General features: G+C 60.2%; 51 protein-coding genes (1 of these 51 running past the window's edge). 32 read left to right on the top strand and 19 right to left on the bottom strand.

Annotated features, from left to right (window positions below; all coding sequences use genetic code 11):
• From FMN63_RS00550 to FMN63_RS00540, 3 genes are all read right to left on the bottom strand, one after another.
• On the bottom strand, positions 1-2,593 hold the 5' portion of the coding sequence (locus tag FMN63_RS00550; RefSeq protein ID WP_209000868.1) for a putative bifunctional diguanylate cyclase/phosphodiesterase. Its footprint begins 299 nt before the window's first position; 2,593 of the gene's 2,892 nt are visible here — the first part of the coding sequence; its start codon is at positions 2,591-2,593; its stop codon lies beyond the left edge, outside the window.
• A 14-nt stretch (positions 2,594-2,607) separates the two neighbouring features.
• Positions 2,608-3,411 carry a PstS family phosphate ABC transporter substrate-binding protein gene (locus tag FMN63_RS00545; protein ID WP_148582001.1) on the bottom strand — a complete coding sequence of 268 codons (804 nt, stop codon included), beginning with the start codon at positions 3,409-3,411 and terminating at the stop codon, positions 2,608-2,610.
• Between the two features lie 442 nt (positions 3,412-3,853).
• Entirely contained in the window at positions 3,854-4,888 is a 1,035-nt protein-coding gene (locus FMN63_RS00540; RefSeq protein ID WP_148582000.1) for a LacI family DNA-binding transcriptional regulator, read from the bottom strand.
• A 230-nt stretch (positions 4,889-5,118) separates the two neighbouring features.
• Between FMN63_RS00540 and FMN63_RS00535 the strand changes: the two genes are divergently transcribed.
• The 9 genes from FMN63_RS00535 to FMN63_RS00495 all read left to right on the top strand — a co-directional run bounded on the left by FMN63_RS00535 (position 5,119) and on the right by FMN63_RS00495 (position 15,163).
• Entirely contained in the window at positions 5,119-6,354 is a 1,236-nt protein-coding gene (locus FMN63_RS00535; protein ID WP_148581999.1) for an ABC transporter substrate-binding protein, read from the top strand.
• Between the two features lie 147 nt (positions 6,355-6,501).
• The gene (locus tag FMN63_RS00530) at positions 6,502-7,392 is read left to right on the top strand and encodes a carbohydrate ABC transporter permease (protein WP_148581998.1); all 891 of its coding nucleotides are present in this window, start codon (positions 6,502-6,504) and stop codon (positions 7,390-7,392) included.
• 107 nt (positions 7,393-7,499) lie between these two features.
• Complete coding sequence (locus tag FMN63_RS00525) at positions 7,500-8,384, top strand: carbohydrate ABC transporter permease (RefSeq protein ID WP_148582375.1); 885 nt, start codon at positions 7,500-7,502, stop codon at positions 8,382-8,384.
• Between the two features lie 11 nt (positions 8,385-8,395).
• Positions 8,396-9,487, top strand: a complete 1,092-nt coding sequence (locus FMN63_RS00520; RefSeq protein WP_148581997.1) for an ABC transporter ATP-binding protein — start codon at positions 8,396-8,398, stop codon at positions 9,485-9,487.
• Positions 9,488-9,530: 43 nt separating this feature from the next.
• Positions 9,531-10,277 (top strand): sugar phosphate isomerase/epimerase family protein, encoded by a 747-nt coding sequence (locus FMN63_RS00515; RefSeq protein WP_148581996.1) that lies wholly within the window; start codon positions 9,531-9,533, stop codon positions 10,275-10,277.
• A 9-nt stretch (positions 10,278-10,286) separates the two neighbouring features.
• Positions 10,287-11,408: a Gfo/Idh/MocA family protein gene (locus tag FMN63_RS00510; protein WP_148581995.1), complete on the top strand. Its 1,122-nt coding sequence runs from the start codon at positions 10,287-10,289 to the stop codon at positions 11,406-11,408.
• A gap of 11 nt (positions 11,409-11,419) precedes the next feature.
• Positions 11,420-12,466 (top strand): L-glyceraldehyde 3-phosphate reductase, encoded by a 1,047-nt coding sequence (mgrA, locus tag FMN63_RS00505; RefSeq protein ID WP_148581994.1) that lies wholly within the window; start codon positions 11,420-11,422, stop codon positions 12,464-12,466.
• A complete protein-coding gene (locus FMN63_RS00500; RefSeq protein ID WP_148581993.1) occupies positions 12,463-14,061 on the top strand; it encodes a glycoside hydrolase family 43 protein in 1,599 nt (532 codons plus the stop codon). Before mgrA ends, FMN63_RS00500 begins: the two co-directional genes overlap by 4 nt.
• Before the next feature lie 43 nt (positions 14,062-14,104).
• On the top strand, positions 14,105-15,163 hold the full coding sequence (locus FMN63_RS00495) for a sugar phosphate isomerase/epimerase family protein (RefSeq protein ID WP_148581992.1): 1,059 nt from the start codon (positions 14,105-14,107) through the stop codon (positions 15,161-15,163).
• 168 nt (positions 15,164-15,331) lie between these two features.
• Here the strand turns inward: FMN63_RS00495 and FMN63_RS00490 are convergent, their stop codons facing one another.
• Complete coding sequence (locus FMN63_RS00490) at positions 15,332-16,546, bottom strand: ROK family transcriptional regulator (RefSeq protein WP_148581991.1); 1,215 nt, start codon at positions 16,544-16,546, stop codon at positions 15,332-15,334.
• Between the two features lie 96 nt (positions 16,547-16,642).
• Here FMN63_RS00490 and FMN63_RS00485 point away from each other — a divergent pair, with 96 nt between their 5' ends.
• The 6 genes from FMN63_RS00485 to FMN63_RS00460 all read left to right on the top strand — a co-directional run bounded on the left by FMN63_RS00485 (position 16,643) and on the right by FMN63_RS00460 (position 23,683).
• Positions 16,643-17,887, top strand: coding sequence for an extracellular solute-binding protein (locus tag FMN63_RS00485; RefSeq protein ID WP_148581990.1), 1,245 nt, complete (start codon positions 16,643-16,645; stop codon positions 17,885-17,887).
• 25 nt (positions 17,888-17,912) lie between these two features.
• On the top strand, positions 17,913-18,806 hold the full coding sequence (locus FMN63_RS00480; RefSeq protein ID WP_148581989.1) for a carbohydrate ABC transporter permease: 894 nt from the start codon (positions 17,913-17,915) through the stop codon (positions 18,804-18,806).
• Positions 18,803-19,642, top strand: coding sequence for a carbohydrate ABC transporter permease (locus FMN63_RS00475; protein ID WP_148581988.1), 840 nt, complete (start codon positions 18,803-18,805; stop codon positions 19,640-19,642). The genes FMN63_RS00480 and FMN63_RS00475 overlap by 4 nt, the downstream gene beginning before the upstream one ends.
• Before the next feature lie 23 nt (positions 19,643-19,665).
• Positions 19,666-20,808 (top strand): ABC transporter ATP-binding protein, encoded by a 1,143-nt coding sequence (locus tag FMN63_RS00470; RefSeq protein ID WP_148581987.1) that lies wholly within the window; start codon positions 19,666-19,668, stop codon positions 20,806-20,808.
• Positions 20,805-21,758, top strand: coding sequence for a glucokinase (locus FMN63_RS00465; RefSeq protein WP_148581986.1), 954 nt, complete (start codon positions 20,805-20,807; stop codon positions 21,756-21,758). Before FMN63_RS00470 ends, FMN63_RS00465 begins: the two co-directional genes overlap by 4 nt.
• A gap of 545 nt (positions 21,759-22,303) precedes the next feature.
• A complete protein-coding gene (locus FMN63_RS00460; RefSeq protein ID WP_148581985.1) occupies positions 22,304-23,683 on the top strand; it encodes an IS1380 family transposase in 1,380 nt (459 codons plus the stop codon).
• 211 nt (positions 23,684-23,894) lie between these two features.
• On the opposite strand, the gene FMN63_RS00455 is transcribed toward FMN63_RS00460, so the two are convergent.
• Together FMN63_RS00455 and pcaQ are read right to left on the bottom strand one after the other, a co-directional pair.
• Entirely contained in the window at positions 23,895-24,188 is a 294-nt protein-coding gene (locus FMN63_RS00455) for a hypothetical protein (RefSeq protein WP_148581984.1), read from the bottom strand.
• 200 nt (positions 24,189-24,388) lie between these two features.
• The gene (gene pcaQ, locus FMN63_RS00450) at positions 24,389-25,309 is read right to left on the bottom strand and encodes a pca operon transcription factor PcaQ (protein ID WP_148581983.1); all 921 of its coding nucleotides are present in this window, start codon (positions 25,307-25,309) and stop codon (positions 24,389-24,391) included.
• 92 nt (positions 25,310-25,401) lie between these two features.
• Between pcaQ and pobA the strand changes: the two genes are divergently transcribed.
• The 8 genes from pobA (at position 25,402) to maiA (ending at position 32,381) form a co-directional block, all read left to right on the top strand.
• A complete protein-coding gene (gene pobA, locus FMN63_RS00445) occupies positions 25,402-26,571 on the top strand; it encodes a 4-hydroxybenzoate 3-monooxygenase (RefSeq protein ID WP_148581982.1) in 1,170 nt (389 codons plus the stop codon).
• Positions 26,571-27,362, top strand: coding sequence for a 3-oxoadipate enol-lactonase (gene pcaD / locus FMN63_RS00440; RefSeq protein ID WP_148581981.1), 792 nt, complete (start codon positions 26,571-26,573; stop codon positions 27,360-27,362). The genes pobA and pcaD overlap by 1 nt, the downstream gene beginning before the upstream one ends.
• Positions 27,355-27,759, top strand: a complete 405-nt coding sequence (gene pcaC / locus FMN63_RS00435) for a 4-carboxymuconolactone decarboxylase (RefSeq protein WP_148581980.1) — start codon at positions 27,355-27,357, stop codon at positions 27,757-27,759. The genes pcaD and pcaC overlap by 8 nt, the downstream gene beginning before the upstream one ends.
• A 13-nt stretch (positions 27,760-27,772) precedes the next feature.
• On the top strand, positions 27,773-28,501 hold the full coding sequence (pcaH, locus tag FMN63_RS00430) for a protocatechuate 3,4-dioxygenase subunit beta (protein ID WP_148581979.1): 729 nt from the start codon (positions 27,773-27,775) through the stop codon (positions 28,499-28,501).
• A 2-nt stretch (positions 28,502-28,503) separates the two neighbouring features.
• Entirely contained in the window at positions 28,504-29,124 is a 621-nt protein-coding gene (gene pcaG / locus FMN63_RS00425; RefSeq protein WP_148581978.1) for a protocatechuate 3,4-dioxygenase subunit alpha, read from the top strand.
• A 198-nt stretch (positions 29,125-29,322) separates the two neighbouring features.
• Positions 29,323-30,159 carry a 3-oxoadipate:acetyl-CoA acetyltransferase gene (locus tag FMN63_RS00420; protein ID WP_148581977.1) on the top strand — a complete coding sequence of 279 codons (837 nt, stop codon included), beginning with the start codon at positions 29,323-29,325 and terminating at the stop codon, positions 30,157-30,159.
• A 54-nt stretch (positions 30,160-30,213) separates the two neighbouring features.
• Positions 30,214-31,527: a lyase family protein gene (locus tag FMN63_RS00415; protein ID WP_148581976.1), complete on the top strand. Its 1,314-nt coding sequence runs from the start codon at positions 30,214-30,216 to the stop codon at positions 31,525-31,527.
• 209 nt (positions 31,528-31,736) lie between these two features.
• Positions 31,737-32,381, top strand: a complete 645-nt coding sequence (maiA, locus tag FMN63_RS00410; protein WP_148581975.1) for a maleylacetoacetate isomerase — start codon at positions 31,737-31,739, stop codon at positions 32,379-32,381.
• Between the two features lie 36 nt (positions 32,382-32,417).
• Here the strand turns inward: maiA and FMN63_RS00405 are convergent, their stop codons facing one another.
• The 7 genes from FMN63_RS00405 to FMN63_RS00375 form a co-directional block, all read right to left on the bottom strand.
• Complete coding sequence (locus FMN63_RS00405; protein WP_148581974.1) at positions 32,418-34,199, bottom strand: ABC transporter ATP-binding protein; 1,782 nt, start codon at positions 34,197-34,199, stop codon at positions 32,418-32,420.
• A gap of 66 nt (positions 34,200-34,265) precedes the next feature.
• Complete coding sequence (locus FMN63_RS00400; protein WP_148581973.1) at positions 34,266-35,216, bottom strand: acetamidase/formamidase family protein; 951 nt, start codon at positions 35,214-35,216, stop codon at positions 34,266-34,268.
• The gene (locus FMN63_RS00395) at positions 35,206-36,834 is read right to left on the bottom strand and encodes an ABC transporter substrate-binding protein (RefSeq protein WP_148581972.1); all 1,629 of its coding nucleotides are present in this window, start codon (positions 36,832-36,834) and stop codon (positions 35,206-35,208) included. The genes FMN63_RS00400 and FMN63_RS00395 overlap by 11 nt, the downstream gene beginning before the upstream one ends.
• Positions 36,835-36,904: 70 nt before the next feature.
• A complete protein-coding gene (locus FMN63_RS00390) occupies positions 36,905-37,825 on the bottom strand; it encodes an ABC transporter permease (protein ID WP_148581971.1) in 921 nt (306 codons plus the stop codon).
• A 2-nt stretch (positions 37,826-37,827) separates the two neighbouring features.
• The gene (locus FMN63_RS00385; RefSeq protein ID WP_148582374.1) at positions 37,828-38,715 is read right to left on the bottom strand and encodes an ABC transporter permease; all 888 of its coding nucleotides are present in this window, start codon (positions 38,713-38,715) and stop codon (positions 37,828-37,830) included.
• A gap of 4 nt (positions 38,716-38,719) precedes the next feature.
• Entirely contained in the window at positions 38,720-39,322 is a 603-nt protein-coding gene (locus FMN63_RS00380) for an ANTAR domain-containing response regulator (protein ID WP_148581970.1), read from the bottom strand.
• Positions 39,319-40,533: a transporter substrate-binding domain-containing protein gene (locus tag FMN63_RS00375; protein WP_148581969.1), complete on the bottom strand. Its 1,215-nt coding sequence runs from the start codon at positions 40,531-40,533 to the stop codon at positions 39,319-39,321. Before FMN63_RS00375 ends, FMN63_RS00380 begins: the two co-directional genes overlap by 4 nt.
• 682 nt (positions 40,534-41,215) lie before the next feature.
• Between FMN63_RS00375 and FMN63_RS00370 the strand changes: the two genes are divergently transcribed.
• The 7 genes from FMN63_RS00370 to FMN63_RS00340 are packed head-to-tail and all read left to right on the top strand — an operon-like array spanning position 41,216 to position 49,259.
• Complete coding sequence (locus tag FMN63_RS00370; RefSeq protein WP_148581968.1) at positions 41,216-41,932, top strand: FadR/GntR family transcriptional regulator; 717 nt, start codon at positions 41,216-41,218, stop codon at positions 41,930-41,932.
• On the top strand, positions 41,922-42,929 hold the full coding sequence (locus FMN63_RS00365) for an ABC transporter ATP-binding protein (protein WP_148581967.1): 1,008 nt from the start codon (positions 41,922-41,924) through the stop codon (positions 42,927-42,929). The genes FMN63_RS00370 and FMN63_RS00365 overlap by 11 nt, the downstream gene beginning before the upstream one ends.
• The gene (locus FMN63_RS00360; protein ID WP_148581966.1) at positions 42,926-44,026 is read left to right on the top strand and encodes an ABC transporter ATP-binding protein; all 1,101 of its coding nucleotides are present in this window, start codon (positions 42,926-42,928) and stop codon (positions 44,024-44,026) included. The genes FMN63_RS00365 and FMN63_RS00360 overlap by 4 nt, the downstream gene beginning before the upstream one ends.
• A gap of 28 nt (positions 44,027-44,054) precedes the next feature.
• Positions 44,055-45,560, top strand: coding sequence for an ABC transporter substrate-binding protein (locus tag FMN63_RS00355; protein WP_148581965.1), 1,506 nt, complete (start codon positions 44,055-44,057; stop codon positions 45,558-45,560).
• Between the two features lie 59 nt (positions 45,561-45,619).
• On the top strand, positions 45,620-46,567 hold the full coding sequence (locus FMN63_RS00350; RefSeq protein ID WP_148581964.1) for an ABC transporter permease: 948 nt from the start codon (positions 45,620-45,622) through the stop codon (positions 46,565-46,567).
• Between the two features lie 5 nt (positions 46,568-46,572).
• Complete coding sequence (locus tag FMN63_RS00345; protein ID WP_148582373.1) at positions 46,573-47,442, top strand: ABC transporter permease; 870 nt, start codon at positions 46,573-46,575, stop codon at positions 47,440-47,442.
• A 29-nt stretch (positions 47,443-47,471) separates the two neighbouring features.
• Positions 47,472-49,259, top strand: a complete 1,788-nt coding sequence (locus FMN63_RS00340) for a gamma-glutamyltransferase family protein (RefSeq protein ID WP_148581963.1) — start codon at positions 47,472-47,474, stop codon at positions 49,257-49,259.
• Positions 49,260-49,319: 60 nt separating this feature from the next.
• On the opposite strand, the gene FMN63_RS00335 is transcribed toward FMN63_RS00340, so the two are convergent.
• From FMN63_RS00335 to FMN63_RS00315, 5 genes are all read right to left on the bottom strand, one after another.
• Positions 49,320-50,426, bottom strand: coding sequence for a DmpA family aminopeptidase (locus tag FMN63_RS00335; protein WP_148581962.1), 1,107 nt, complete (start codon positions 50,424-50,426; stop codon positions 49,320-49,322).
• A complete protein-coding gene (locus tag FMN63_RS00330) occupies positions 50,423-51,253 on the bottom strand; it encodes an ABC transporter permease (RefSeq protein WP_148581961.1) in 831 nt (276 codons plus the stop codon). The genes FMN63_RS00335 and FMN63_RS00330 overlap by 4 nt, the downstream gene beginning before the upstream one ends.
• Positions 51,250-52,185, bottom strand: a complete 936-nt coding sequence (locus tag FMN63_RS00325; protein ID WP_148581960.1) for an ABC transporter permease — start codon at positions 52,183-52,185, stop codon at positions 51,250-51,252. The genes FMN63_RS00330 and FMN63_RS00325 overlap by 4 nt, the downstream gene beginning before the upstream one ends.
• Positions 52,182-53,300 (bottom strand): ABC transporter ATP-binding protein, encoded by a 1,119-nt coding sequence (locus FMN63_RS00320; RefSeq protein WP_148581959.1) that lies wholly within the window; start codon positions 53,298-53,300, stop codon positions 52,182-52,184. The genes FMN63_RS00325 and FMN63_RS00320 overlap by 4 nt, the downstream gene beginning before the upstream one ends.
• 79 nt (positions 53,301-53,379) lie before the next feature.
• Positions 53,380-54,426, bottom strand: coding sequence for an ABC transporter substrate-binding protein (locus FMN63_RS00315; protein ID WP_148581958.1), 1,047 nt, complete (start codon positions 54,424-54,426; stop codon positions 53,380-53,382).
• Between the two features lie 115 nt (positions 54,427-54,541).
• Here FMN63_RS00315 and FMN63_RS00310 point away from each other — a divergent pair, with 115 nt between their 5' ends.
• Entirely contained in the window at positions 54,542-55,411 is an 870-nt protein-coding gene (locus tag FMN63_RS00310) for a MurR/RpiR family transcriptional regulator (protein WP_148581957.1), read from the top strand.
• 8 nt (positions 55,412-55,419) lie between these two features.
• Here FMN63_RS00310 and FMN63_RS00305 read toward each other — a convergent pair whose 3' ends face one another.
• Positions 55,420-55,995 (bottom strand): cupin domain-containing protein, encoded by a 576-nt coding sequence (locus FMN63_RS00305; RefSeq protein WP_148581956.1) that lies wholly within the window; start codon positions 55,993-55,995, stop codon positions 55,420-55,422.
• A 116-nt stretch (positions 55,996-56,111) separates the two neighbouring features.
• Between FMN63_RS00305 and aptA the strand changes: the two genes are divergently transcribed.
• Complete coding sequence (aptA, locus tag FMN63_RS00300) at positions 56,112-57,452, top strand: omega-aminotransferase AptA (protein WP_148581955.1); 1,341 nt, start codon at positions 56,112-56,114, stop codon at positions 57,450-57,452.
• Positions 57,453-57,671: the final 219 nt, after the last annotated feature.

Here is a 57,671-nt window from a genome sequence, read left to right as displayed (position 1 = left end):
AAGAATAGCCGGTGCCGAAATCGTCCATGGACACTTTCACACCCAGCGATTTGGCCTGGTGCAGCGAGTCCAGAACGTCTTCGGAATCTGTCAGAAGTACGCTTTCGGTCACTTCCAGCTCCAGCCGCTCGGCCTTGAGGCCCGTTTGCGTCAGGGCATCGATCAACACCGGGCCGAAGGCATGGCCGCGTAGTTGCCGGGGAGACAGATTGACCGCGATCCTCAGATGATCGGGCCATTTGGCCGCGATCCGGCAAGCTTCCATCAGAACCCATTCGCCCAGTTGGGTGATCAGGCCCGTATCCTCGGCAAGCGGAATGAAATCCGCAGGGGAGACCATGCCCCGCGTCGGATGGTTCCAACGCACCAGCGCCTCGAAGCCCGAAATCAGGTCATCTGCGAGCGTATATTGCGGCTGGAAATAAAGCTCCAGCTCACCGTCGGCGACCGCGGTTCTGAGATCGGTGATGAGCTCGCGCCTATCGTTGACGGCCGTGCCCATGTCCATCTCGAAGAAGCGGTAGGTGTTACGGCCATCTTCCTTGGCCCGGTAAAGCGCAAGATCCGCCTGCTTGAACAGCTCGTCACCCGCGGTGCCGTCGGCCCTGGCAATGGTAATGCCGATGCTGACGCCGATGACGATTTCATGGTCCGCGATCTGGAACGGCTGGGAAAGCTCCCAGATGACGGACTGCGCCAGTTCCTCGACTTCCTGCAACCTGGACGGCAGGCCGGTGAGGATCGCGAATTCGTCGCCCCCCAGCCGGACCACAACGTCCTTTCGGCCGATCAGCCTGCGCAATCGTTCCGCCACCTGGCGCAACAATTCGTCGCCAATGGGGTGGCCCAGGCTGTCGTTGACGGTCTTGAACTCGTCCAGGTCGAGGCAAAGAATGGCGAATTCGCCGCCTTTGACCAGCTGCTGGTTCAACAGCATGTCCAACTGGTCTCGAAACTCGATGCGGTTCGGCAGTTGCGTCAGAAGATCGTGACGTGCCAGGAACGCCAGCCGGTCACGCGCTTCCTGCCGCTCGGTGACGTCCTCTGAAATCGCGACCCAGCCGCCTTCGGCCAAGGGCTGGCGGGTGGTCAGAACGATCCGGCCAGAGCGGATCTTCACCATTTCCGTGCTTTGGGAGCCGCTTGCATACCTGTGATCCGGCAGGCGAGACTCGTAAAGCCCATTATCTTCGGTTTCGACGGCCTCCACCTTTTGCAGTGTGGCGAGCTGGGCGGCTGTCATGCCTGGTACGACCTTGCCCGCCTCAAGTTGGAACAATTCGGCGTAACGCTGGTTCGAGACGATCAACCGGCCATTTGCATCGAACATGCACAGGCCATGGGACATGTTGTTGAGCGCTGCGTCAAACAGGACGTTCTGCTCCCGCAACTGGGCCTCCTGGGACCGCAGGATCGAGTTTTTCTCGTGTACGCGCTCGCGAAGCGCATCGCGTTCTTTCACCGATCGCTGCAGGGAAACAACAGAGCGGGCAATGTCGCCGACTTCATCCATGCGCTCCGTGCCAACGACCTCGCTTTCGAAATCGCCTGTGGCGATGCCGGTGAGAACCCGGGTAATCTTGGTCAGCGGCCTGGTAATCTGCCGGGACATCAAAAAGGCGACTGCGGCGAAGGCCACCAGCGCAATCAGCCCGAACAAAAACAGCCGCCTGAGCAGCTTGGCTTCTTCTTCCGTACCGATGCGCGTCAGTTTGTGCTGAATTTCGGTCAGCGCCTCAATTGGCGTCAGCGCGCAGACGGTCAGCGGCACGACGGGCACGCCGCATTCGATGACATGGGCACCATTTTCGGTGATGTTCGGCGTTTCCGACGACCTGGCCAGATCGGGCATCTTGCCGGAGAAATTCGCGGTGGAAATGATCTGGCTATCGTAAAGAATTGCCATCTCGAAAGAATTGATCTTGGCCAGATCAACCAGAAGCGGCTCTTCCGGCCGCAGCCAGCGCTGTCCGACGAGACCACCGATCACATAACCGAAGTCATCGAAAACGGGGACGAACAAGATCTGCGATACTTCATTGACCTTGTCACCAGGCACAAAGACACCCGTTTCGGACCGTGGTAAAACGCCGGAGTAGGTCAGTTTCTGTCCTGGAAAACTGTCTTTCAGCGATCTGGCAACCTCGTCGAAGAAGCTCAGGTTCTGCATCGTCGAGCCCAGCTCGACAAGGTCCGCTGAATAGGAGGACGCCCCGATCACGTGGCCCTCTTCATCCAGAACGACAATGCCGTCCATATCCGCCAGTTCCGCTGCCGGACCGAGCAGTTCCGACATCGCAACAACGTTGCGGGACTGAACAGCTTTGGCGGTGTCGACCCTTTCCGAGAGGGCGTCTATACGGCGCAGTCGGTCCTGAAACAGGAACTCCATACGGGTTCCGGCAAGCTCCACGTCCGCATTCAGCGTTTCCAGAAGACGGGCCCGGGACAGCTCGAGCAGTTCGGTTTCCTGCCGCTGCATGCTGTCTTCAAGCTGAAACGCAACCAGTCCGATAAAACCGGCAAAAGCACACACCGCCGTGAAAACGGCGCCATATGTGTAATGCCAGAGAAGGGACGAGTGACGGATCATGTGCACCAATTGCGTTAGTTACTGACGGGTACGCCACCGTAATTGCTGATCAAAGTGTGAGCCTGATCGGACTGCGCGTAGTCGATGAAGGCTTTCATTTCCTCATCGAGCGTGCCTTCCTTGTAGATCAGCGCCAGGATCACTGAACTCGGGTATCCCGGGTCGGTCGGATGGTGACCATCGATTTTCACAACGTTCAATCCATCTTCCAACGGCTTGGAATAGGGGCCGAAAGCAATCGCTCCCTCGACGTCGCGGGCACTGGAAATTGCGTCCTGGGTGGTCAGGGCCGTTTTGGTGCGTGGCGAGAATTCCATTTCCGACCAGCCCGGCATCGTGGCTTTCATAACTTGTAATGTGCTGTCGGCATCTTCACGCCGAACCAGGCGAACGCGCAGATCCGCTCCGCCCAGTTCAGACCAGTTCGTGATGTCGCCGGAATACAGCCTGACCAGTTCCTCGCTGGTCAAGGCTTTCACGCCGGTTGACGGATGGGTGAAGATTGCGCTGGGGATTTTTGCAATCGGCAGATACACGAGGCCGTATTCCACCTCGCTGTCCTTCAGCGGACGCGCAACTCGGCCCAGGCGTTCCGTGCCCGAGCTGACGGCTGCGATGCCGCCACCAGAGCCAATGCTCGGCGGAATCTCAAGATCGATATCGGAGTATTTTTCGGCGAAGCCAGCCCCAATTTCCTGAAGCATTTCAAGCCCATCACCTGTACCCACAACCTTGAGTGAAGATTGCGCCGAAGACGCACCCGTCTGTAGCAAGAAAGTGCAAATGGACAATGCCAAGGCTAACGCCAGTCTACGCATTTTTATCACCCAAAATTGACGATACTATCTAGAGTGACATCCTGAAGTTAACTAATCGCTAAACCCCCGCGATAGTTTACAATAAAAGTGTAAGTAAATCAGGTTTTTCAAATAGAAATAAAATAATTTTGAAATCATACAGAGGGCGTATCCGGGAAATATTTGCCTAGTATGCAAATTTTACCGCCCGAACATATTCAGTCGACTAGCAAAGTGAAGGGTTCAGATGACCCAACTGAAAGCTGGCAAGATGTATTCAGTCTACTCTTAGGTTTTGTGCCTACATCGACGTCAAGTTGTACCAATAAAGCTGCAAACACATTTCTAGTATGGCCACCCCTTACACCTAAATCGAGAAAATCGTTTTTGAACAACCGAGACCAGACCGCTTACGACAGAGTGGTCTCTCCGCGTCTCTGAATCCCCGTGAAATGGCCGAAAATCAGCAATTTGGAGCGGCCGCACTGGCGCGCACCACCAGTTCCACATCAACGATGACAGGCTCGGCAGCAATTGCCTGCGAGGCGGTGGACGCCTCCAGACACTCCAGCAGCAAGGACACAGCCCTGGCACCAAGCGCCCGCCTGTCCTGACGAATGGTTGTAAGAGCCGGGACATAAAACTCGGAAAGTTCGATGTCATCGAAGCCGACGACCGAAATGTCCTCCGGTACGCGCAAGCCGTTTGCAGTCAGGGTCGAGATAAGGCCAAAGGCGACCTGGTCCGAGGCGCAGAAAACCGCGGTCGGGCGATCGTTCATTGCCAGAATCCGCTGGCCCGCCATCCGGCCGGATTCCAATGAAAAGTCGCCGCGGATGATCCATTCTTCCCGCGCAGGCAGTTCCAGCCGTGTCCGCTCGGCCATCATGCCTTCGCGCCGTGCGTGGGTGAGAACATTTTCCTGCGGGCCCGTGATATGGGCAATCTTTCGGTGGCCGAGATCATAAAGATGCCGAACGGCCAACTGAGCGCCGTGGAGATTGTCGCTGCGCACGGATGGTAACGCCCCGTCCTGCACCCATTCGCAGGCAAAAACGATCTTTCCCGAAACGCCGTTGTCCTCGAATAGCTGGAGTTCCTCGGACGAAATTGCGCCGTCCAGACAGATCATGCCGTCGATCTGGGCATCCAGAAAGTAGTCGACCACGTGTTTGCCACCGGTGGTGTGATCTTTCGTATCTGCAATCAGGACGGAATAGTCCCGGCTGCCAAACTCCGCGCTGATGCCGGCCAGTATCTGGGAAAAGAAGGGATTATCGAGGTTCGGCACCAGGACGAGAATGGCGCCAGCCTGCTGGGTGCGCAGATTGCGGGCCGCCCGGTTGACCCGGTATCCTGTCGACCGGATGGCCGCAAAGACGGTTTGTCGGGTAGCCTCCGTCAAAAGTTCGGGATTGCTGAGCGCACGACTTACGGTTGCCGTCGATACGCCCGCCTCGCGAGCAACATCCTGAATTCTTGCAATTTTCTGGGCCAAGGCCTGCTCCGGGTTTTCTCATGTCAGCGCCTGGACCGTTTCCGCCGCCGTCTCTTGGTCATCCTTGAGGCTGTCAGGCCCTACATTCCGGGTTGACACAAGACCATTTCCCGAGAATGATGAAATGTAATCGATTACATATAGCACACAACAAGATGTAATCGATTACAAAAATGCGGTGGAGGCCGCATGACGAGGACAATCGGACACGCCACGTTCGATGGGAGGAAATGATGAAAGCACTACGTGCAGTTTTTGCAGCAACCACCGCCCTTTGCGCAGCAACGGCCGCCAATGCGACAGACCTGGAAGTCACTCATTGGTGGACATCCGGCGGCGAAGCGGCCGCGGTTGCTGAATTTGCGAAGGCGTTCGACGCGACCGGCAACAAGTGGGTCGACGGCGCCATTGCGGGCTCCGGCGGTACGGCCCGGCCGATCATGATCAGCCGCATCACCGGTGGCGACCCGATGGGCGCAACCCAGTTCAACCACGGCCGCCAGGCCGAAGAACTGGTGGAAGCCGGCCTGATGCGCGACCTCACGGACATTGCGGAGGAAGGCAACTGGAAAGAAGTCATCCATCCCTCCAGTCTGCTCGACAGCTGCACGCTGGACGGCCGGATCTTTTGCGTGCCGGTGAACATCCACTCGCAGCAGTGGCTGTGGCTCAACAACAAGGTGTTCGAGGACAACGGCCTGGCGGTTCCAACCACCTGGGACGAATACGCTGCTGCCGCACCGAAGCTTGAAGAGGCGGGCATCATTCCGCTCGCGATGGGCCAGCAGCCCTGGCAGACGACGCTGGCGTTCCAGGTGCTTCTCACCGCGCTCGCCGGACCGGAGGCCTATACCAAGATTTTCGGTGAGAAGGATGCCGAGCTTGCCGGCAGCGAGGAGCTGGCAAAGGTTTTCCAGGCCGCCGCAACCGCGCGCGACATGTCCAAGGACTCCAACGTCCAGGGCTGGAACGATGCCACCACCATGGTCATCACCGGAAAGGCCGCAGGCCAGATCATGGGTGACTGGGCTCAGGGCGAGTTCCAGGTCGCCAATCAGGTTGCCGGCAAGGACTACACCTGCCTGCCCGGCCTCGGTGTCAACGAGGTCATCATGACCGGGGGCGACGCGTTCTACTTCCCGAAAGTGGATGACCCGGCCATCACCGAAGCCCAGGGCGAACTGGCCAAGGTCATGCTCTCCCCGGAAACACAGGTTGCCTTCAACCTGAAGAAAGGCTCGCTGCCCGTGCGCGGCGACGTTGATCTGGCCGCTGCAAACGACTGCATGAAGAAGGGCCTCGACATCCTGGCCAAGGGCAATGTCATCCAGTCTCCGGACCAGTTGATGTCGGCCGACAGCCTGACCCAGGTCAACGACCTGTTCGTCGAGTTCTTCAACGACCCGTCTATGTCCGCTGAAGACGCGCAGGCGACGTTCGCCTCGATCGTCGCAGACGCCGACTAACACCGGCAAAGGCCCCGTCGTCCGCGCCTCGCGCCACCGGAATTCCGGTGGCAGTGGCCGGGCGGCGTCCTCCAACCCTGCGCGCCGCGGCGCGCAGGGATCGCCCGACATCACCCTGGACGACGTCTCGACAAGGAAGTTTTCGGCATGTCCGCAGCTACGCGCCCCGCGAGGTGGCATCGGAACATCAGCGCCAAGGTGGCCGCAGTACCGATGATCATCACTGCCGTGGTGGTCTTCATCGGTGGAACCGCCTGGACGGTTCTTTATTCCTTCACCAACTCAAAGCTTCTGCCGCGTGAGAAATTCGTCGGCCTTGCCCAGTACGAACGGCTGTGGAGCAGCAGCAAGTGGCTGATTTCCATCGAGAACCTGGCCATCTACGGCGCTTTCTCGCTGGTTTTCTCGCTGCTGATCGGCTTCATGCTGGCGGCCCTGCTCGACCAGAAGATCCGCTTCGAGGACACGTTCAGGACAATCCTGCTCTATCCCTTCGCCCTCAGCTTCATCGTTACCGGTCTGGCATGGCAATGGATTCTCAATCCCGACTTCGGCATTCAGCACGTGGTGCGCAGTCTCGGCTGGGAGAGTTTCAACTTCGACCCGCTCTACAATCCCGAAATCGTCATCTATGGCATCCTGATCGCCGGCCTTTGGCAGGGAACCGGGCTAATCATGTGCCTGATGCTGGCCGGCCTGCGAGGGATTGACGAGGACATCTGGAAGGCCGCCAAGATCGACGGCATCCCGATGTGGAAGACCTATCTCTTCATCGTCATTCCGATGATGCGCGGCATCTTCATCACTGCCGTCGTGCTGATCGCCTCCGGCATCATCAAGGTCTACGACCTGGTCGTCGCCCAGACCGGCGGCGGGCCCGGCATCTCCTCCGAAGTTCCAGCCAAATACGTCTATGACGCCATGTTCCTGTCCCAGAACCTCGGCCAAGGCTTTGCCGCCTCCACCATGATGCTGCTGACGGTCGTCATCATCGTCGTGCCCTGGGCCTATCTCGAATTCGGAGGCAAGCGGAAATGACCAAGGCGCCCCACCTCCTGAAAGGCTCCATGACATACGACACTGCGCCGGAAGCCGGTCACGACCGGGCCCTGCGGCACGGCGACGGCACCTCGTCCGGCAACCGCATGGTTGAAGGCCCCGCCGGCCGCAAGCCGCGCAAGGCGCTGTCCCGCCGGAATATCCTGATCTACGGCACGCTGATCGTCGTCTGTCTTTATTACCTGCTGCCGCTTTACGTAATGATCGTCACCTCGCTGAAGGGGATGCCGGAAATCCGGCTGGGCAATATCTTCGCACCGCCGGTGGAGGTCACCTTCCAGCCCTGGGTGAAAGCCTGGGCGGAGGCCTGTACCGGCCTCAACTGCGATGGCCTGTCGCGCGGCTTCTTCAATTCGGTCAGAATCCTGATCCCCTCGGTGATCCTGTCGATCGCGATTGCCTCGGTGAACGGATACGCGCTCGCCAACTGGCGCTTCAAAGGCTCGGAAACCTTTTTCGCCATCCTGATCGTCGGGGCCTTCATTCCCTATCAGGTGATGATCTATCCGATCGTGATCATGCTGCGGGAAATCGGCCTTTACGGCAGCCTGACCGGGCTGGTGATCGTGCATACCATCTTCGGCATGCCGATCCTGACGCTCTTGTTCCGCAATTATTTCGCGTCTGTGCCCCAGGAACTGTTCAAGGCGGCGCGCGTGGACGGAGCCGGTTTCTGGGCGATCTATTTCCAGATCATGGTGCCGATGAGCCTGCCGATCTTCGTCGTCGCCATGATCCTTCAGGTCACCGGTATCTGGAACGACTTCCTGTTCGGCGTGATCTACACCAAGCCGGACCTCTACCCCATGACCGTGCAGCTCAACAACATCGTCAATTCCACACAAGGGGTGAAGGAATACAACGTCAACATGGCCGCGACGATCCTGACTGGCCTCGTTCCGCTCACCATCTACTTCATCTCCGGAAAACTCTTCGTGCGCGGCATCGCCGCCGGCGCGGTGAAAGGCTAACGAGACGACCCATGGAACCAAGCATCTCCATCAAGAACCTGTCCTTGAGTTTCGGAAGCCTCGACGTTCTGAAGGATCTCAACCTCGATGTCGGGAGGGGCGAATTTCTCGTGCTGCTCGGCTCATCGGGCTGCGGAAAGTCCACCTTGCTGAACTGCATTGCCGGATTGCTGGATGTCACCGGCGGTCAGATCTTCATCGGTGGGCGCAACGTGACCTGGGCTGAGCCTTCCCAGCGCGGCATCGGCATGGTGTTCCAGTCCTATGCGCTCTACCCGCAGATGACCGTTGGCGGGAACCTCAGCTTCGGTCTGAAGAATGCGGGCCTGCCCAAGGCGGAAATCGAGGAACGGGTGAACAAGGCGGCGAAGATCCTGCAGATCGAGCCGCTACTCAACCGCAAGCCGGCCGCCCTTTCCGGTGGGCAGCGCCAGCGTGCCGCCATCGGCCGGGCCCTGGTGCGCGACGCCGACGTGTTTCTGTTCGATGAACCGCTTTCCAACCTGGATGCCAAGCTGCGAGCGGACCTGCGCGTCGAGATCAAACAGCTTCACCAGAAGCTCTCCAACACCATGATCTACGTCACCCACGACCAGATCGAGGCCATGACGCTGGCCGACAGGATCGCCATCATGCGCGGCGGTCAGATCCTGCAGTTGGCTTCGCCCCACGAGATCTACAACCGGCCAGCCAGCAAATATGTGGCCGAGTTCATCGGATCACCGTCGATGAATTTCTTTGACGGAACCCTGGAAGAAACAGGTGGCAAGTACCGGTTCACGTCCGGCGGAAAGACCTTCTCGCTTGACGGCTATGACTTCCAGTACGGCCCTCCGGCAACAGGTCCGGCGTGGTTCGGCATCCGTCCGGAGCACATGGTCTGCGGCGCGGAGGCCGAAACGGCCCTTGTGCAGTTCGCCGGCACGGTGGAACTGGTGGAACCGCTCGGCTCGGACACGCTTGTCCGCTTCACCATCGGTGACAAGGCCCTCTGGGTACGGATGGACGGCCAGGCAACTGTCCGGCACGGCGATGCCATTTCCGTCGGCTTCGATCCGGCCCGCGCCAATCTTTTCGACAAAACAACGGAATCCCGGCTCTAGACCGGCCTCCTTCACGTCAGGCCCACACTTCAGGACACTCAAGATGGATATTTCCTTCCAGCTCTATTCCGCTCGCGACTTCACCCCCTGGGACGGCGTTCTCAAGCGGCTTGCCGACCTTGGCTATACGCAGGTCGAAGGCTTCGGCGGCAATTATGAGAACCCCGCAGCCTTTCGCGACATGCTCGACGCCCAGGGCCTCAAGATGCCGTCGGGCCACTTCTTTCCCATGGAGCAGTTCGAGGACGACATCGCCAAGGTGATCGACACTGCCAGGACCCTGGGCATGGAGCGGATCTTCGTTCCCGCCGTGCCGCCCGAGCAGCGCATTCCGGACGCGGCCATGTGGCAGTCCATTGCAGAACGGCTTGAAACCATCGGCCAGAAGATCCGCGATGCCGGCCTGCGGTTTGGCTGGCACAATCATCATTTCGAATTCGAGACCTGCGCCGATGGTCGGCTGCCGATGGACATCCTGCTGGAGGCTGCTCCATCCATCGAATGGGAAGCCGATATTGCCTGGATCGTGCGCGGCAACCAGGACCCGCTCAACTGGATCGAGAAATACGCAAGCCGCATCACCACCGCCCATGTGAAGGACATCGCGCCCGAGGGCGAATGCACCGACGAGGATGGCTGGGCGGATGTCGGCCAGGGCACCATGGACTGGCAAGGCCTTATGAAGGCCCTCAAGGGTGCCGGGGTCGATCTGTTCGTGATGGAACACGACAAACCGTCGGACTACGACCGTTTCGCAACCCGCTCCATCGCAGCCTTCCGCGCCTACTGAGGAAACCCCATGAGCAAGACACTTGGCATTGGCATCCTTGGGTGCGGAAACATTTCGGCCGCCTACATGCGCCTTTCTCCGCTCTTCAAGGGCATTGAGGTGCGCGCCTGCGCCGACATCAACGAAACGGCCGCCAAGGCGCGCGCGGAAGAATTCGGCCTGAGGGCTGAAACCGTCGACGGCCTTCTGGCAGCCAGCGATATCGACATTATCGTCAACCTGACGGTGCCCGCAGTTCACTACGAGGTTTCCAGACACGTTCTGGAGGCCGGCAAGCACGTCTATTCGGAAAAACCGTTCGTGCTGAGCCTGGAAGAAGGCCAGTCCCTTGCCGCGATCGCAAAGGAAAAAGGTCTCCGGGTGGGCTCGGCACCAGACACATTCCTGGGTGGCGCACACCAGCTTGTACGGCACCTGGTCGACAGTGACGCCATCGGCAAGGTGACTTCGGGAACCTGTTTCGTGCAGAGCCCGGGCATGGAAATGTGGCATCCGAACCCGGATTTCTTCTTCCAGCCCGGCGGCGGTCCGATCCTTGATCTCGGGCCCTATTATGTTTCCAACCTGGTGCAGCTTCTGGGGCCGGTGAAGCGGGTCTGCGCCATGAGTTCTTCCGGCTCCGAATACCGCACGATCACTTCGCAGCCGCGCCATGGCGACAAGATCAAGGTGGAAACACCGACGACCATTCACGCGGTGATGCAATTCCAGTCCGGCGCCCAGATCACCTATTGCGCGAGCTGGGATGTCTGGCAGCACGGCCATTCCAACATGGAGCTTTACGGCCGCGAGGGCACCTTGCATGTGCCGGATCCGAATTTCTTCGGCGGCGAAGTGCGCATGACCGACAAGGGCAGTTTCGTAACGCTATCTGAAGCCTGGCAGCACCCGTTCTCCAAGGCGAATGATCGTGGACATGCCAACTACCGGACAGCGGGCCTGGCCGATATGGCCCTCGCCATCCTGGAAGGCCGGCCACACCGTTGCTCTTTGGAGTTTGCTCTGCATGTTGTCGATGTGATGACGTCGATTCTCGCCTCCGGCGAGAGCGGGACGTTCATTGACATCAAAACCACCTGCGAGCGCCCGGAGGCCCTGGACCCGCAGGCGGCGAAAGACCTTCTCGTTTAACAGGATAGCAAATGACCTGGAAAGCAGCGGAATCGCGCTACGACACCATGGAATACCGCCGATGCGGGAAATCCGGCCTGAAACTGCCGGTGATCTCGCTGGGCCTGTGGCACAATTTCGGCGACGACACGCCGCTCGACAGGAAACGGGAGATTGCCCGGACCGCCTTTGATCTCGGCATCACTCATTTCGATCTGGCCAACAATTACGGCCCGAAGCCCGGTTCGGCAGAAACCGCCTTCGGCGAACTGCTGCGGACCGATTTCGCGCCTTATCGGGACGAGATGATCATTTCGTCCAAGGCCGGCTACGGAATGTGGCCAGGGCCTTACGGCGAATGGGGCAGCCGGAAATATCTGATTGCGTCCTGCGACCAGTCGCTGAAGCGGATGGGGCTCGACTATGTCGACATCTTCTATTCGCACCGCTTTGATCCGGACACACCGCTGGAAGAGACCATGATGGCGCTCGACCACATCGTGCGGTCCGGCCGGGCGCTCTATGCCGGCATCTCGTCCTACAATTCCAAACGGACACGGGAAGCGGCCGCCATTTTGAAGGACCTGGGCACGCCGTGCCTGATCCACCAGCCGAGCTATTCCATGATCAACCGGTGGGTTGAGGAGGACGGCCTGCTGGATACGCTCGACGACCTCGGTATCGGCTCCATCGCCTTCTCGCCGCTGGCCCAGGGCATGCTGACCAGCAAATATCTGAAAGGCATTCCGGAAGACAGCCGGGCGAACCAGGGCAAATCGCTGAAGACGCAGTTCCTGAGCGAAGAAAACCTCGCCACGATCCGGGCACTCAATGAGATCGCCGAAACGCGGGGCCAGACGCTGGCCCAGATGGCCCTTGCATGGGTGTTGCGCAATGGCCGGGTGACCACGGCGCTGATCGGTGCAAGCCGGGGCAGCCAGGTGGCGGACTGTGTCGGCGCGATTGCCAATCTGCAGTTCTCCCAGGACGAACTGAAGCTGATCGAGGAAACCACACGCGAGGCGGACATCAACCTTTGGGCGGCCTCGGCGGAACGGAAAGGACCCAGCCGGAAATGATCCGAAATCCCATCCTGCCGGGGTTCAACCCGGACCCCTCGATCTGCCGGGCGGGCGATGACTACTTCATCGCCACCTCGACCTTCGAATGGTATCCGGGTGTCCAGATCCACCGTTCAACAGACCTGGTCAACTGGGATCTGGTCAGCCGGCCCCTGAGCCGGGCGAGCCAGCTCGACATGCGCGGCAATCCGGACAGCGGCGGCATCTGGGCGCCGTGCCTTTCCAACGCGGACGGACGGTTCTGGCTGGTCTATACGGACGTCAAACGGCTGGATGGGAATTTCAAGGATGCACATAACTACATCGTCACGGCCCCCTCAATCGAGGGGCCGTGGAGCGACCCGATCTATGTGAGTTCACACGGGTTCGACCCGTCGCTGTTTCATGATGACGACGGCCGCAAATGGTTCCTGGTGCTGCAATGGAACCACATTTCCAATTCTGTTGGCGGGCACCCGCGCCATCCGGCCTTTGACGGCATCCTGCTGCAGGAATGGTCCGAAGACGAAGGGCTGAAAGGCGAGATCCGCAAGATCTTCTCCGGTAGCCCCCATGGACTGACGGAAGGCCCGCATCTCCACAAGCGCGGCCGCTGGTATTATCTAACCGTTGCCGAAGGCGGTACCGGCTACGATCACGCCGTCACGATGGCCCGTTCCCGGTCCATCGAAGGGCCCTACGAACTCCACCCGCAGACCCATCTCATCACCTCCAAGGACACGCCGGACGCCCCGCTGCAGCGGGCGGGCCATGGCCAGATCGTCGAGACGCCGGGCGGCAAGGTCTACCATACCCATCTGTGTTCCCGGCCGTTACCGGGACGGTTCTCGCCACTGGGACGGGAAACCGCGATCCAGAAATGTGAATGGCGAGACGATGGCTGGCTCTATCTGGAACAGGAAGGCACGGTTCCGAAAGTCGAGGTTCCGGGCCTGTCTGCGGCGGAACCGCGTCCACTTCAACGGGTGGAACGCAGTTTCACCGGCGACAGCTTACCGCCAGAGTTCCAGTGGTTGCGCACGCCTTATTCAGAGCGGCTGTTCTCGCTGACGGCCAAAGCTCTGCGCCTGACCGGGCGGGAAAGCATCGGCAGCTGGTACGAGCAATCGCTGGTGGCCCGGCGGCAGGAACACCTCAGCTACCGCGCGGAAACGACCCTGACAGACTTTGTTCCGACCACCTATCAGCAGGCGGCCGGACTGACGACTTATTACAACCGGCACAAGTTCCATTTTCTGGCTGTCAGTTGGACGGAACGGCTCGGTCGCTGCCTGACGATCCTTTCCTGCCCCGGAGACTGGCCGGACGGGCGCATGTCGTTTCCGGTGGATCCGATTGCGCTTGCCGACGGACCGGTCGAGCTTGCAGTCGACGTCAACGGTGCTCTCCAGCGTTTCTTCTGGCGGCAGCAGGACGGTGACTGGACCCCCTTCGGGCCGGATCTGGATGCCAGCGTGATTTCGGATGAAGGCGGGCGCGGTGAACACGGCTCGTTTACCGGAGCCTTTGTCGGCATGCTGGCCTTCGACATAACCGGACAGGGAAAAACCGCCGATTTCAGCAGATTTTCATACGCGCCAGAGGGAACGTGAGGCACCAGCCTTGCAACGCCCCGTTTAAACTTGGGAGACAATGATGGCTGGACTGATCAAAGGACCCGCGCTTTTCCTGGCCCAGTTTGCCGGAGATGATGCGCCGTTCAATTCGCTTCCCGCAATTGCCAAATGGGCTGCGGACCTTGGCTACAAGGGGATCCAGATCCCAACCTTCGACGGTCGCCTGTTCGACCTCGACAAGGCCGCCGAAAGCGATGCCTATTGCGATGAAGTCAAAGGCATTTGCGCAGATGCCGGCGTCGAGATCTCCGAGCTGTCGACGCATCTGCAGGGCCAGCTCGTTGCGGTTCATCCGGCTTATGACCTGGCCTTCGACGGTTTTGCGCCATCGCAAGTTCACGGCAACCCCAAAGCGCGGCAGGCATGGGCTGTCGACCAGATGAAAAAGGCGGCGATTGCCAGCAAGCGGCTTGGCCTCAGTGCCTCCGTCAGCTTCACCGGCTCGCTGGCGTTTCCCTATCTCTACCCCTGGCCGCAGCGACCCGCAGGGCTCATCGACGAAACGTTCAAGGAACTGGCTGCGCGCTGGAAACCGATCCTCGATGTCTACGACGAAAACGGTGTTGACGTCGGCTATGAAATCCACCCGGGCGAAGATGTCTTCGACGGTGCAACCTTCGAGATGTTCCTGGAGGCGCTCGGCGGTCACAAGCGCTGCCAGATCAACTACGACCCGTCACATTTCCTGCTGCAGCAGCTCGATTATCTGGCCTTTATCGACATCTACCACGAGCGCATCTGCGCCTATCACGTGAAAGATGCCGAGTTCAATCCGGACGGACGCCAGGGCGTTTATTCCGGCTATCAGGGCTGGGTCAACCGCGCGGGCCGGTTCCGGTCGCTGGGCGACGGACAGGTGGATTTCTCCGGCATCTTTTCCAAACTCGCGCAATACGGCTATGACAGCTGGGCCGTTCTGGAATGGGAATGCTGCCTGAAGTCGCCGGAGCAGGGCGCCGCGGAAGGTGCGCCCTTCATCGAAAGCCGCATCATCGAAGTCACCGACAAGGCCTTCGATGATTTCGCCGGTGGCGAGACCGACCAGGAACAGATCCGCAAGATGCTGGGGCTGAGCTAGGGGCGGATTTACCGACACTCCCCACCAACCTCATCCTGAGGAGCCGACCTGGCGGCGTCTCGAAGGATGGGCTGCTTGCCCGGGATATGCCGCCCATGCTTCGAGACGGACCTATCGGTCCTCCTCAGCATGAGGGTCGCTTTTCGGTTACGTGCGAGAGATGCGGCCTCACAGCAGCAGGTGCGAGACCGAAGGTGCGTAGAGGGCGTCGACGGCGGCGGCTGTGGCGCCGAGGGCGACTGCCGTTGCCCCGGACGTGCCGATACGGATCCTGTCTTCTTCCGGCGAACCGTCAAGACGGCGGGGAAGCGGGGACGCGCTGTCGAGGAGCGCCTGCAGGAAATCCGGGCAAATGATACCCCCGAGGATCAGCGCTTCCGGGTCGAGCATCATGTCGACCATGCTGATCATCTGGCGCATGAGCGGCGCGACATCTGAAATCCAGCCGAGAACTGCCGGATCCCGCTCGGCAAACAAGGCCTCGATCCGCGCGACAGAGCCCGGCTCGGTCGGTTCCAGACCAAGCCTTTCGCACAGCGCATTCAATGACAGGTAGCGTTCGAGGCATCCGGAGTTGCCACAGGAGCAGGCTGGGCCTTTCGGGTCGATCAGCACATGACCGATTTCACCGGCGTTTTTCGATGCTCCCGGATAGAGCGCACCATTGAGGACAAACCCGGCGCCAAGGCCCATGCCGAACTGGATGAAGGCGAAGCTGCTGAAACTGCGGCCTATTCCATAAACGTGCTCGCCCAGCGCCGCGGCGGAGGCATCGTTCTGCAGCACCACAGGCAGGCCGACCGCCGTCTGAAGCTCTGCCAGATTTTCCGGCAAGCCGAAATCCGAAAAGGTGGTGGCGTCCGTTCCGCTCAATGACTGCGCTCCGGTTTCGAAGGGACCGGGTGCCGCCAGGCCGACACCGAACAGACGTTCGGCCATGGCCGGATGGGCCGCGCGGAAGTCTTCGACCATCGACAGGATCCGGCTGTTGGCTGCCTCGGGTGTGGCCGCGGCCATGGCGGCAGTCGACTGCCAGGCAATATTGCCCAGCAGATCGCAGGCGATCGCCGTCACCGACAGCCTATCGACGTGGAAGCCGAGACTGTAGGCGTGATCGGGCCTGAGCTTCACCATCATGCCCGGATGGCCGCGCCCCCTGGCCTTCTGGGCATGCATTTCGACGATACCGCGGCTTTCCAGCTCACCGACGATGTTCTGCACCGTCTGGCGGGAAAGCGACGTGATTTCAGATATTTCCGTACGACCTATCGGCCCTCGCGTGCGGATGACTTCCAGCACCACGCGGTGATTATGCGTCTTGGCGCGGGTGAGGTTGGTACCGCTGGTGCGGAAGGAGGGGAGCATCGGCGCACTGTCGTTCATGGCTCCAATAGACCAGAAATTATTTTTTCTATCAATTTGACAAAATAAAAAAATCGAAGATAGGATGCCTCGCCTACACAAAAACCGGAGGGCGAGATGAACACGTTTGGAAAGATGATTTTGGGGTCCGCATTCGCGACCCTGGCCATGAGCACGACAGCATTGGCCGACACCACATTGAATGCACTTTTCATGAGCCAGGCGGCTTACAGTGAAGAAGACATCGAGTCGATGACCGCCAAGTTCGAGGAAGCCAATCCCGGCGTCACCGTGGCGCTGGAATTCGTTCCCTATGAGGCTCTGCACGACAAGATCATCGCAGCAGCGGGCGCAGGTGACGACGGCTATGATGTTGTGCTGTTCGACGTGATCTGGCCGGCCGAATTTGCAACGCGCGGCTTCCTGCAGGATGTCACCGACCGCATTCCAGCCGACTATACCGACAAGGTTTTCGACGGCGCCTGGACGACTGTCGAATATGACGGCAAGCGCTACGGCATGCCGTGGATCCTCGATACGAAATACCTCTTCTACAATACCGAAATGCTGGAAGAAGCCGGCATTTCCGCACCGCCCAAAACCTGGACAGAACTGGCGGAACAGGCCAGGCAGATCAAGGACAAGGGCATTGTGGAATATCCGCTGGTCTGGAGCTGGTCACAGTCAGAAGCGATGATCTGCGATTTCACCACGCTAACGGCTGCCTATGACGGTGCCTTCTTCAAGGACGGTGAGCCGGCCTTTACCACCGGCGGTGCCAAGGACGCGGTCACCTTCATGAAGGCGACACTCGACGAAGGCCTGACCAATCCGTCGTCACGCGAATATTTCGAAGAAGATGTCCGGCGCGTGTTCTCCAACGGCGAAGCAGCCTTCGCGCTCAACTGGACCTACATGAACGCCCTTGCGAACGATCCCGAGGAAAGCAAGGTTGCCGGCAAGGTCAAGGTTGCGCCCGCACCGGGCGTCAAGGGCAAGTCCACCGCCTCCAGCGTCAACGGCTCCATGGGGCTGGGCATTCCGGCCAACAGCCCGCATGCGGACGAAGCCTGGGCCTATATCTCGTTCCTCACGCAGCAGAACGTTCAGGACGACTATGCGAAACTCAGCCTGCCGATCTGGAAGGCGTCCTATTCCGAACCGAAGGTGATGGAAGGCCAGGAAGACCTGATTGCGGCGGCGAAAGAGTCCATCGCGGTGATGTATCCGCGCCCGCTGGTGCCGTCCTACACGGAAGTGTCCGACATCCTGCAAAAGAACATCCATCAGGTCCTGCTCGGGCAGGCAAGCGTGGATGAAGCGCTGGACGCTGCCGCGAACCGCGTGAAGCGGATCCGCTAAGCTTGCGTTTGACAGGAGACTGACCATGCTTGGCCGACGCCAGAAACGTGAAAAATGGATCCTTCTGGCGCCGGCCCTTGCCGTACTCGCGCTGATCACACTGATACCGCTGGCCAATACGCTGTGGCTCAGCTTCACCGACACGCGCATTTCAGCACTGCCGGAGCCGGTGCATTTCATCGGCCTGGAAAACTACGTCTACGCGCTTACCGATCCCGATTTTCAGGATGCCCTCTTCCGGACGCTCTATTTCACCATCGTTTCGGTGGGGCTGGAAGGTGTACTCGGCGTCGCCGTTGCCGTGCTGCTCAATCAGGAATTTCGCGGCCGGACGCTGTTGCGGGCGCTCATCATTCTGCCTTGGGCGGTGCCGACGATCGTCAACGCCGTTGCCTGGCGGCTGATCTATCATCCTGACTACGGCGCGCTGAACTCGCTGCTGTTTCAGCTCGGCATTATTTCAGACTACCGGAGTTGGATCGGCGATCCGGCAACGGCGATGAACATGGTGGTTCTGGCCGATGTCTGGAAAAACTTCCCGCTGGTGGCCTATGTCGCCCTGGCAGCCCTTCAGACCGTGCCGGAGGATCTCAGCAAGGCGGCCGCCATCGAAGGCGCCGGGCCCTGGAAGCGCTTCTGCTCGATCACCCTGCCCTGGATCGCGGGTCCGCTGATGGTGGTAATGGTGCTGCGAACCATCGAGGCTTTCCGCGTCTTCGACATCATTTACGTAATGACCGGCGGTGGCCCGGCAGACAGCACCAAGACCGCGAGCTTTTACGTCTACCAGGAATATTTCAACTACCTGAGAAGCGGCAGCGGTGCGTCCTATGCGGTGCTTGTCGCCGGCATCAGTGCCGTGCTGATCGTCTTTTATTATTCCGCGACAAAGCGGCAGACGGCAGGAGGCGCGGCATGAAACGCTCGCTCGTTCAATCCATCCTGCTTTACGGCTGCGCCCTGCTTCTGGCCGCCTTCACCGCAGGACCGCTGCTCTGGCTTGCCGTCATGAGCATCAGCGCGCCGACGGACCTGACCGAAGTTCCTCTGCACTGGATTCCCTCGCAAGTCGACTTCAGCCGCTATGCCAACCTTTTGAGCCTGGAAGGCGGCAACGGCGAACGATTCCTGATGGCGCTGCGCAACTCGCTCCTGACAGCGGGCGGAGCCACGGCAGCCGCACTTCTGCTGGCGATTCCGGCTGCCTATGCGTTTTCCAGGCGGCAGGCGTCAATCGTGCTGCTGTTTGCCTTCCTGGCAACGATCATGATGCCGCCGATCACCTATGTGCTGCCGCTCTATTCGACCTTCAGCAGCCTTGGCCTGCTGAACCACACCGTGACGCTGATCATCGTCTACACAGCCATGCTGCTGCCCTTTGCCACCTGGCTGATGAAGGCCAATATCGACGTTCTGCCGGTGGAAGTGGAACAGGCCGCCTTCATGGAAGGGGCGGGAACCGCCTATACGATCCGGCAGGTGGTGCTGCCGCTGGCCTTGCCTGCCATTGCCGCCACCGCGATGCTGTCCTTCCTGGTGGCCTGGGACGAGTTCTTCTACGCCCTGATTTTCACCAACGACCTCAGCGCGAAAACGCTTCCCGTGGCGATTGCGGATTTCTCTGCCGGGCGCGTCACTGACTACGGCGTCATCGCCTCGGTTGGCGTTCTGGCGACACTCCCGCCGGCCATTCTCGCCATCGCTTTCCAGAAATTCATCGTCTCCGGGCTCGTCGCCGGATCCGTCAAGGGCTGACTCAAGCAGGAGACTGAAAAGGAATGAACGCTGCAATGACGCAAGATCCCATCCTCAAAATCAGCAGCCTGCAGAAGAGATATGGCGACGTCGATGTCCTCAAGGACATCAATCTCTCCATGATGCCCGGTGAGTTTCTTGTTCTCGTCGGGCCGTCCGGCTGCGGAAAATCGACGCTGCTGAGCTGCATTTCCGGCCTGACCGACATTTCCTCCGGCACGATCCACATTGCCGGCAAGGACCGCACCAACGATGAACCCGCCGACCGGGACATCGCCATGGTGTTTCAGTCCTACGCTCTGTTTCCCAACATGAGCGTTGAACGCAATATCGGCTTCGGCCTTGAAGTGCGAAAGGTGAATGAGGCGGAGAAGAAACGGAAGGTGGCCGAGGTCGCGGATCTTCTGAAAATCGAGCACCTGCTGCATCGCCGCCCGGCGGAGCTTTCCGGCGGACAGCGCCAGCGCGTTGCCATGGGACGGGCCCTGGTACGTGAACCGAAGCTGTTTCTTTTCGACGAACCGCTGTCCAATCTCGATGCCAAGCTGCGCGTGACCATGCGCACGGAAATCAAGCGCATCCACCAGACGACGGGCGCTTCCATCGTCTATGTCACCCATGACCAGATCGAGGCCATGACGCTGGCCAGCCGGATCGTGGTGATGAAGGACGGCGTGGTGCAACAGATCGGTACGCCGCAGGAGATCTACAACACGCCGGTGAATGCCTTTGTCGCCGACTTCATGGGCGCGCCCTCCATGAACCTGATGACAGGCACGGCAACCCGCGAAGGCGATCATGTCCGGCTGCAGATCCCGACACCGGAAGGTCCACCGCTGGAACTGTTCGACCATGGCCGGGGACCTGAAAACCTGGCTGCCGGCGGTACGGCAGAGCTCATCATCGGCCTGCGTCCGGAAGCCATGACGGATCTCGGCATGCGGGCCAGCGGCATCGACGGGCGCACCCTGCAAAGCGCCGAATGCCTTCTGGATGTGGTCGAACCGGCCGGTGCCGACACCTATGCGGTCGTTCAGCTCGGGGGGACGGAAGCCATTGCGCGGTTGTCCGCTGATGCGCCGGTTGACGCCGGTCAGCGTGTGCCCATTGCCTTCGATCTATCCAAGATTTCCTATTTCGACATTGTTTCGGGTAACCGCTTATGAGCATTCAACGAGGCCTTGCCGCCGATATCGGCGGCACCAACACACGGCTGGCACTGGTGGAGAACGGCCGGGTTCTGGAAGACACGATCGCGCGGTTCCGCAATGCGGATTTCGAAACGCCGGAAGCGGCCATCGGCAGCTATCTGTCGGAGGCCGGACGACCGGTCTGCGCGTCCGCCGTCATCGCCATCGCGGCCCCCATCGACGGCCCCGCCATCCGCATGACCAACCATCCCTGGACATTCCGTGCAGAATGCATAGGCAAGGTTCTGGGCGGGGCAAACATTACCTTTCTGAACGATTTCGAAGCCCTGGCCTATTCGCTGGACGCGGTTCCTGCCGAACGGCTTCAGCCCGTTCATCAGCCCGATGTGAAGCTGCGCAGCAATGCGACACGGCTGGTTGTCGGGGCCGGAACCGGTTTCAATGCAGCCGCACTGTTTCACACACCCACCGGCCTTCATGTGGGCACCGGAGAATGCGGCCACGCGACACTGCCGGTCGAAACCGAAGACGAACTGCGTCTCTGGAATTATCTGGCTCTCAACCGCGGGCGTGCCTCCGTCGAACGGGCGCTGTCTGGCAGCGGCCTCAAGGAAATTCACGAGTGGTATTGTCTGGAGCAGGGCCTGTCGCCGCGAGACCTCTCGCCCGCCGAGATTGCCGAGCGGGCAAATTCCGGGACCGATCCGCTTTGCGTTGCCGCCGCCCGGCAATGGGTGACCTTTCTTGGCCGGGTCATCGGCGACCTGTCGCTGATGTTTCTCTCCCTCGGCGGCATCGTGCTGACAGGCGGCGTCACAAGAAGCCTGGCAAGATTTCTGGCGGAGCCGGAATTCATCAACGCCTTTTGCGCGAAGGGCCGTCAGCAGAAGCTGGTTTCCGGCATTCCCGTTCATCTGCTTGATGACGATTTCGCCGCCTTGGCGGGGTGTGCGGCACGGATGTAAAGGGAGGTTCGCCGCGGTCACTTACCGGATTGGATCATTCGGTTAGGCTGCGTAGGTAAATATCTTGTTTAGATCGCAAAATCGCCCCTCATTCGCACGCCGTGAAAAAGGCGATAGCGCGAAACGGGCACCGTCCAAAGTGCGAAATTCTTATCACTAACGATGCGGCATTGAGATTACAAAAGTTATAATCCCTACGACAAAGGATAAGTATGCAATCCAGCGATACTTATTCGAAAAACTATTAGAAAAATCTTCCACAAATTCTTGTATCGGTTTATTTTCTTTGATTATACATATGTTGGTGCCATTCCATCCGCATGTTACCCAATTGTTTTTTTGCATTCCATTTTAGCAACAACCGGTCCTGCATACACATGCAAACAATCTGTAAAAGTCCGCCAAAAATCGCAAGGATTAGGCCGAGCCCTCCAATATAATAATTAATGTTCAATCCGGATATCCCATATGGAAATCATTTTCCGGTCGGTCTATCGCGTGATAATTTATTAGCATCAATAGGTTAGCCTGCATGGAGGTTGGCTTTGGGAGCGAATGCGACGGGTGAAGCGGAAACGGGACCTTTGAGGCTTCATTTCAACCGCACGATCAAGCTCACGTTTCAGGGAAGCTCCATCAATTCCGATGGCGGATTGCTGCTGCACCGGGAACTGGATGACGCCCTTGGTCTAACCAACATGGCGGCTCAGATGATGGTTGACCCGCGCATTGGCAAGAATGGTCAGCACCAGATCGGCGGCTACCTGCGCCAGTCAGTCTTTTCCCGACTGGCGGGCTGGGAGGATGTGAACGATGCCGACCGGCTTCGGTCTGATCCTGTGATGCGGCAGGTCGTTGGCGGCAAGGCGGTGAAGACCAGCGCCGCATCGGCGTCGGCCATGGGACGGTTCGAGACAGAGATGCTGACACTGCCCGGCAACCTTGCGGCTCTTGCTGAACTGCCCGGGCGCTGGATCGACGCAGTGTATGACAAACAACCGCCGAAGTTCATCACACTGGACATGGACAGCTCCGAAAGCCCCGTGCATGGCGATCAGGAAGGCGTGATGTGGAACGGGCACCTCCGGTCCAAATGCCTGCATCCCTTGTTCGTGTTCAATCAGTACGGCGATATGGAGCGCTGCGCGCTTCGGCCCGGCAACGTCCATAGCGCTGACGGCTGGGAAGATGTCCTAAAGCCGGTGCTGGCGCGCTATTCCCGTTCGGCCCGCCCCTCACTCCAGCGGCAGCGCTTCCGTGCCGATGCGGCCTTCGCCATTCCCGCGCTCCTTGATCTGCTTGAGGATGAAGACTGGGATTACGCCATCCGGATCAAGGGCAATCCGAAGCTGCACTCCCGGGTCGAGTGGCTGAGCAAGCGCCGCCCGGGCCGCCCCCCGAATCACATCGTCCGTCATTACACCAGCTTCCACTACCGGGCGAAGAGCTGGTCAAAGCCGCGCCGCGTGGTTGCCAAGGTTGAGTTCCATCCAGGCGAGCTGTTCCCGCGCGTGGGCTTCATCGTCACCAACCGCAGCCTGCCAAACGAGCGGGTGCTGGCCTTCTACAATGACAGAGGAACAGCCGAGCAGCACCTCAAGGAAGGCAAGTACGCGATCAAGTGGACACGTCTGTCCTGCGTGAAGTTCGCCGCCAACGAGGTGCGCCTTCAGCTTCATGCGCTGGCCTATAACCTCGCGAACTTCCTGCGCACGCTGGCGACGCCGGAGGTGATCGAGACGTGGTCCCTGACAAGCCTGCGCGAACGCCTGATCAAGACCGGCGCGCGCCTTGTGCGTCATGGGCGCTACGCCATCTTCCAGATGGCCGCCGCCGCCGCCGCCCTGCCGCGGAAGATATTCGCAGGGGTGCTCGACCTGATCAATGGCCTGCGCAGGCCGACAGATAACCCGGTTCCGGCATGAGCGTCACCGCGATCAGATATGTTCAGCGCCACTTCAGAGGCAGCATTGGCGTGTCTGCCTTTCCGAACAGCCCCTCCCAAACAGCGTTCGAAGCACCAAACTCACGCTCCGCGTCGATGAAATCGCTCACACAAGCGCTCGGCGCTCAAGCTTGATCCCGCCACCACATCACGCCTATGATGGAAACCGAAGATTAAATGGGAAATCCGCACTAATATTTGTTAGCGTACCAAAACATAGCAATGCCAAAAAGAATAACGTATCGAATCCAACCGTACCTTTTTAAGGGGCTCTTATTGAATTCTTCAACAAACTCTTGAGGTGGTTTATTTTCCATAATCAGATGAGCATTGAGGCCCTTATTTAATTCTCTGACCCAGCCCTTATCTTTGGCATTCCATTTTTTTAGCAACATATCCTGCGCCGATAAGCATCCCAAAAGGAATATACCTGATCCAAGACATGTGAATAATCCGATGACACCTATGAAGTATTTAATATCCATAGATAACTCATAATTAGTATTGGGGTTGTAGGGATGGTTTCTTATGGTGCGTAGAGCGGTGCTAATCTTGTCGTTGAGTTTCGTGTTTTAGCGGGAAATTCGAATTCAATACACAGTTCTCCAAATGAACTAAATACGAACTAGCAGGAGTTTGGCACACGGAAAGTTAAGAGTTCCGACCTGGTCAGAAAATCAAAACGTCAAGAACTCAACCCCAGCTCCTCGATCACCGACTGTACCGCCAGCCGGAAAACCTGTTCCTCGGCTCCCGGCTGGGTGTCTGGACGCGTCATCAGGCCGACGGGGCCCTTTGTCATGTCGGTGTCGAACGGCAGACGGACCAGGTGGCCGTCGGCGGTTTCGTTCTGCACGACGCCGGACGAAATGATCCACACCGCGTCGGTCCGGCGGGTATAGACCCGGCCGAAGGCGCCGGAAACGGTCTCGATCTTGTTCGGGATCTCGCCGACGCCGTTGGCAATCATGAAACGCTCGACCAGCGGGCGGATCGCCGCGCCCTCAGGCGGATAGAGCACCGGCCAGTCGACAATGCGTTTGATGTCCGGGTTTTCGAGAAGCGGATGGCCGGTCCGGACGATCACGTCGACCCGTTCGGAATAAAGCTGGGTGAAGGAAACGCCTTCCATGGAAACCGGTCTGCCGAGACGGCCGATCACCAGATCGAGCTTGCCCATCTTCAGCCGGTCAATCAGATAAGCGTGCGGTCCATCCATGATCTGGATCATGACATGGGGGGCCAGTTCCGAAAATTCCTTGATCACCGGCGGCATGAAGCTGGCCGCGACACTGGGCAGAACGCCGACCTTCAGGGTGGCGCGGGCGTGTTCACCCTCCTTCTCGACCCCGTCCAGCCCCTGTTGCAGGCTTGCCAGCGATATCTGGGCAAAATGCAGGAACACTTTGCCCTGCTTGGTCAGCGCGATGCCGGCCCGGTTTCGCGTCATCAGACTGGCACCGATGATGTCTTCCAGTTCCTTGAGCGTTTTGGAGATCGCCGGCTGCGTCAGGTTCAACTTGTCGGCGGCCAGTTTCAGGCTGCGCTCCCGGGCAATCTCGACGAAACACTGGATATGCCGGAACTTGATGCGACGGTCGATCATTTAGTTTCTCTTTTTGGAACGAAAGAAGCTGAATATCTCATTTTACTTCACTATTTCGTTCATTCAATATCCCTTTAACAAGGGAGGTTCGGATGCGAACTCAGGTTGTCATTGTCGGCGGTGGACCGTCCGGCCTGCTGCTCGGGCAGCTTCTTCATCTGAAGGGCATCGAGACCATCATTCTCGAACGCAAGACACGCGAATACGTGCTTGGCCGCATCAGGGCCGGCATTCTGGAAACGGGCCTCGTCAAAATGATGCGCGAGGCCGGTGTGGCCGAGCGGATGGACAAGGAATGCTTCGTCCATGACGGCACCTGCATCTCCTATGAAAACGAGATGTTCGCCATCAACTTCCAGAAGCTGATCGGCCAGAACGTCGTCGTCTACGGGCAGACGGAAGTCACGCGCGATCTCTATGACGCGCGCGATGCGGTTGGCGGGCAGACGATCTTCGAGGTCGAAGGGGTCGAGATCCGGGACGCGGACACGGACGCGCCCTATGTCACCTTCACCGTGGACGGCAGCGCGCGGCGGATCGACTGTGATTTCGTGGCCGGCTGCGACGGCTTTCATGGCGTCAGCCGCAAGACCATTCCGGACACCGTGCGCAAGGACTACGAGAAGGTGTTTCCCTTCGGCTGGCTGGGCGTTCTGTCAGAGACGCCGCCGGTGCACGAGGAACTCATCTATGCCAACTCCACACGCGGCTTCGCGCTTTGCTCGATGCGCAACGAGAACCTGTCGCGCTACTATGTCCAGTGCGATGTCAGCGACGACATTTTCGAATGGACCGACGAGAAGTTCTGGGACGAACTGAAACGCCGCGTGCCCGAAGCCATCGCCGACAATCTGGTGACCGGACCTTCCATCGAGAAATCCATTGCCCCGCTGCGGTCCTTCGTCAGCGAGCCAATGCGCTGGGGACGCCTGTTCCTGTGCGGTGATGCGGCCCATATCGTGCCGCCGACAGGCGCCAAGGGTCTCAACACCGCCGCGTCCGACGTGCATTATCTCTATGAGGGGCTGGTGCACTACTATCAGGACAAGGACAGCCACGGCATCGACACCTATTCGGAAAAGGCCCTGGCACGAATCTGGAAAGCTGAGCGCTTCAGCTGGGCGACCACCAACATGCTGCACAGGTTCCCGGGTCAGTCCGACTTCGACCTCAAGATGCAGCGGGCGGAAATCGAGTCGCTGCACCACAATGAAATTGCGCAGAAGTGGTTTGCGCAGAACTATGTTGGGCTACCCTACTGATGAAGATCGCGAGCTTGCCTGGAGCCGACATTCACTGGCGCGAAGATGGCGATCCTGACGGCACGCCCGTCGTCTTTGCCAATTCGCTCGGCACGGATTTGCGGCTCTGGGACAATGTCATCGACCTTCTGCCAGAGACTGGCCTGCGGCTGATCCGTTTCGACAAACGCGGCCACGGCCTGTCGTCCTGCCCGCGCGGTCCTTACTCCATGGACGCTCTCGCCAGCGACGCGGAACATCTGCTCGATCATCTTGAAATCGGGTCCTGCATGTTCGTCGGGCTTTCCATCGGTGGCATGATCGGCCAGCTTCTGGCGCACCGACAGCCGAAACGCATCAAGGGTCTGGTGCTCTCCAACACCGGCGCGAAGATGGGCGAAGCCGCCATGTGGCAGGACCGCATTTCAAAGATCCGCGTGGGCGGTATCGAGTGCCTTGCCGATGCGATTCTGGATCGCTGGTTTTCGGCAGATTTTCGCCACACGGCCGACTGTCTGGCCTGGCGTCACATGCTGGTCCGCACACCGGTCGAAGGTTACCTCGGCTGCTGCGAGGCGATTGCCGGCACGGATCTGACGGACAGCACGTCAGAGCTCAGCCTGCCCGTACTGGGCATCGGCGGCAGCGAGGACCTTGCCAGCCCGCCCGCCATGGTGCGCGGCACGGCGGACCTGGTGCCGGGCAGCCGGTATGTCGAAATTTCCGGTGTGGGGCACCTGCCCTGCGTCGAAAAGCCGGATGTCTTTACCGGCCATCTCATGACTTTTCTGAAGGAGGACCTCCATGTCTGAGCGTTTTGAAACCGGCATGAAGGTCAGGCGGTCGGTGCTTGGCGATGAACATGTCGACCGGGCGGAATCTGCCAAGACACCATTCGACGAACCGTTCCAGAGCCTGATCACCGAGGGGGCCTGGGGCACTGTGTGGGCGTCGGAGGGGATCAGCCAACGGGAGCGTTCGATGCTGACACTCGCGCTGCTGGCGGCGCTCGGCAATTTTGAGGAAATTGCCATGCACATCCGCGCCACCGCCCGCACCGGCGCCAGCAAGCAGGACGTGCTCGAGGCGTTTCAGCATGTGGCGGTCTATGCCGGCGTGCCGCGTGCCAACCAGGCGCTGAAGATCGCCAAGGAAACCTACGCCGAAATGGAACGCAGCGGCCAGAAGCTGACCGCGACAGGCGGTTAACGGAGGAAAATCGATGTTGAAACCCGGACCTTTCTACCAGCGGGACCGCGAGTGGCATCCGCCTGCGCACACGCCGAACTACAAGACCAGCGTGTCCCGTTCGCCGCAATATTCGATGATCAGCCTGGAAAACAACGTCAGCGAGATCACCGGGCCGACCTTCGGCCACAACGACATCGACCCGCTCGACAAGGATCTGATCTACAATTATGCCAAGTCGGGTGAAAGCGCGATTGGTGAGCGGATCATCCTGCATGGCCGGGTGCTGGACGAAAACGCCAAGCCGATCCCGAACACTCTGGTCGAGATCTGGCAGGCCAATGCCGGCGGGCGTTACCGGCACAAGAAGGACACCTACCTTGCGCCCATCGACCCGAATTTCGGTGGCTGCGGTCGCACGCTGACCGACGAGAACGGCTATTATTATTTCCGCACAGTGAAACCGGGCGCCTATCCCTGGCGCAACTGGGTGAACAACTGGCGGCCGGCGCATATTCACATGTCGATCTTCGGCACCGCCTTCTGCCAGCGCCTGATCACCCAATGCTATTTCGAGGGCGATCCGCTGATCGCCAAATGCCCGATCGTGAACACCATTCCCGATCCGGCGGCGATTGAGCTGCTTGTTGCCAAGTTAGACCTCAACGCCACCATTCCGCTCGACACGATCGCCTACAAGTTCGACATCGTCCTGCGTGGACGCCGCTCGACCCTGTTCGAAAACCGGCCGGAGGGGAACTGATCATGACTCAGCAACTCGATTATCTGAAGGAAACGCCTTCCCAGACGGCCGGACCTTACGTTCATATCGGTCTTGCACCCGGCGCCGCCGGTTTCGACATCTACCGGCAGGAACTGGGCTGGGATATCGCCGGCCCCAACGCCAGGGGCGAACGCATCCGCGTCGAGGGTGTCGTCATCGACGGCATGGGCTCGCCGATCAAGGACGTGATGCTGGAAACCTGGCAGGCCAACAGCGAGGGTATTTACGCCCATCCCGAACATACAGGTGACGTCGAAGACGGATTTCGCGGCTGGGGCCGGGTCATCACGGATTTCGACACCGGCGAATGGGGGTTCGACACCGTAAAGCCCGGCCCGGTGAAGCTGCCGGACGGCAAGGTTTCCGCGCCTCACATCAGCCTCTGGATCGTCGCACGCGGGATCAACGTCGGCCTTCAGACGCGCCTTTACTTCGAGGACGAGACCGAAGCCAACGCCGCCGACCCGGTCATCAACCTGATCGAATGGGAAAAGCGTCGCCAGACCCTGATCGCCCGCAAGACCGAGCGGGACGGCAAGACGGTCTACCGTTTCGAGGTCAAGCTGCAAGGCCCGGATGAAACGGTGTTCTTCGATATTTGAGAAGGCACAAAACAACTCCTCCTCATCCTGAGGAGCTTGGTCACGCCAAGCGTCTCGAAGGATGGGCGGCACATTCCGAGTATGTGGCCCATCCTTCGAGACAGCGCTGAAGCGCTTCCTCAGGATGAGGGGGAGCAAAGCAACAGTCGCCGTGCTCCTTGCACGGACGACACTGGCGAAACCGGAACGGCGTGAAACATGTCCAAACCCTGCATCATCTGTGTCGCGATCACCGGTTCTCTGCCGAAGAAGGAAAACAACCCGGCGGTACCGATCACCATCTCGGAGCAGGTGGAAAGCACGCAGGCAGCCTTCGAGGCCGGTGCAAGCATCGTCCACGCCCATGTGCGCAACGACGATGAAACGCCGTCCTCCGATCCGGAGAAGTTCGCAAGGTTGAAGGAAGGGCTGGAAAAACACTGCCCCGGCATGATCATCCAGTTTTCCACTGGCGGGCGTTCAGGCGCCGGCAGGGAACGGGGCGGCATGATCGCCCTGAAGCCCGACATGGCGTCGCTTTCGGTCGGCTCCAACAATTTCCCGACCCGGGTCTATGAGAACCCGCCGGATCTGGTTGACTGGCTCGCCAGCGAGATGCGCGCCCATCATGTCAAACCGGAGATCGAGGCGTTCGACCTGAGCCACATCCACCAGGCGGCCGCCATGAACCGGGACGGTCGTATTCCCGGCAAGCTCTATGTGCAGTTCGTCATGGGCGTGAAGAACGCCATGCCGGTCGACAGGGATGTTTTCGACTATTACATCAAAACCGTTGAACGGCTGACACCGGACGCGGAATGGTGTGCCGCCGGCATCGGGCAACATCAACTCACGCTCAACGAGTGGTGCATTTCCGCAGGCGGTCATACCCGCACCGGCCTGGAGGACAACATCCGCCTTGACCGGGACACCCTTGCTCCTTCCAATGCGGCGCTTGTGAAACGGGCGGCGGATCTTTGCGAGACATACGAGCGCCCCGTCGCTACCTGGCAGCAGGCGCGCGAGATCCTGGGACTGCCGCTGAAGGCAGCTTGACCCGCCTTTCCACTTGGCTCTCAATAAGGGCCCATCCAGAGACCCAGCCGAGCCATGCCTCTTTCTCTCTTTTCCAGCCAGATCCACGCCAGCCTCTTTGCCGACGGCGAGTTGACCCGGTTACTCGATGATCGCAGCGATGTCGCGCATATGATTGCCTTCGAGCGTGCCCTGGCCACCGTGCAGGGGCGTCTGGAAATCATTCCGGCGCAGGCCGCGCGGGAGATCTCGGAAAAGCTAGCCGACATTCAGATTGACTCCGCCAGCCTTGCGGCGGGCACACGATCCGCCGGTGTGCCTGTTCCGGCGCTTGTCGCAGAACTGCGCAAGCAGCTTGGGGCCGACGCAGGGGCGTGGCTGCACTGGGGGGCGACCAGCCAGGATGTCATCGACACGGCGATGGTTCTGCAGGCGAAAGTGGCACTCGAAATCCTGGGCGCGCGGCTGGAAAAGCTGATCGACACACTGGAACGGCAGAGTGAACGCCACGAGAGCCAGCTCATGGCGGGCCGGACCCGCAGCCAGGTATCGACACCGATCACTCTCGGCTACCGGATCGCGCAATGGGCCCATCCGCTGATAGAGGCGGAAAATGCGCTGCCCGCGCTCCGAACTGCCGTCTTACGCGTCCAGTTCGGCGGTGCATCGGGCATCAACAGTGCAATCGCTCCGGACGGAACCGACGTCTCGGCAGCCCTTGCAAGGGAGCTCGGCCTTGAGGACAGCCCGTCGTGGCACGTCAACCGGACCCCGGTTCTGGCGCTTGCCGGCTGGCTGCAACAGGTTACCTCGGCCCTTGCCAAGATGGCGGGAGACCTGGCGCTTTCCGGACGCACGGACATTGCGGAGCTTTCCAGCGGCACCGGCGGCGGGTCATCGACCATGCCGCAAAAGGCCAACCCGGTGCAGGCTGAGACCATCCAGGTGCTCAACACCATTGCCATTGCCGCACAGGCCGGACTAGCCGCTGCCGCCAGCCCACTGGAGGAGCGCGACGGCACCGCCTGGCCTCTGGAGTGGCATTTCCTGCCGCAGATGCTCCTGGCTGCCGGTGCTGCGCTGGTTCACGCAGAAGATCTAGCCACCAGCCTGCAGGCGAATGAGATCAAACTGGCTTCTACGTTGGAGTCGAACCCAGAAATCACGGCCGAGACCGCCAGTTTCGTTCTCGCCCGCAACGGCGTCTCCCGCGCTGAAGCAAAGGATCTTGTCGCAGCCGCCGCAAAGGACAGTGCGCCCTTTGCCGAAGCCCTCGCAAAGATTGCCCCTGTCGGTCTGGATTGGCAGAAGGAGCTGGATCCTCAACACGTTGTTGCGCCGGCAAAAGACATGTCGGACCGGATCTTTCAAACCCGCCGCAAAGACTGAACGAAGCTACAGGTCCTGAAGATGGTGGTGAGGATAAAGACCGACGAAGGTCATCGATGAAGGTGGATCGGCGCTGCGTTTAGCTGAGGGCGCAACCGCTTTCGCCAGCTTCTCAATAATCGGCTCATGAAGCCATTTGGCACACATGGACTTGCCAATTCAGGGCCAAATAAGTGTATCAATGCACACTGCGTTGCTGGGAGAGATTCGTGGCGAAAGATATTGTTTTATATGACTACTGGCGGTCTTCGGCGAGTTATCGCGTTCGCATCGCGCTCAATCTGCTGAAGCTCGAGGCCGAGTACCGGCCGGTGAACCTTTTGACCCGGGCCCAACTGGAAGACGACTATCTCGCTCTCAACCCTCAGGGCCTGCTGCCGGCGCTGATTGTCGACGGCAAGACGCTGACGCAGTCGCTGGCCATCATCGAATATCTGCACGCGACCACGCCCGGTTCCACCTTGATGCCGGAAGACGTCGACGGCCAGTACAAGGTGCGCCAGCTCTCCTATGCGATTGCCATGGAAATCCACCCGGTCTGCAATCTCGGCATTGTCAGTCACGTGGCGGAACTGACCGGTGGTGGCGATGATGCCAAGAAAGCCTGGATGCAACGCTTCATCGGCAAGGGCCTTGCCGCCTTCGAGAACCTTCTGGATGACAACGGCCCGTTCTGCCACGGCGAAACGCCGACCATGGCCGACTGCTGCCTTGCGCCTCAGCGCTATAATGCCAACCGCTGGGGTGTGGATGTGTCCGGTTTTCCGAAGATGCGGCGCGCCGCGGCGGCCGCAGAGGCACTGGACGCGTTCAAGGACGCCCACCCGGACGCCATCGGCGCGCCACCAGCCTGATCTGATCTGAGCTGATCTGGCCTGATCTGTTCCGGTTCAGGACGCGGCGACCAGATGCCGGTCGCTGACATCCAGATAGCGCACCCGCTCGACCGATTGCCCGAGCGGCAGAACCGGTGAAGGGATTTCCCCCGTCGGCACGTCAAAAACGGTGCGCCGGCGCTTGGGGTCGGGGATCGGCACCGCCTTCAGCAGCCGCTTGGTATAGTCGTGCTGCGGGTTTTCGAACACCTGCCGGCGCGTGCCCATTTCCACGATCTGGCCGAGGTACATGACCGCGATGCGGTGCGAGACCTGCTCGACCACCGCCATATCGTGGGAAATGAACAGATAGGAGAGCCCCAACTCCTCCTGAAGTTGCTGGAGGAGATCCAGAACACGGGCCTGAACCGACACATCGAGCGCCGAAACACTTTCATCCGCGACGATGACCTTGGGTGAAAGCGCCAGGGCGCGGGCAATGCAGATACGTTGGCGCTGACCGCCGGAAAATTCGTGCGGATGCCGAGTGAGCATGTCGGCCGGCAGGCCGACCCGCTCAAACAGCGACACCACCGTGTCCTTCAACTCCCTGCCGCGCGCCAGACCGTGAATCACCAGAGGTTCTCCGACGATATCGCCAACGGTCATGCGTGGATCGAGCGAGGCATAGGGATCCTGAAAGATCATCTGCATGTCGCGCCTGCGGCGCTGCTGTTCTTGCGTGCTGCCGAGACCGACGTGATGTCCGGCAATCCGGATGGCTCCTTCCCAGGGCACCAGGTTCATCAGGGCCTTGCCGATGGTGGATTTGCCGCAGCCGCTTTCTCCCACAAGGCCGAGCGTTTCGCCCGGAGCCAGCGTGAAGGAAACACCTTCGACCGCATGAACGCGGGAGGTCACCCGATTGAGCAAACCGCCATGCAGATCGAAGCGGACGACAAGGTCTTCCACCTCGAGAACCGGCGCTTCGGGCTGACCGGTTGTCCGGGCCGCACTGTCGACACCGGTCATGGCGCCAAGCTTTGGCACGGCATCCAGGAGGTGCTGCGTGTAACTGTCCGAAGGACGTTCAAACACGTCCGAAACCGTTCCGCGTTCCACAATATTGCCGTGGTTCATGACAATCACCCGGTCTGCCATTTCGGCAACGACGCCCATGTCGTGGGTGATCATGATGACAGCTGTGCCGAAATCGCGCTGCAGGTCGCGGATGAGCTGCAGGATCTGCGCCTGGATCGTCACGTCGAGCGCGGTCGTCGGTTCGTCGGCGATCAGCACCTTCGGATTGCAGGCCAGCGCCATGGCAATCATCACCCGCTGGCGCATGCCTCCGGAAAGCTCGTGCGGGTATTGTTTCAACCGTCGTGCCGGTTCCGACAGGCGCACCGATTCCAGCATGGCCAGCGCGCGCTTGTTGGCTTCGTTTCCGCTGACGTCCTGATGCGCCAGGATTGCTTCGCGCAATTGTCGGCCAACCGTCAACACGGGATTGAGCGAGGTCATCGGCTCCTGAAAGATCATCGCGATGTCGCCGCCGCGGATACGGCGCATGGCATCTTCGGGAAGCTTGGTCAGGTCCTTGCCCTGAAACAGCACTTCGCCGCCGGACACCCGGGCCATCGGCTCGGGCAGAAGCCCCATGATGGAAAGAGCGGTGATCGACTTCCCGGAGCCGGATTCGCCCGCGATACAGAGGGTTTCGCCGCGCTTCAGGTCAAACGACAGGCCCTTGACAACGGTCTTTCGCCCGGAGGGCGTCGCGACATCCGTGCGCAGGTTCCTGACGGAAAGAACGACGTCTTCGGCAACGGTTTCGTGGTCTGGCTGGCTGGACATCCGGGCGTCCTGGTCTTTCTTGAACTCTGGAAAGCGGGCGGCGGCGCTGACCGCCGCCCGACTGCATTACTGGAGAACGACTTTCGGGAAGTAGAACGAGACCACCCAGTTGGGCATGTCCACGATTTCCGAAATCCTGAGATCGCCGCAGACCGAGCACAGCATGTAAGCATCGACCGCGCTGTAGCCGTGACGGGCGCACAGGAGATCGATCATGTTGGACACGGCCGCCTGAGCGCCCTCGAACAGATCGGTGCCGATACCGGTGGTGACCTCGTAGCCCATCTCGTCGAGATGGCGGGTCACCGGGCCCGGGGTTTCGAACCGCGGCATGCTGAGGTTGGCGCCCTTGATCAGGTCCAGTTCAACCACCGTGTTCATTGGGCTTTCGATAGCGGTTCCGCAGACCTCGCCATCGCCCTGCGCCGCATGGGTGTCGCCGATGGAGAACAGGGCTCCGGCAACTTCCACCGGCAGGTAGAGCGTCGTTCCGGCGGCAAGGTCGCGAATGTCCAGGTTGCCACCGACCCGCCGGGGCGGAACGATGGAATGAAGACCTGCTTCCGCCGGCGCGACACCGATGGTGCCGGCAAACGGCTTCAGCGGCACTTTCCCGAACGGAGCAAAGGCCGACGTGCCCAGCTTGTCCTTGTCATAGGACCAGACATGCAGGGCCGGGTCCTTGAACTGATCCGCCAAAAGGCCGAAGCCCGGAATGTTGGCGGTCCAGCCGAAACCGGACGGCTTGAACTCGTGGATCTTGACCACCAGTGCGTCTCCCGGCTCGGCCCCATCCACGTAGATGGGACCGTTGACCGGATTGATCTTGCCGAAATCCAGCGTCGAGACATCCGCAACAGTGCTTTCGGGCGTCAACTGCCCGGCTGAACTGTCGAGACATTCGAATTCCAGCACCGTGCCTGGTGCCACCGTCTCGGCTGGGGTATTGGTATTGTCCCAACCGAAATGGTGTTGTGCCGCGTGGATCGTGTATGCGGCCTTGCAGTTACTGCACATCTTTCGCCCAAACGTAGTCGTAGTTGACGGGAATGTGGACCGGATCGACGAAGATGGCGTCGGGGCCACCCAGCCGCTCGGACCGCATCGTGAAACGCTGCTCGTGGAAGACCGGCGCCCAGGCCGCATCGTCCATTACCGAAATGAAGATCTTGCGCCAGGCTTCCTCGCGCTCGGCCTTCTGTGCCGGATCGGTCATGCTATCAGCAGCTGTTGCCTGCTTGTCCAGCTCTTCGTTGCAGTACCAGGACCAGTTCCAGCCACCCTTGACCGCGCCGGCACAGCCCAGGATCGGGCCGTAGAAGTTGGACGGATCCGGGAAATCGGCGATCCAGGCCATGCCGCCGGACCAGATCATCGGTGCCTGATCGGGTTCGCCGCCGGCTGCAATCACATTGGCCTGGGCCAGTGCCTTGATGTCGGCCTTGATGCCGATTGCGGCAAGGTCGGCCTGGATGGACTGGGCGATGCGCGGGTTCGGGTCGGTGTTGTAGACATAGAGTTCGGTCTCGAACCCATCGGGGAACCCGGCCTCGGCCAGAAGCGCCTTGGCGGCTTCCGGATCGTAGGGATAGCCGGTGTACTCGTCGTCATATCCCGGCATGCTCGGCGGCAGCGGCTGGTTGGCCGGCACGGCGCGCCCGTTGATGATGCGCACGACGCGATCCTTGTTGATCGCCATGTTGACGGCCTTGCGTACTTCCAGCTTGTCGAAAGGCGGCATCTTCACGTTCATGGTGACATAGCCGGTGTGCAGCTGGCCGCCTTCGATGATCAGGTCCTTGTATTGCGGGTCCTTGGTCACTTCCAGGAACTTCGCCGGCGGAATGCCGTCACCCGGAATGTCGGCTTCGCCGCGCTGCAGACGAAGAAGCGCAACCACGGGCTCCTGCCCGACCTCGAAGGTGATTTCGTCGAGCTTGGGCACGCCTGCGCGCCAGTAATCCTCGTTGCGCTTGAACACCAGACGCTGGCCAAGTGTCCATTCATCCAGCGAGAATGCGCCGGTGCCAACCGGATGCTTGCCGAAGTCGGCACCCCATTCTTCCACAGCCTCTTTCGGCACGATGGACGAGAAGTTGATGGCCATCACGTGCAGGAAGGTCGCGTCCGGGCGGGACAGCTCGATCTTGACCGTGTAGGGATCGACGACAGTGACGCCTTCCAGGCTGGTGGCATCTCCGGCCGCTACGGCATCATATCCCTTGATGGAGCCGAAGAAGCCCGCGCCCGGGCTCTGGGTGGCCGGGTTGGTGACACGATCGAGCGAGTATTTCACGTCTTCCGCGGTCATTTCACGGCCGTTGTGAAACTTGACGCCCTCGCGCAGCTTGAAGGTGAAAACCGTGCCGTCGTCGGAAATCGTATAGTCCTCGGCAAGGTCCTTCATCAGGTTGGTGGTGCCGGGCTCATAATCCATCAGGCCGTCGAACAGGCTCTTGATCATCGACCAGTTCTGCCAGTCGTAGCCGATGGCCGGGTCAAGCGTGGAGACGTCGTCCTTGTAGGTGACGATCATCGATCCGCCTTGCTTGATATCGTCCGCCAGAGCGGATGCCGATGTCAGGGCGGTGGCGGCAAGAAGGGCGGCAACCCCTGCCAATACTGTCTTCTTCATAGTCCAACCTCCGGTTCTTACGGTGATGTGCCGGGCCGCTCTGGTGACGGTTTCCGGCCATTGCCGCGCGTCAGCGCAGCTTGATCCTCGGATCAATCAGGGGGGCGATCAGGTCGGCGAGGAAATTGCCGGCAACGATCGCGAATGCGGATACGAGCGTGACGCCCATGATGATGGGAATGTCGACCCTCTGGATGGCCTGCCAGGCGAGCTGGCCGATGCCGGGCCAGCCGAACACGCTTTCAACCACAACGATGCCGCTCATGAAGAGGCCGATATCGATCCCGATCATGGCGACGATCGGAAGCAGCGCGTTGGGAAGAGCGTGGCCGAACAGAACCTGCCAGCGTTTCAGGCCCTTGGCACGGGCGGTGCGGATGAAGTCCTGGCGCAGCACGTCGATCATGGATGAGCGCATCATGCGCGAATACCAGCCGGCGCCCAGGAACCCGAGGGTCAGCGACGGCAGCACCATGTGCATGAAGGTGCCGTAGCCGCCGATGGGGAACCAGCCGAGCTGCACCGAAAAGACATAGAGCAGCAGGATGCCGATCACGAACTGGGGTGAGGACACCCCGACAAAGGAAAGGACCATGAGGCTCGTATCTGTCGCCGTATTCCGGCGCAGGGCTGCGACGAGCCCCATGGTAAGTCCGATAACCAGTTCGCAGACGATGGCGCCAACCATGAGAAGAAGCGTTGCCGGCAGGCGCGACCAGATGAGCGCGCCGACTTCCGTCTTCTGCAGGTAGGACCGGCCGAGATCGCCCTGCAGCAACCCGGTGAGATAACGGAAATACTGCTGATAGAACGGCAGATTGAGGCCAAGCTGCTCGCGGATGTTCTCGACCGTCTGCGCGGTGGCGCTGCGGCCCGCGATCTGACGGGCCGGATCGGCCGGGATCAGATAGAGCAGGACGAAGGTCAGGAAGGTGATGCCGATGAGGATCAGCACCGACTGGACCACCCGGCGCAGAATATAACCGCCCATGATCAGTGCCTCCCCTTCTGTGTCGGATCAAGCACCTCACGCAGCGCATCGCCCAGCAGGTTGAAGCCCAGCGCCAGCGCGATGATGGCGACACCCGGGAAGAACACCAGCCAGGGGGCCGAGGTGAAATAGGTCTGGTTCTCGTAGATGATATTGCCCCAGGAGGGTGTCGGCGGCTGAACGCCGATGCCGAGATAGCTGAGCGTTGCTTCCAGAAGCACGGTCGTCGAGATGCCCAGCGTGCCGAAAACGACGATGGTCGACAGAAGATGCGGCAGGATGTGCCGGAACAAAATGCGGAAGAGACCCGCGCCCATAGCTCGCTCGGCCAGGATGAATTCCCGCTCCGACAGTGATCTGGTTTCGGTGTAGACGACACGCGCCATCTGTACCCAGTTGACCATGGCGATCACCATGGCAACGATCCAGAGCGAGGGCCGGAACAGCGCCGCCAGCGTGATCGCGAGCAGCAGCGCCGGGAAGGCCATCATCAGATCGGTGAAGCGCATCAGCACCGTTCCCACCCAGCCCCGGAAAAAACCGGCGAGAATGCCGACAAAGGCCCCCACCGCAACGGCGATCCCATTGGCGACGATCCCGATAATCAGCGAGGTTTGCGCGCCGTAGATCAGACGTGACAGAAGATCCCGCCCGAGCAGATCGGTGCCCAACCAGAAGGTTTCGTTCGGTGGCAAGGGCGCGCCTTCCAGGGTCAGGCCTTCGAAGAACTGTTCCGCCGGATCGTAAGGCGCGACAAAGGGGGCGAAGACAGCGGCGCCAACAATCACGCCGACCAGAACCAGAGCGACTACGGCCAGTTTCCTTTGCAGGAGACGGCGCCAGACGCCTTTGGGCGTTTCGGTTGCGGCAGCTTGCACGGTATCCGGCATTGCTTCAGGCTTCACGTCGGCCGGCATTCTGCCCTCCTGAGCGCGCCAGCAGATCGAGCGCGACGTCTTCCATGGTTTGCCGGCTTGCCATCGCCATGTCCTGCAGCAGCTTGTAGGCGGTTTCAGCGTCGCCCCCCTGGTGCTGCATGAGCAGGATGATGGCTTCGGCCACCTGAGGCCGACAGGCGAGGCGGGCTTCCAGTTTCGCGATCCTGTCTTCCGATGCTCGGCGCATGGCAAAGGTTCGCGTGGCCACGACGAGCGCCCCGTAAACGCCGCTCGATGCGATGGGCTTGCTCAGATGAGCAATGGCACCGCGCCGGATGGCCCATTCGACGCGGCCCGGAGCCTCGCTGCCCATCAGCGCGATCATCGGCATCGGGTGCTCTTCCACCGGCCAGGGAAACTGGGCGTCGTGGCCTGCATCGGCCTCGAAGATCACCAGATCGGCCCGCCGGGCGTCTTCCGGAAGTTCCGGCCAGGCGGTAGACGTCGCGATGCCCAGACGGTCCAGCTGGCGGCAGACGGCATCCCTGTCGGAATGGGGCTTGTGCAGGACCATTGCGGACCAACCGCGGAAACTGGGGGTGCGGAACAGGCTGCTCATGACGACACCAGCCTCAATCCCGGCGCATTGCCGTTGTCCGGAACCGGTGCGTCCCCGGAGGCCCCGGCGCCGCTTTCCAGCGGATCATAGTGAACGAGATAGGGGTCCGGAGCCAACGGCCCGGACGTCTTTTCGATGATCCTGAACCGGGAACGAAGCCGCTCCGGACCGGTGGTTTCCACCACTGCGATCAGCGGCTGCAGATAGGCGTGCTGCGTTTGCGGATCGATGCGGATGTCGCGCAACGGCGTGCGATGCGGCCGGCGGCACAATTCCGACAGAACATGATCCGGTGCATCCGAGCCGCAGGCCTCGATGGCGCGGGCAAGCAGCCAGACAGCCTCATATGGGCCGACGAACATGGACGAGATCGACGCCTCCGGTCCGCGCAGGCCTTCCAGACGGCTGAGGAAATCCTCGTTTTCCGGTGTGTCCAGCGTCTCGAAATAGGTCGAGGTGGACACAAGCCCTTCCGCAGCCGCCCCTAGGATGGGCAGTTCGGCTTCGGTCAGATTGCAGCTGAGGATCGGGCAGCGGTTCGGCGCAAAGGCGGGATCTTCCTTCGCAAGCCGTTTCATGGCGCGCAGGAAGGCGTAGCTGCTTTCACCGATCAGATTGTTGAAGATGAAATCCGGGCGTTTTTCGCGGATTTCAACAATCAGATGGTCGATGTTCTCGTCGCCGATGGCAACATAGCGTTCGCCCAGAACGTCGCCGTTGCATCCGGCCAGAAGCTCGCGGGCGATGCGGTTGGTTTCCCAGCCCCAGATGTAGTTGGACCCGAGCAGGAACGCCCGGCGGCCGGATTCCGGAACGATGTGGCGGAAAAGCGGGACCACGCCCTGGTTCGGGCAGGCGCCGGTATAGACCACGCGGTCATGGCTTTCGAAGCCTTCGTAAGGCGTGGTGTACCAGAGCAGCCCGCGGCCACGCTCCATCACCGGCAGCACTTCCTTGCGGGAGGACGAGGTCTGGGTGCCGACGATATGCCGGCAACCGGCCTCGCGCATCATTCGTTCGGCTTCCACGGCGTAGTTTTCGGTAGATCCCCTGGGGTCTCCATCCACACGCAGGAAGCGGAAATCGAACAGGCCGGACGCATTTATTTCGTCAATGGCGATCCGGGCGCCCCAATAGCCTTCCTGCCCGATCGCGGCATAGGAACCGGATTTCGAAAACAGAACGCCAACCGGTATTTCACCAAAGGCCATGTATTACCCTGCCCTTCAGCCGAACGATGTGAACCGTGGGGGCTGAACATAAAAAAACCCCGACCCGCAGGTGACTACCTGCGACAGATCGGGGCGCAATTGCCGTGCGGCTGAACGATTGCCGCTATTTCGAGATCAGGATTGCCGAAGAAAAAATTCTTGTCAATCGCCGCAAAGCTCAAACATCAGCCACGCATAAAATTTCGCCACAAGCGACTGCAGCGGCAAGCAGCCTCAGGTGAACCAATTTTGACGCATACGCCAAACGAGAGTCAACGCTTCAAAATCCGCTCCTTCTCTTGAAAAGAATGACAAATTCGCCACCCAAACGAGCAACAATCGACCCCTTCAGACTGTATGGAGAGCACAAAGTTTCACGAAAGGAGATAACCCGACGAAAGTCGCGGAACCGATTAAAATTTGTTCCCTAGCACAAATTTCAGGCAGAAGCTTCGAGGCATTGCTTGGCAAAGGTGCCGATGCCATCACTGTCTGTTATTTTTTCATTTATTTTACAGATACTTATTTGATTTTCATCTCACGGAACCCTTGCAATTTCCGGCCTCTCCAGGAATGGGCCCAAGCTGACATCAGACCTGTCACGGCAAAAAGTCCGGCTTGCATCGCGAAAAATATCGCGCCAATAATGTGACCAATTCAAATTGGTTCGTATTGGTATGGCATGAGCGGCACCGAGAAACCTTCGCAGCGTAACTCCAGCATGGCTCTGGAACGCCTTCGCATCATCGTGGACCAGCTCACGGCGGAGGGGGCGGAGCAGCTTCCCACCGAGCGCGAGCTGTCCGAAACCATCGGCGTTGGCCGAAGGGCAGTGCGCCGCGCGTTGGAGGTGCTGGAAACCGAGGGCAAGATCTGGCGCCGGCAGGGCGCGGGGACCTTTATCGGCAGTGAACCGGCCCAACCGGAAAAACAGATCCTGTCGCTGCACGAAAACTCCAACATGCTCGAGGTGATGGAAGTCCGGCTGCAGATAGAGCCCGTGCTGGCCCGTCTGGCGGCCCTGCGGGCAGCCCCTTCCGATATCGCTGCCATGAGCGACCTCGCCGACCGCGTCGGCAAGGCGGAAGACATGGACAGCCGCGAACTGTGGGACAGTGCCCTGCACCGGGCCATCGCACGGGCTGCCCGCAACACCCTGTTCCTGGCCCTGTTCGATGTCGTTGACCGGGTTCGGCAGGATACCGCCTGGCGCCACGTGCGCGAAGCGCTGAGAACCGACGATGCCCTGACGCTCTACCGGTCGCAGCATGTCGACATCATCGCAGCCATTGCCAACCGGGACCCCATCACTGCGGAAAAAACCATGCGTGCCCACCTGCTGGCGCTGCAAGAGCGTCTCCTGTTCCAGAGTGCAAGCGAGGCGGCCGATGCCGACTGAAGCTCCGTCGAGCGCCCCGGTCCTGGAGGTTCAGGACCTCTCGCTCCGTTTCAAGGGCGCTCCGGCCAATATCGTCGATGGTCTGTCCTTTGCCGTCCGTCCGGGGGAAACCCTGTGCATCGTCGGAGAGAGCGGGTGCGGCAAGTCGGTTACAGCCTTGTCGCTGATGGGCCTGCTGCCGAAGGGCGTTGCCAGAGTCATGTCCGGAACGGCCACCTTTGGCGGACAGGATCTGCTGGCGCTGCCGCAACGGGCTCTGGCAGACCTGCGCGGCGACCGCATTTCCATGATCTTCCAGGAGCCGATGACCTCGCTCAATCCGTCTTACCGGATCGGCGACCAGATTGCGGAAATTGTGCTGCGTCATCGCCCGGTGAGCCGGGCCGAAGCCCGCGCACGGGCGCAGGAAATGCTGGAACGGGTGAAGATCCCGGCTGCTTCCAGCCGGCTGGACGATTACCCGCATGAGCTTTCGGGCGGCATGCGCCAGCGGGTGATGATCGCCATGGCGCTTGCCAACGATCCGGTCCTGCTGATTGCCGACGAGCCCACCACCGCTCTCGACGTCACCATTCAGGCCCAGATCATCGACCTGATCGAGGACCTGCAGAAGGAGAGCGGAACGGCATTGATCATGATCACGCACGATCTGGGTGTCGTTGCCGAAATCGCCGACCGCGTGTGTGTAATGTACGCCGGACGTGCGGTGGAGGACGGCCCGGTTTCTGCGATTTTCGACGATCCGCAGCACCCCTACACCATCGGCCTGATGAGCTCCGTCCCGTCGGTCGGCCCGCGCTCCGGCAAGCTGGCAACCATCGGCGGCATGGTTCCCACCATCGACAACATGCCGAATGGATGCCGGTTCTCGCCTCGTTGTCCCTTTGCAGGAGCCCGTTGCGACAGCGTACCGCCGCTTGTCGAACTCGGCCCCGCCCACGAGGCGGCCTGTCACTATGCACCGCTGGAAAGCGCATTTGCGGAGGCTGCAGGATGAGCCTGACAACCCGGGACAAGATCATCGAGACACGCGCCGTCACCAAGAGGTTCGGCGGCCGCAAGAGCCTGTTCAAACCGGCAACCTCGGTCAGTGCCGTCAATGGCGTGTCGCTGGACATCAAGCGCGGAGAAACCTTCTCCATCGTCGGGGAAAGCGGTTGTGGCAAGTCCACGCTGGCCCGCCTTCTGGTCCGCCTGCTGACCCCTTCGGACGGCGCAGTTCTTTATGACGGCAACGACATATCCGCCCTTTCCGAACAGGAAATGCGCCACTTGCGGAAGGATCTGCAATTCATTTTCCAGGACCCGTTCTCCTCGCTCAATCCACGCATGAGCGTCGGTGCGCTGATCGAGGAACCGATGAAGGTCCACACGACGCTTTCGCGTGCCGAACGCCGGCAGAAGGTCGCTGAACTCCTGAACAGGGTCGGGCTTCGTCCCGCCTTCGCCAATCGCTATCCGCACGAGTTTTCCGGCGGCCAGCGTCAGCGCATCGGCATCGCCCGAGCGCTGGCCAGCGGCCCCAAGGTGATCGTCGGCGATGAACCCGTCTCGGCGCTGGATGTTTCGGTGCAGGCCCAGGTCATCAATCTTCTGGAAGACCTGAAGTCGGAATTCGACCTGACGCTGATCCTGATTGCCCACGACCTGGCGGTTATCCGCCACATGAGCGACCGGGTGGCGGTCATGTATCTGGGTGAAATCGTCGAGCTGGCCCCCAATGACGCGCTGTTCGACAAGCCTCTGCATCCCTACACACAGGCCCTGATGCGCGCGATCCCGATTGCCTCGCCGCACGGCAGGTCGATGAAAGCCGCCCTTTCGGGAGACGTGCCCTCACCGCTCGATCCTCCCTCGGGCTGCCGCTTTCATCCGCGCTGTCCGCATGCAACCGATCTTTGCAGCCAGGAAAAACCGGCACCTGCAACCATTGCAGGAGACAGAACCGTTGCCTGCCATCACTGGGAAAAAATCGCGGACGCTGACCAGTCCCCGGTTCAGGAACCGCCAAGGAGCCCCAATGCGGAAAAGCGCTTCGCGCTGTTCCGAACCCGTAGCCAACAACAAGAGCCAACGACGGCCACAAGACCTTAAATCGAGCCCTTTCGATAGGAGAACCAACATGCGTAAGCATTTCCTTGCCGCGCTGCTGCTCAGCGCAACAACCCTGGCAACGGCCGCCCACGCCGCCGATCTTCGCATCGGCCTGCAGGACGACGCCGATGTGCTGGATCCCGATCAGTCCCGGACCTTTGTCGGCCGTATCGTCTACACGTCGCTGTGCGACAAGCTGGTCGACATCACTCCGGATCTGGAAACCATCCCGCAGCTGGCCACCGGCTGGAGCTGGTCCGACGACGGCAAGGTCCTGACCATGGACCTGCGCGAAGGCGTGACCTTCCACGATGGCACCCCCTTTGACGCGGAAGCCGTGAAGGCCAACATCGAACGCTCGAAGAACCTGCCGGAAAGCCGCCGCAAGAGCGAGGTCAAGTCCATCGAAAGCGTGGAGGTTTCCGGCCCGCTTCAGGTCAAGTTCACCTTGACTGCACCGGACGCGACGCTGCTCGCCCAGTTTGCCGACCGCGCGGGCATGATGCTGTCGCCGACCGCCGCCGAGGCAGCCGGTGCCGACTTCGGCAACAATCCGGTCTGCTCCGGCCCCTTCAAGTTTGTCGAGCGTGTCCAGCAGGACCGGATCGTCCTGTCCAAGTTCGATGACTACTGGAACAAGGACGCCATCAACTTCGACACGGTGACCTTCCTGCCGATCCCCGACACCACCGTGCGTCTTGCCAACCTGCGCTCCGGCGACATCGACATGCTGGAACGCCTCGCGGCAACTGACGTTGCCTCGGTCAAGGGCGACGACTCCCTCGGCTTCGCCGAAGCCGTCAGCCTGGGCTACCAGGGCATCACGGTGAACATCAACAACGGCGAAAAGGGTGACAACCCCTTCGGCAACGACCCGAAGATCCGTCAGGCCTTCAGCCTCTCGCTCGACCGTGACGCGATCAACCAGGTTGTCTTCGAAGGTGCGTTTGCCCCCGGCAATCAGCCGTTCCCGCCGACAAGCCCCTGGTTTGACAAGGACTATCCCGTCCCGGCCCGTGATGTCGAAAAGGCAAAGGCCCTGCTCAAGGAAGCCGGCTATGACAGCCTCGATGTCGAGGTGCAGGTAGCCAACAACCCTGTGCAGACCCAGATGATGCAGGTTGTTCAGTCGATGGCGGCGGAAGCCGGTTTCAACGTCAAACTGAAGTCGATGGAATTCGCCAGCCTGCTGGCGGATCAGTCTGCCGGCAACTACCAGGCAAGCCAGGTGGGCTGGTCGGGCCGTGTCGATCCGGACGGCAACATCCACCAGTTCATGACCTGCAAGGGCGGGATCAACGATTCCAAGGTCTGCATTCCCGAAGTCGACAAGCTGCTGGACGAAGCACGGCAGAGCAACGACACCGCCACGCGCAAGGCAAAATATGACGAGGCACGGGATATTCTGATCAAGGAACTGCCGATCATCTATCTCTACCACCCGACCTGGATCTGGGCGCTGTCCGGCAAGCTGGACGGCTTCACCGCCTATCCGGACGGCATGATCCGCCTCGAGAACGTCAAGTTCAAGTAACCCCACCGATGACGGGACCCGGCGCAGGCCGGGCCCCGTCTTAAACGGATTTTGCCCGAATGCTGTCCTACATCGCGCGCCGGCTGGTCATCGCCATCCCTACGCTCATTCTGGTCTCGATCTTCGTCTTCGTGCTGCAGAAACTGCTGCCCGGCGACCCGGCACTCGTGCTTGCCGGTGAAGAACGCGATCCGGCTGTGCTGGAGTTCATTCGCGAGAAATACCGGCTCAACGACCCGATCATCTACCAGTATTTCTACTGGATGAAGGCCATGCTGCAGGGCGACCTCGGCATTTCGCTGCGAACCAATCTGCCGGTGACGGAGCTCATTGCCGACAAGCTGCCGGTCACGATCCAGCTTGCCGTGATGGCAATGATCATCGCGTTTGCGATCGGCATTCCCGCCGGCATCCTGTCCGCGGTGCGCAAGGGCACCGCCATCGACTACATCGCCAATTTCGTGGCGCTGTCCGGTCTGTCCATCCCGAATTTCTGGCTTGGTATCATGCTGATCATGCTGGTCTCCGTCCAATTGGGATGGCTGCCGGCGTCAGGCTATGAATCGCCCTTCGTCGATCCGCTGAAGTCACTCCAGACGATGATCATGCCCGCCTTTGTGCTGGGCACGGCGCTGGCCGCCACCTTGATGCGCCACACGCGCTCGGCAATGCTGGGCGTGCTGAAGGCCGATTATGTCCGCACGGCCCGCGCCAAGGGCCTTCTGGAAAACGTGGTCATCCTGAAACACGCCTTCCGCAACGCCCTGCTGCCTATCGTAACCCTTAGCGCCCTGCTCTTCGGCGAATTGCTCGCCGGCGCGGTGCTGACGGAACAGATCTTCACCATCCCCGGCTTCGGCAAGCTTATCGTGGATGCCGTTTTCACCCGTGACTACGCTGTCGTGCAGGGTGTCGTCATGTGCACGGCCGCCGGTTTCATCCTGATGAACCTGATCGCCGACGTCCTCTATTTCCTTCTCAACCCGCGTATGAGGAGCAGCCTGTGAGCGCCGTGACCACCGCCGCAGATCCGGCCGAGGAAACAATCCGCCTCGAAAGCCGCGCCTGGAAAAAGCTGAAGGCCAACAAGAGCGCGCTTTTCGGTTTCATCATCGTCGCCTTTTTCATCGGCATTGCCGTCGCCGCGCCCGTGCTGCCCATTGCGGATCCGCTCGCAACCGACTGGGGCGCGGTGCGCAAGGCGCCGTCCGCCGCCCACTGGCTTGGCACCGACGAGATTGGCCGGGATATCCTCTCGCGCATGATCTGGGGGGCTCAGGCCTCGCTGATGGCCGGTGTCGTGTCGGTGTTGATCGCTGTCTTGATCGGCGTACCCTTCGGTCTTCTGTCGGGTTACTTCGGCGGCTGGACCGATCAGGCGATCTCCCGGGTCACAGATGCACTGCTTGCAACGCCCTTCCTCATTCTGGCCATCGCGCTTGCCGCCTTTCTGGGGCCGAGCCTGACCAACGCCATGATTGCCATCGGGCTTTCGGCCATGCCGATCTTCGTGCGTCTGACACGCGGACAGGTGCTGTCGGTCAAGACGGAAGACTATGTCGAAGGGGCCCGGGCCATCGGGCTCAGCCATGTTGCGATCATGTCCCGCTACATCCTGCCCAACGTGTTCGCACCGGTTCTGGTTCAGGCGACGCTGACGGTCGCGACCGCGATCATCGCCGAAGCAAGCCTTTCCTTCCTCGGCCTCGGTCAGCAAGCCCCCGCCCCAAGCTGGGGCTCCATGCTGAACGTCGCCAAGAACTTCATGACCCAGGCACCCTGGATGGCCTGGTGGCCGGGTGCGGCGATCTTTCTGGTCGTTCTCGGTTTCAACCTGCTGGGCGATGGCCTGCGCGATGCCCTCGACCCGCGCGAGAGCTGATCCGTTTTTTAAAACCCAAAGAGTAACTCATGCCGACTTTTACCACCCGCCCCGAAATCACCGGCACCTTCGGTGTCGTCACCTCCACTCACTGGATCGCAAGCGCCGTCGGCATGAGCATCCTGGAAAAAGGCGGCAATGCCTTCGATGCCGCCGTTGCGACCGGACTTGTGCTGCAGGTTCTGGAACCGCATCTGAACGGTCCGGCCGGCGATCTGCCGGTGATCTTTCACAAGGCCGGTACCGGCGAAACCAAGGTCGTCTGCGGCCAGGGCCCTGCCCCGGCGGGAGCCACAATCGAGCATTACAAGGCGGAAGGCCTGGATCTCATTCCGGGCAACGGCCTGCTGTCGACCGTCATTCCGGGCGCTTTCGACGGCTGGATGCTGATGCTGCGCGACCATGGCACCTTGAGCCTGCGCGATGTGCTGGAGCCTGCGATCTACTACGCTGAAAACGGCCAGCCGATGCTGCCGGGTGCCGCGGCGACCATCGGCGGGTTGAAGGACTTTTTCCAGACCGAGTGGCCGACGTCCTTCGAGACCTGGGTGCCGGGCGGAAACGTGCCGGAAGCCGGCGAGATGTTCAAGAACCCGGTTCTCGCGCAAACCTGGACGCGGCTTTTGAGCGACGCGGAAAGCCAAAGTGGACGCGAGGCGCAGATCGACGCGGCACGCGACTGTTTCTACCGCGGCTTCATTGCCGAAGAGATCGCCGCCTTCCTGGAAAAGACCGAGGTGATGGATGGCTCGGGCTCCAAACACAAGGGTGTCCTGACCGCCGACGACCTGGCGAACTGGAGCGCGACTTACGAAGATCCGCTGTTGAGCGACTATCACGACTGGACCGTTGCCAAGACCGGCCCGTGGGGACAGGGACCCGTGCTGCTGCAGGCGCTGGCTCTGTTGAAAGGCTTCGACATCGGGGCGATGGATCCGGCCGGGGCTGACTTCGTCCACCATGTGACGGAAGCCATGAAGCTCGCCTATGCGGACCGCGAGGTCTATTACGGCGACCCGGCCTTTGTTGACGTTCCGATGAGCGCGCTGTTGTCGGACGATTATAACGACGCGCGGCGCAAGCTGATTTCCGATACCGCCTCCTTCGACCTGCGCCCCGGCGTCCTTCCGGGCTTCGAGGACCAGGTGGCGGCCAACATGGCCGTGATCGAACGCGCCGGGATAGCCAACACAGGTATTTACGAACCGACGATGGCGCATCTTTCCGAGCGGCGGGGCGACACGGTTCATCTCGACATCATCGACCGTTGGGGCAACATGGTTGCCGCAACCCCGTCCGGCGGCTGGCTGCAGTCCTCGCCGATCATACCCTCACTTGGCTTCTGCCTGAATTCACGGGCGCAGATGTTCTGGCTGGAAGACGGTCTGCCCACAAGCCTGGCACCCGGCAAACGTCCGCGCACCACGCTGACACCGAGCCTCGCCTTCCATGAAGGCCGCCCGACGATGGTGTTCGGTACACCCGGCGGCGACCAGCAGGACCAGTGGCAGCTCTCCCTGTTCCTGCGGCTTGTGCATCACGGTCTCAACCTGCAGGAAGCCATCGACCTGCCGCTGTTCCACACCACCCATTTCCCGACCTCCTTCCACCCGCGCCAGCGCCAGCCGGGGCACGTGATGGCCGAAGGCAATTTCAGCGCCGAGACGATCAATCTGCTTCGGACCCGCGGGCATTCGGTGGAGGTTTCCGGCAACTGGACCATCGGGCGGCTGACCGCTGCCAAACGCAGCGCAGACGGCGTTCTGAAGGCAGCGGCAACACCGCGCCTGATGCAGGCCTACGCCATCGGCCGATAAAGACAGAAATCAACCCGCCGGTGCCTTGCAGGCATTGGCACCGGTGGGTTCTTGTCTGAGCTATGCGAGAAGCTTCTTGAGGGCTTCCGCGTCGATCGCCCGGCAAACCGACCCGGATGGACGAGCCGTCGGCGTGTCTTCAGCCGCCAGCATGGCGTTGAGGACAGCCTCCTCGACCGCTTCCACAGCGGCCATATAGACCGGATCGAGCAGATCGTCGTTCAGGGACACCATGGATTTCCACGGTCCGCTGAGCTGCGGCAAATCCATTTCATTGGCGGTGCTGAAGGCAAGGAAGATGTCGCCGGAATTGTTGCCGCCGGGTGTGCCGCCCCGGCCAATGCCAATCGTCGCGCGGCGGGCCAGGCGGTCAAGCTGGCACGGCAGCAGCGGCAGATCCGTTGCGATGATGACGATGATCGACCCTCGCTCCGCATTAAAGCCGGGTATCCGGTTCTCCGTCATTTTCTCGCCTACCGGCTGTCCCAGCACCTTGAGCCATGGCCGAACACCGTGGTTTGCCTGCACAAGAACACCGAGCGTATGGGTTTTTCCACCCGCTTCGACACGCCGCGAGGCGGTGCCGGTTCCACCCTTGAACTCGTAACAGATCATGCCCGCACCGCCGCCGACATTGCCTTCGGCGGGAGGCTCTGATGTTGCATTTTCAAGGGCTTTTGCCGCGTGTTCCGGCCGCACATGCAGGCCGTTGATATCGTTCAGGACACCGTCATAGGTTTCCGCAACAACCGGCATGGCCCACAGATGATTGTTCTGCCAGGCATCGCGGTAGGTATCGACCATCCAGCGCACGGCGGCCTCATGCACGGCGCCCACGCTGTGCGTGTTGGTGATCAGGATCGGGCCGGTGAAATAGCCCGCGTCCTTGATCCAGTGGCTGCCGGTCATTTCACCATTGCCATTCAGCGCATGCAGCCCTGCCCACACGGGACGCGGTGTCGACAAACGGCCCCGGGGCAGGATTGCCGTTACGCCGGTCTGCACCGGAAGGCCGTTGGTCTCCAGCGCGGGTGTCTTGCGTGAGGACAGCGTCTCGTAGCCGACGAGCACACCTTCAACATCGGTAATCGCGTTATGCGGACCCGGCGTGCCCGGCAAGGGCAGCCCCAGATCGCGGGCACGTTTGGACTTGAGTTTCTGCGTCATTTCTTGCGGGACCGCATGTAGAGGCCTACGGAGGCGATGATGAAGGAGAACGCCAGCATGACCGTGGCGATAGCATTGATTTCCGGTTTGATGCCCCTGCGCAGCATCCCGTAGATGTGCACGGGCAGCGTGGTGGAATCGACGCCGGAGATGAAATAGGTGATCACCAGATCGTCCATCGAGATGATGAAGGCGAGCATGGCGCCGCCGATAACCCCTGGTGCGATCAACGGCAGGGTCACCCGTTTGAACGTCGTCCAGCCGTCCGCCCCCAGATCCGCCGACGCCTCTTCCAGACTGTCGTCCATATCCGAGATGCGCGCGCTGACCACGATGAACACATAGCTGCTGAGGAAAGTGCAGTGGCCGATGATGATCGTGTGCAGACCCAGCCCGAAGCCGAAGGACACGAAGAAGATCAGCAGCGCGATGCCGAGGATGATGTCGGGCATGATCATCGGCATGAACATCAAGGCCCGGTAAAAGTTCTTGAGACGAAACCTGAAGCGGGCAACCGCCAGCGCGACCGACGTGCCGAGCACCGTCGACACCGCCGTGGTGATCAGGGCCACCGTCAGGCTGTTCAGAACCGCGTGATAGAGCTGGTCCGTGGATTCCACATATAGCGTCAGCTCGTTCAGCTCCGTCGGGAAGCCGAAGATCGTCCTGTACCAGTCGAAGGTGAACCCCTGCCAGATCATCATGTTGACCGGGTTGGAGTTGAACGAGAACACCGTGATCAACAGGATCGGCACATAGATGAAGACCAGAAACAGCCATCCGTAGACCGACAGGAACAGGTTTCGCCAGGACATCTTGCGCCTCATGCCGCGACCTCCTCTGCCACGTTCGGCCCGTCCGCCTGCCGCTCTTCACGTGTGACGATGCGGATGTAGTAGAGCAGCAGGACCAGCACGGCGGCCATGACCATCATTCCGAGCGCCGCTCCGAAGGGCCAGTTGCGCGCCGAAAGGAATTGCTGCTCGATCAGGTTGCCGATCATGACTACCTTTGCCCCGCCCAGAAGCGATGGCCCGATGAAGTTGCCGAGGCTCGGGATGAAAACGATGATCGAACCCCCGACGATGCCCGGCAGGGTCATCGGCAGGATGACGCGAAAGAACGTCTGAATCCGGTTGGCGCCCAGGTCCTGCGAGGCTTCGATCAGGCTGAGGTCCAGCTTTTCGATGCTGGCATAAAGCGGCAGGAACATGAACGGCACGAATACATAGACCATGCCGATGACGACCGCAGTTCCGGTGAAGATGATTTCCAGCGGCTCATCGATCAGCCCAAGCCCCATCAGCGCCTGATTGAAGAAACCGGTCGGCCGCAGGATCAGGACCCAGGCGAACAGGCGTACGATCAGGCTGATGAAAAACGGCAGCGTGATCAGGAAGATAACCAGGTTCTTGCGTTTCTCCGGCATGCGCGACACCCAGAAGGCGACCGGATAACAAAGGATGAGGCTGAGGAGAACAGTCGTTGCGGCGAGCTTCACCGAACGCAGGAAGATCTCGAAATAGACCGGATCGAAGCGTTCGTATTTGGTGTCTGCCCAGCCCAGAATGCGCCCGTAGTTCAGGTGAAAGAACTTCCATTCAACGCCGCCGTAAAGTCCCGGCGTGAGCCAGGAATAGACGATCATGATGGCGAGCGGCCCGAGGAAGAAAATCGCGAGGAAGGCGGACGGCGGCAGCAGCAGGCCGAACAGCGTCAACCTGCGCCTGTTTTCCAATGTGCGGCGCGCCTTGCTCATGCCGGCGCTCCCCGTTCCGGAATTAGGTGCACGGCATCATGCGGTACGAACAGCGAGGTCTGTTCGCCGATCGTGTGATGCGACGTGCCAGGCCCTGCCCGAAGCGACGCCCGGACGGGCGGCAGCCCCTGGCACGCCAGGACAAGATGATAGTCGGTTCCGGCGAAGAAACTCTCGCTGACCGTGCCCGAGATCTCGTGCCCAGCCCGCTCGTCAGCACTGCTTTGCCCAACGCTCTCGACGAGGTTTTCCGGCCGGATCAGCACCTTTGCCGGATCGCCCTGCTTCAGGCCGTTCACCGGGCAATCGCGTATGACCGTGCCGTCGGTCAGGACGACATCGCAGCTTGCGCCCTCAACCGAAACCACCGTGGCATCCAGAAGATTGCTCTCCCCGATGAATCGGGCGACAAACTCGTTCCCGGGGCGGCGGTACAGCTCCTCGGGGGCGTCAAGCTGCTGGATGGTGCCACCGTTCAACACCGCGATCCGGTCCGACATCACCAGCGCTTCTTCCTGATCGTGGGTCACGAAAATGAAGGAGATGCCGAGTTCGTGCTGCAGGATTTTCAATTCCTGCTGCATCTTGTGGCGCAGGTTCTTGTCGAGGGCCGACAGAGGTTCGTCCAGCAGCAGAATTTTCGGCTGGGCAACCAGTGACCTTGCCAGCGCCACCCGCTGTTGCTGCCCGCCGGAAAGCTGGCCGATCTTGCGGGCGCCCATACCGGCAAGGCCGACAAGCTCGAGCATGTTGCCGACACGCTCCCTGATCTCCGCTTTGGCGATGCCTCGCACTTCGAGACTGTAGGCCACGTTCCGTTCCACCGTCAGATGCGGGAACAGGGCATATCTTTGAAAGACGGTGTTGACCGGCCGCTTGTGCGCCGGCTGATCCGACACAGGCTGGCCATCTATGTAGATCTCGCCGCTGTCGAGATCCTCGAACCCGCTGACTGCCCTCAGCAACGTGGTCTTGCCGCAGCCCGATGGCCCAAGCAGCGTCAGAAACTCGTTGTGAGCCACCGTAAGGGACACGTTGTCCAGTGCACGAATAACGCCGCCTTCGGGAGCCTGAAAGCTCTTGGAGGCGTTTTCGATCCTTAAAATTCCTTGCATTCTACCCCCTCGGAACGTCAAGCAACGTGCGCGGCCCATGGCCGCGCAGTCTTTTCGTGACGATCATCCGCATCCGGCGTCATTGAGCCGTTTTGATGCGTGTCCATTCGCTGTTGTAAAGCTGCAGGTCGCGGCCGAGGTCCACGAAGATCTGCAGCTTTTCCATCACGTCCTGAGGTGGGTAGATGCTTTCATTGTTGGCGATTTCCGGCGGCAGAAGCTCCCGGGCCGGCAGGTTGGGCGTGCCGTTCATTTGCTGCTGCACGTTCAGCGCGGCAATTTCCGGCTGAAGATAGAACTGCAGGAACTTCTTGGCGTTTTCCTTGTTCGGAGCACTGGCGAGGACGCAGATGTCCTCCTGGTACATGGTCGCGCCTTCCTTCGGGATGACGTAGGCAAGCACATCCGGCGCCTGCTGCACGAAGATATTCGCACCGACATACCAATGGGCCGCCGCCACATCGCCCGACTGGACCAGCGGAATGCTGTCGTAGGTAAAGGCGGTGACGTTCTTCTTGCGCTCCAGAATGTAATCGGCGGCGGCCTTGATTTCGTCTTCGTCGGTGGAATTGACCGACGTGCCCTTCATGATGTGACCGATGCCAATCGTCTCACGCAGATCGTCCAGCAGGATGATCTTCTCGCCCTTGTCGGCCAGGGCAAAGAAGTCTTCCCAGCCGGTCATCTCGGCGACCTTTTTCTTGTTGTAGACGATGCCGACGGTTCCCCAGGCATAGGGCAGGCAATATTCTGCATCCGGATCGGTCTTCGCGCGGATGAACTGCGGATCGATGTTCTTGAAAGCCGGGTCGCTGCCGATGTCTGTCTTTTCCAGAAGGCCGAGCTGGAACATGATGTCGTGCATGTGGACCGATGGGAACACGATATCGTAGCCGGTGGCGCCCGCCTGGATTTTCGCCAGCATTTCCTCGTTGGAGCCGTAGGTATCCAGGTTGACCTTGATCCCTGTCTCCTCGGTGAATTTGGCCAGGACCTGCGGATTGATGTAGTCGCCCCAGTTGTAGAGATTTAGTTCTTCTTCGGCCTGTGCAGCACTGGCAACAGCCACCAGTGCCGCTGCCGCAAGTGTTGCCTTGGCAACTCTCTTCAGCGTGTTGTTAGTCATGGAACCCTCTGGTTTGCTGCCACGTTTCTGGGAGGTGAACGGGCTTGCGTCCAAAAGGAGATTGAATTATGACATTTCTGTCAAATGTTATTTTTCTGTCATTTTGGGAGCTGACATGGAAGCCGGTTTCTCGTCCTTCCCGCAAGCGAAATTCGATGAATTCCTCAAGCGCTTGCAGGATGAAACGCCGAAGCTTCCCAAGCAGGAAGCCCGGCTTGCCCAATTTGTCAGTCTGAATATTTCATCTCTGGGGCTGGAAACCGGCAAGTCGCTCGCGGAAAAAGCCGGCGTCTCCGAGGTTACAGTGGGCCGGTTGCTGCGCCGTCTCGGGTGCGACGGGATGAAAGGGCTGAAGCAGCTTCTGCGCGACCATTATTCCGTCACCACCGCCTCCATCGTCACCGATGGTGACATTCCGGTCCGGTTCGTCAAGACACTGGAGGCCGAGGTGCAGGGCCTGACCAATGTGTTCAACCAGACCCAGGGCAGTAATTGGGATGAAGTCACCCGGCTGCTGTCGGACGCAGAGACGATTTTCGCCACAGGATTTCAGTCGGTCCGTGGAACGGTCGAGGACTTCGCCCGCCGGCTGGCACTCGCGCGGAAGAATGTCCATTTCCTGTCCGCTCACGACAGCATGCTGGGAGAATGGCTCGACCAAAGCCCAGAAAGCGCCGCCTCCAGTTGCCTCATACTGGTGGATGTCGTTCCCTATGCGTCAGAATCCGTGAAGCTTGCCCGGCTGGCGAAAAGCCAAGGCCGGTCGGTCATCGTTGTCTCGGACGAGTATTGCCACTGGAGCCGGGAGATCGCGGACGCGGCCATCTACGCCCCCTCCCGAACGGGACTTTTTCTGGAATCGATCATCGGCATTGTGGCGGCGCTCAGCCTGATGGTCGATGTGGCCGCCAGGGCCAACGAGACGGTTTCCGCTGACCGACTAGTGCAATGGAAGGCCAATTCGAAGAAACTTGGCCTGTTCTAGAGTTCGGTTCAGAACGTCGGTGGAGTGCAGGCGCTGACGACGACGCACCGCTCGTTCCGGAGCGCCTTGAACCTATGCGGGGTCGTGCTCCTGAAGAGATAGGCATCCCCCGGACCGAGGATCTTTCTCTGCTCGCCAACGGTGACCTCAAGCCGGCCCTCGATGACGAAACCGGCCTCCTCGCCCTCGTGGCTAAGCATGACCCGCCCCGTATCCGCGCCCGGCTCATACACCTCATAAAGCATCTGCAAGTCGTGACCGAACAGGCTGTTGCCAACCTGCTTGTAGGAAATGTTGCCCTTGCCGATTTCGGTCAGTTCGTCCACGCCGAAAAACACCTGCTCCTGCCGCTCCGGTTCATAGGCGAAGAACTCCGACAGGCCGATGGGTATCCCGTCCAGAACACGTTTCAACGCACTGAGGGACGTGTTGATCTTGGCTGCCTCGATCTGGGAGATGAAGCCATTGGTAACACCGGCCCGTTTGGCCAACTCCCGCTGCGAATATCCGTGTGCTGCACGGAGCGCTCTTAGGCGCAATCCGACATCACGTGAGAAGTCATCGGTGTTTAGTGTGTTTACCATCGTAAACACTTTCCCACTGAAGCACCGTTTTTTCAAGGGCTTGATATAGAGAAGAAACAGACTGTTCGTCGCTTCACAATCGGTGCTTTCTAGTGCGACCGACCAAGGAGGCGTATATGAACATCGTCAGCAGCGACACAGACTTTCGGTCCAACCAGGCGCTCGACGCCTATTGGATGCCCTTTACCGCGAACCGTCAGTTCAAACAGGCACCGCGCATGCTGGTGTCCGCCAAGGGCATGCATTACCGCAGCGACGATAGCCGCAGCATTCTCGACGGCACTGCCGGCCTGTGGTGCTGCAACGCCGGGCACGGCCATGAAGAGATCACCAATGCGGTCGCCCGCCAGCTGTCCGAACTGGACTACGCGCCGTCCTTCCAGATGGGCCATCCGATCGCTTTCGAATTTGCCGAGCGCCTGAAACAGGTCGCTCCGGAGGGGTTCAACCACGTGTTCTTCACCGGATCCGGATCCGAATCCGTCGACACGGCATTGAAGATGGCGCTCGCCTATCACCGGGCCCGGGGCGATGCGTCCCGCACGCGGCTGATTGGGCGGGAACGCGGCTATCATGGCGTGGGCTTCGGCGGTATTTCCGTCGGCGGTATCGTCAACAACCGCCGCCACTTCGGGTCCCTCCTGACCGGGGTCGACCACCTGCCGCACACCCATGCCCCCGAACACAACAGTTTCAGCAAGGGGCAGCCAGCCTGGGGCGCGCATCTTGCAGACGACCTGGAACGGATCGTCGCGCTTCATGGGGCGGAAACAATCGCTGCGGTCATTGTCGAACCGGTTGCCGGTTCCACTGGCGTGCTTATCCCGCCCAAAGGGTATCTGGAACGACTGCGCGCCATCTGCGACCGTCACGGCATTCTGCTGATCTTTGACGAGGTCATCACCGGCTTCGGCCGCCTTGGTGCCCCCTTCGCGTCCGACTTTTTCGGTGTGAAACCAGATCTCTTCACCACGGCCAAGGGTCTCACCAACGGCGTCATCCCCATGGGGGCGGTGTTCGCCCAGGATGCCATCCATGAGGCCTTCATGGGCGGTACGGAAGAAACAATCGAACTCTTCCACGGCTACACCTACTCGGGCCATCCCACCGCCTGCGCCGCCGGCCTCGCAACGCTCGAAATCTATGAAAAGCAAGGTCTCTTGACCCGTGGCGCCGCGATTTCCGGCACCTGGGAAGACCGGATGCACAGCCTCAAAGACGCAAAACACGTCAAGGACATCCGAACCATAGGCGTTATCGCCGGAATCGAACTGGAATCCCGTGACGACGCCCCCGGACAGCGCGCCTACGAAGTTTTCGTCAAATGCTTCGAAGCTGGCCTCCTGATCCGAGTAACCGGCGACATCATCGCCCTTTCCCCACCGTTGATCGTTGAAGACGAGATGATCGACCAAATGGTGGCGACACTCTTTCAAGTCCTTGGTGAGACGACTTAGCTTTTCGGCCCATCAACACCCAAATGGCCCGCTGGTTGATTCCTGTGGGCCTTTGTTTGTTTAGCCAATTTTTCGCGAGTTTACGTTGGACATGCGCCGTGAGCTCCGACCGACAAGGATTCGCTGTGAGTTTTTGCTTGTTTGTGTGGGACTGGAGTCCAGCTATCGGTGTCCTTGTGAGTTTAAGAACCTGGATGCCGTTGTGCGAATAACAAAAAA

The sequence above is a fragment of the Stappia sp. BW2 genome (genome assembly GCF_008107695.1).
Taxonomy (GTDB): Bacteria; Pseudomonadota; Alphaproteobacteria; order Rhizobiales; family Stappiaceae; genus Roseibium.
Note: the sequence above shows the minus strand (reverse complement) of the source record. Positions and strands in the feature narration are given on the sequence as shown.

Bases quoted from the DNA above. Each gene is read 5' to 3' on its own strand.
- FMN63_RS00545 (WP_148582001.1), bottom strand. From the start codon at position 3,411: ATGCGTAGACTGGCGTTAGCCTTGGCATTGTCCATTTGCACTTTCTTG.
- FMN63_RS00535 (WP_148581999.1), top strand. From the start codon at position 5,119: ATGATGAAAGCACTACGTGCAGTTTTTGCAGCAACCACCGCCCTTTGC.
- FMN63_RS00530 (WP_148581998.1), top strand. From the start codon at position 6,502: ATGTCCGCAGCTACGCGCCCCGCGAGGTGGCATCGGAACATCAGCGCC.
- FMN63_RS00525 (WP_148582375.1), top strand. From the start codon at position 7,500: ATGGTTGAAGGCCCCGCCGGCCGCAAGCCGCGCAAGGCGCTGTCCCGC.
- FMN63_RS00520 (WP_148581997.1), top strand. From the start codon at position 8,396: ATGGAACCAAGCATCTCCATCAAGAACCTGTCCTTGAGTTTCGGAAGC.
- FMN63_RS00515 (WP_148581996.1), top strand. From the start codon at position 9,531: ATGGATATTTCCTTCCAGCTCTATTCCGCTCGCGACTTCACCCCCTGG.
- FMN63_RS00510 (WP_148581995.1), top strand. From the start codon at position 10,287: ATGAGCAAGACACTTGGCATTGGCATCCTTGGGTGCGGAAACATTTCG.
- mgrA (WP_148581994.1), top strand. From the start codon at position 11,420: ATGACCTGGAAAGCAGCGGAATCGCGCTACGACACCATGGAATACCGC.
- FMN63_RS00500 (WP_148581993.1), top strand. From the start codon at position 12,463: ATGATCCGAAATCCCATCCTGCCGGGGTTCAACCCGGACCCCTCGATC.
- FMN63_RS00495 (WP_148581992.1), top strand. From the start codon at position 14,105: ATGGCTGGACTGATCAAAGGACCCGCGCTTTTCCTGGCCCAGTTTGCC.
- FMN63_RS00490 (WP_148581991.1), bottom strand. From the start codon at position 16,546: ATGAACGACAGTGCGCCGATGCTCCCCTCCTTCCGCACCAGCGGTACC.
- FMN63_RS00485 (WP_148581990.1), top strand. From the start codon at position 16,643: ATGAACACGTTTGGAAAGATGATTTTGGGGTCCGCATTCGCGACCCTG.
- FMN63_RS00480 (WP_148581989.1), top strand. From the start codon at position 17,913: ATGCTTGGCCGACGCCAGAAACGTGAAAAATGGATCCTTCTGGCGCCG.
- FMN63_RS00475 (WP_148581988.1), top strand. From the start codon at position 18,803: ATGAAACGCTCGCTCGTTCAATCCATCCTGCTTTACGGCTGCGCCCTG.
- FMN63_RS00470 (WP_148581987.1), top strand. From the start codon at position 19,666: ATGAACGCTGCAATGACGCAAGATCCCATCCTCAAAATCAGCAGCCTG.
- FMN63_RS00465 (WP_148581986.1), top strand. From the start codon at position 20,805: ATGAGCATTCAACGAGGCCTTGCCGCCGATATCGGCGGCACCAACACA.
- FMN63_RS00455 (WP_148581984.1), bottom strand. From the start codon at position 24,188: ATGGATATTAAATACTTCATAGGTGTCATCGGATTATTCACATGTCTT.
- pcaQ (WP_148581983.1), bottom strand. From the start codon at position 25,309: ATGATCGACCGTCGCATCAAGTTCCGGCATATCCAGTGTTTCGTCGAG.
- pobA (WP_148581982.1), top strand. From the start codon at position 25,402: ATGCGAACTCAGGTTGTCATTGTCGGCGGTGGACCGTCCGGCCTGCTG.
- pcaD (WP_148581981.1), top strand. From the start codon at position 26,571: ATGAAGATCGCGAGCTTGCCTGGAGCCGACATTCACTGGCGCGAAGAT.
- pcaC (WP_148581980.1), top strand. From the start codon at position 27,355: ATGTCTGAGCGTTTTGAAACCGGCATGAAGGTCAGGCGGTCGGTGCTT.
- pcaH (WP_148581979.1), top strand. From the start codon at position 27,773: ATGTTGAAACCCGGACCTTTCTACCAGCGGGACCGCGAGTGGCATCCG.
- pcaG (WP_148581978.1), top strand. From the start codon at position 28,504: ATGACTCAGCAACTCGATTATCTGAAGGAAACGCCTTCCCAGACGGCC.
- FMN63_RS00420 (WP_148581977.1), top strand. From the start codon at position 29,323: ATGTCCAAACCCTGCATCATCTGTGTCGCGATCACCGGTTCTCTGCCG.
- FMN63_RS00415 (WP_148581976.1), top strand. From the start codon at position 30,214: ATGCCTCTTTCTCTCTTTTCCAGCCAGATCCACGCCAGCCTCTTTGCC.
- FMN63_RS00405 (WP_148581974.1), bottom strand. From the start codon at position 34,199: ATGTCCAGCCAGCCAGACCACGAAACCGTTGCCGAAGACGTCGTTCTT.
- FMN63_RS00400 (WP_148581973.1), bottom strand. From the start codon at position 35,216: ATGTGCAGTAACTGCAAGGCCGCATACACGATCCACGCGGCACAACAC.
- FMN63_RS00395 (WP_148581972.1), bottom strand. From the start codon at position 36,834: ATGAAGAAGACAGTATTGGCAGGGGTTGCCGCCCTTCTTGCCGCCACC.
- FMN63_RS00390 (WP_148581971.1), bottom strand. From the start codon at position 37,825: ATGGGCGGTTATATTCTGCGCCGGGTGGTCCAGTCGGTGCTGATCCTC.
- FMN63_RS00385 (WP_148582374.1), bottom strand. From the start codon at position 38,715: ATGCCGGATACCGTGCAAGCTGCCGCAACCGAAACGCCCAAAGGCGTC.
- FMN63_RS00380 (WP_148581970.1), bottom strand. From the start codon at position 39,322: ATGAGCAGCCTGTTCCGCACCCCCAGTTTCCGCGGTTGGTCCGCAATG.
- FMN63_RS00375 (WP_148581969.1), bottom strand. From the start codon at position 40,533: ATGGCCTTTGGTGAAATACCGGTTGGCGTTCTGTTTTCGAAATCCGGT.
- FMN63_RS00370 (WP_148581968.1), top strand. From the start codon at position 41,216: ATGAGCGGCACCGAGAAACCTTCGCAGCGTAACTCCAGCATGGCTCTG.
- FMN63_RS00365 (WP_148581967.1), top strand. From the start codon at position 41,922: ATGCCGACTGAAGCTCCGTCGAGCGCCCCGGTCCTGGAGGTTCAGGAC.
- FMN63_RS00360 (WP_148581966.1), top strand. From the start codon at position 42,926: ATGAGCCTGACAACCCGGGACAAGATCATCGAGACACGCGCCGTCACC.
- FMN63_RS00355 (WP_148581965.1), top strand. From the start codon at position 44,055: ATGCGTAAGCATTTCCTTGCCGCGCTGCTGCTCAGCGCAACAACCCTG.
- FMN63_RS00350 (WP_148581964.1), top strand. From the start codon at position 45,620: ATGCTGTCCTACATCGCGCGCCGGCTGGTCATCGCCATCCCTACGCTC.
- FMN63_RS00340 (WP_148581963.1), top strand. From the start codon at position 47,472: ATGCCGACTTTTACCACCCGCCCCGAAATCACCGGCACCTTCGGTGTC.
- FMN63_RS00335 (WP_148581962.1), bottom strand. From the start codon at position 50,426: ATGACGCAGAAACTCAAGTCCAAACGTGCCCGCGATCTGGGGCTGCCC.
- FMN63_RS00330 (WP_148581961.1), bottom strand. From the start codon at position 51,253: ATGAGGCGCAAGATGTCCTGGCGAAACCTGTTCCTGTCGGTCTACGGA.
- FMN63_RS00325 (WP_148581960.1), bottom strand. From the start codon at position 52,185: ATGAGCAAGGCGCGCCGCACATTGGAAAACAGGCGCAGGTTGACGCTG.
- FMN63_RS00320 (WP_148581959.1), bottom strand. From the start codon at position 53,300: ATGCAAGGAATTTTAAGGATCGAAAACGCCTCCAAGAGCTTTCAGGCT.
- FMN63_RS00315 (WP_148581958.1), bottom strand. From the start codon at position 54,426: ATGACTAACAACACGCTGAAGAGAGTTGCCAAGGCAACACTTGCGGCA.
- FMN63_RS00310 (WP_148581957.1), top strand. From the start codon at position 54,542: ATGGAAGCCGGTTTCTCGTCCTTCCCGCAAGCGAAATTCGATGAATTC.
- FMN63_RS00305 (WP_148581956.1), bottom strand. From the start codon at position 55,995: ATGGTAAACACACTAAACACCGATGACTTCTCACGTGATGTCGGATTG.
- aptA (WP_148581955.1), top strand. From the start codon at position 56,112: ATGAACATCGTCAGCAGCGACACAGACTTTCGGTCCAACCAGGCGCTC.